Origin of the sequence: Roseivirga sp. (assembly GCF_049099775.1) — a bacterium.
Lineage (GTDB): Bacteria > Bacteroidota > Bacteroidia > Cytophagales > Cyclobacteriaceae > Roseivirga.
This window is the reverse complement of sequence record NZ_JAGDZM010000009.1, coordinates 230,687-288,357: the sequence shown is the minus strand read 5'-3', so window position 1 is coordinate 288,357 and position 57,671 is coordinate 230,687. Positions and strand designations below refer to the sequence as shown.

Genomic DNA, 57,671 nt, shown 5'->3' with positions numbered 1-57,671 from the left:
ACAAATACTTGATATGCACCAATTCCGTTATTTACAGGTGTAGCCATGCCAAAACTACCCATAACTAACACCGCTAGGCCAGCTATAGGTGACATATCGTCAGTAGGCCCGTAGCCAAATGAAATAACATATAACATTAAGAAATACAGAAGCCAAATACCTAAGGTTGATAAGATGAACGGGAAGGGCTTTTTTACTTGAGTAATCGCTTTGAGTCCAATCAGGAAATCCTTTATAAACGTCAAGAGTTTCGAAACGATACCGTTTCCGCTATTTTCTTCTTTCGACTTTCTTATCAGCCAGTATAAAAAAATTATTCCGGCTATACCTAAAAGAATTAAGTAAGGCCAATAGTCTAATATAAATGGTGCTTTTCTTTCAATGAAATCTATAAAGAATGACTGCAGTAAACTGTACTTCAAGGCTAGTAAGGACAACAACAGCAGACCGAGCATCAGTAAGTCTAATAAGCGATCGGTAATTACGGTACCAAAGGAAAAGGACACAGGGATGTTGTCAGATTTTTTAAGCACTGTACAGCGAGTGACTTCTCCTAGTCTAGGAATTGCCATGCTAGATAGGTACCCAACCATTAGCGCTAGATAAGAGGTTAACAGTTTCGGTTTATGACCTTGAGTCGACAGTAATAAATTCCAACGGTAGGCTCTTAGTAAGTGGCTTATCAATGATAGTCCAATGCTTAAAAATATCCACCCGAAATTAAAATTGATAATGGCATCTTTAGCTTTGCTCCATTCAAAATCACCGTTTGTATTGTAAATCACAAATCCCGTTAAGGCAATTGAAAATACTAGTTTGAAAAAGTCTTTTAGAGAGAGTCGCAAGAGTTTAAGCTATTTGATTATTGCTGTCGGGGAATATGATTTTAGGCTTATGGCTCTTTGCTTCTTCGAAATCCATCAAGCCATAGGAAACAATAATGATTATGTCACCTACTTGAACGCGTCGTGCAGCAGGTCCATTTAGGCATACTGTTCCGCTATTTCTCTCACCTTTAATTACATAAGTTTCAAATCGCTCACCATTATTCACGTTAACGATTTGCACTTTTTCATTTTCAATAATATTTGATGCCTCCATTAAGGCTTCGTCCAACGTAATACTGCCTACATAATGTAGTTCAGCTTGCGTAACTTTTGCTCTGTGAATCTTAGATTTAAAGACTTCTATTTGCATAATCTCTTCTCAAAATGAGCGCAAAGCTAAGAAATTAACATTAAGTTATCTATTAGTCTAACCCCGCCAATTTCTGCCGCAATGCACAATGCTATTTTCTCTCTTTTAGTAGTGTCAGTGGCTTGTTTAAAATCCTTTGTATCAACTACCTCAAAATATTCGAGTTGTAAACGCTCTTGATTCATGAATAGTTCTTCAGCGTAGCGGATAACATCATTAATTAGCGTTTTGGTAAGTAGTGAATGCCGAGCAGTTTTTAAACATCTATAAATCAAAGAAGCATCTTCTCTTTGTTGATTGTTCAACCTCATGTTTCGAGATGACATGGCTAACCCATTTGTTTCCCTAACTGTAGGTACCATGTTGAGCTTAATTGGGAAGTTAAGCTGTTCAATCAGCTCCTTAATAATGAAATACTGTTGAATATCTTTTTGCCCAAAAAATGCCTGATCGGGTTGAATGATGTTAAATAATTTTGACACTACAATTCCAACGCCATCAAAGTGGCCTGGTCTAAATTTACCTTCTAGTTCGTTGCTTATTGTACTCAGTTTTACTGTAAGACTGACAGGAGCAGGGTACATTTCTTCGTCGGCTGGTGTAAAAACTATATCACAATGCGCATCTTGAAGCTTTTTTAAATCTTCAGAATTGGTTCTAGGGTAGTTAATTAAATCTTCAGGTTTGTTAAACTGTGTTGGGTTTACGAAGATACTTGCCACCGTAATGTCGCAGGTATTTTTTGATGCCTTTATTAAAGCCAAGTGCCCATGATGGAGAGCCCCCATTGTTGGAATAAAGCCTATGGAGTGGTTATTTGATCTTAATACGTGAATTTCTTGACGTATTTCAGCAATGGTTTCAAAAATTTTCATCTTCTATTTAACCTATATTAACGAGTGGTGGCCATCAGGCTAGAGCCTTTTTCTGTAAAATTGAAGGATTTTTGACCCAAATACCGTAATTTTGTGGCTCTTTTTCAAGGAAGAGTTTTCATTAAATTCCCATTAAGTATGTCAAAATTAAGAATTCTGTACGTTGCAAACGAAATTCAACCATTTCTTCAAACATCTGAAGTTGCAGATTTTGTAAGAAAATTACCTCAAGCAATGCAAGAAAGAGGTATGGAGATAAGAATTTTAGTGCCGCGTTTTGGTCTCATCAATGAGAGAAAAAACAGATTGCATGAAGTAGTTAGACTTTCAGGAATAAATATTTCCGTTGGTGAAGAAGAAAAGCCTTTGGTTATCAAAGTTGCTTCGATTCCTAACGCAAAGCTTCAAGTATATTTTATTGATAATGAAGACTATTTCCATAGAAAGTCAGTTTTCTTTGATAAAGAAGATAATTTCTATGAAGACAATGATGAAAGAGCAATTTTCTTCTGTAAAGGCGTTTTAGAAACAGTGAAAAAGCTCGGATGGGCTCCAGATATTGTTCACTGTAATGATTGGATGACAAGTTTAATACCGTTGTACTTAAAAACAACTTATAAAAACGATCCGATCTTTCAGAATACAAGATCAGTTTTTACTATTTATAATAATGCATTCTCTCATCAGTTTGGCGATGATCTACTGGACAAAGTCAAAATGATGGATATAGAAGATAGCATGCTCGAAAATCTCAAAAGTGCTGACTTTGCCGGTTTTATTAAAACTGGTGCTGAATATGCCGATGCTGTGATTAGAGCTGAAGAAGAGGCCAGCGATGTGCTGAGCAATTTATTTAGTGAAATCGGGCAAGGTAAAACCGTAAGTACAATTGAGAAGGACGATGATTTTTTAGATTCCTACTTTAATTTATATAATGAACTTGTTGGCTAAGATTAGAATATTAATGGCGTTTATAATAGGCGCCATAATTTTTAATTCTTGTGAGGAGAAAGGTGAATTCGGATTGGGTTCAGATGATGTTGCTCCGATTGAATTCGATGTTGAGGAGATTTCTTTAGGGACATCTCTAGTTTGGTTAGATTCTATTCCTTCGTCCAATACAGGACGTTTAATGGTAGGGGAACATGCTGGTTCAGAGTTTGGCATTATGCAAGCCAAAGGCTTTATAGCGCTAGACCTCAATGAGACTACTCATCCAACTTTGGAAGAATCAGTTCTAGATTCTACTCGAATTAATTTCAGAGTTAACTATTTATATGATACCGCGACCAATCGTGAATTAAATTTGAGAGCTTACCAGATTGGCGAGGAATTTCCAGATACTTCTTATATCACAAGAAATGAACTTATCCAATCGAATATGTTATTGGCCTCTGGAGATGTCATGATTGACAAGTTTGATTCTACATATTCAATAAATGTTGATGAAACTTGGGCGGATCAGATTTTTGAAGGCATTAGAAGTGGCGATGCCACTTTTGATACGCAAGACGCATTCGACGTATTTTTTCCAGGTTTTGTTTTAAGACATGAAGGTGTTGCTGAGAATATTTTTGGACTTAATATAGGTGCCACTTTTGAAATGGTTTTTTACTATTCAGATCCTGTAGGTGATGGCAGTGGAGATGTTGTAAACAAACTCCTCACTATGAACGCTACCGGAATGCCGAATTTCCACAATTTCACAGTTGATCGTTCTGCAACAGACTTTTCTGTTGTTCAAGAGACAAATGTTATTTACTCTGGAACTTCTCGACTAATTGCACAATCGGGAGCAGGAATGGTAACCCGTTTAGACCTCTCTGACTTTCTAAGATTTAATACGGACAATGAAGGTGTAATTGTAAACCTTTCGGAATTAAAAATCGGCCCAATAGGAGATCTGCCAGAAGGTATTTTCCCTCCTCCAGTATTATTTATGGCCTTGACTGATGAACGAAATACAATTATTCCTGACGGGTCAGGCTTCAGGTCGATTCAAAGAGATGGAGCTAATGTTTTAGCCGATGATGCACCTGTTCAACTGATTTATGACTCAGATACTAGAACGTATACTGCATCATTAACTACTTACACTCAAGCTTATTTGACTGATATTTTTAGAAGAGATGAAGTTTTCCTTTATCCTACAAATATGAGCCTTTCAGTTAATGGAATGGTTGTCGATGTTGAAGATGTACAACTGAAGATTTTCTTCTCTCAACTGAGGTAGACATCCTTATTATTATTACATTTCCCTAAACTTACTTTTATGTGTGGTATTGTTGGTTACATAGGCAAAAAAGAAGCATACCCTATTATTGTCAAGGGTCTTCAGAGGCTCGAATATAGAGGCTATGATAGTGCAGGAGTAGCTCTTCTTCAAGATGGAGAGTTGAACGTTTATAAGAAAAAAGGGAAGGTTGCCGATATGCATGATTATGCTAAAGCACACGACCTAAAATCAAGAATTGGTATTGGTCATACAAGGTGGGCGACTCACGGAGAACCTAACGACGTAAATGCTCATCCCCATGTCTCTAATGGCGGGAAGTTAGCCATGATTCATAATGGAATCATTGAGAACTATGCCTCTATCAAGACTGACTTAATTTCAAAAGGCTACACGTTTCAGAGTGAAACTGATTCTGAAGTCTTTATAAATTTCGTTGAAGATATCTATTTAAATACTAAAGTGCCTCTTGCTGAAGCCGTTCGGTTGGCATTAAATCAAGTGGTTGGCGCTTATGCCATAGCCATTATTTCTCTAGAAGACCCTAACCTTCTTATTGCGGCTAGAAAAGGTAGCCCTTTAGTAGTTGGCTTGGGAAAAGACGAATTCTTTCTTGCTTCAGACGCAACTCCAATAATAGAATACACTAATGAAGTTGTCTATTTAGATGATCAAGAGATTGCAATCATTAAGGACGGTAACTTAACAATAAAGAACATTGAGGACGTTGAGATGAAACCATACGTCCAAACAGTAGATATTGAGCTTGAAGCCATTGAAAAAGGTGGCTATGATCATTTTATGATCAAGGAAATCTTTGAACAACCTAAATCAGTAGCAGATTGTCTTCGAGGGAGGTTAAATGCCAAAGCAGGTCATTTACACTTAGGTGGTATTCATGATTACTCAAATAAAATCGTTAATGCAGATAGAATTGTCATTCTAGCCTGCGGTACTTCATGGCACGCTGGCTTGGTAGCCGAATATATCTTCGAAGAATTCTGTCGTATTTCAGTTGAAGTAGAATATGCATCCGAATTCCGTTATAGAAACCCAATAATCGGAGAGAAAGACGTTGTTATTGCGATTTCTCAATCAGGTGAAACAGCAGATACACTGGCAGCAATTGGCTTAGCGAAATCTAAAGGAGCTACCATTTTTGGAGTTTGTAATGTTGTGGGTTCTTCTATACCTAGAATGACCCATGCGGGGTCTTATACGCATGCAGGTCCTGAAATTGGAGTAGCAAGTACAAAAGCATTTACTGCACAGATTTCGGTGCTTACTATGATGGCACTAATGATTGCCCAGAAAAAAGGAACATTATCTGAGAGTAGTTATAGAAGTTTATTAGTAGAACTCGAAACTATCCCAGATAAGATTGCCAAGTGTCTTGATTTGAATCCTCAGATTGAAATTATTTCGGCAAAGTTCAAAGATGCTGCTAACTTCCTTTATTTAGGTAGAGGGTACAATTTCCCTGTTGCGCTTGAAGGAGCTTTAAAACTTAAAGAGATTTCTTACATACACGCTGAAGGTTATCCGGCTGCAGAAATGAAGCACGGTCCAATTGCATTGATCGACGAGAGTATGCCTGTTGTTTTTATAGGCACAAAAGATTCCTCTTACGAAAAAATAGTCTCGAATATTCAAGAAGTTAAGGCACGAAAAGGAGAAGTAATTGCCATTGTTTCGGAAGGAGATACTGAGATTGCTGAGATTGCCGATCATATAATTGAAGTTCCTCATACCCATGAGGCCCTTATGCCATTAGTATCAGTAATACCATTACAATTATTGTCGTATCACATAGCGGTGATGAGAGGTTGCAACGTAGATCAACCTAGGAATTTGGCGAAATCGGTTACTGTAGAATAATTAAAAAGGGAGTTTTAAACTCCCTTTTTAATTATATTTTGAGGTAAGCCTGTTTAAGTGATGGACAAATTTTATATCGCTCATCTTTCGTGTCGTCATATATTGCTTCCAATAATTCATAGACGTTTTTAATTCCAATTTTCAAGCTCCACTCAAAAGGCCCATAAGGATAATTAGTGCCTAACTTCATACCTTGATCAATATCTTCAGGTGTTGCGGTACCCTCTTGAACGGTAAAAAAAGCTTCATTAATGATCATACAAATGATTCGAGGAGTAACCATGCCCACTCGGTCTTTAACAATCTGAAAGTCTGTTTTCAGAGATTCACAAATTGCTGATAACTCATTTTTGTCACCATCATCTAAAAGTGAAACCTCTAGAAGTGATCTGTTGATAAAAGTTGGGAGCCCGTTAAACCCGAATATTTTAGTATCAAGCACATGGTTTTGAAAATAAGAAAGCTCCAGCAAAGATATTTTAGGTGTGTTTACGAATAGCTTAACTCCTTCCAAACCAACATAATTGTTGAATAACTCCGGGTCATCTCCAATAAAGAAATCAAAAACTAGGTCGAATGAAGCAAACGTAGAATGGAATTGATATCTAGTATCTAGTGTTAGATCATGTTCAATCCCAAACTTATTTTCAAATTCTTCAAAATCTCTTTCCGTACCGACTACCAGAATCTTCATAAATCACTAATTTGAGACAAAAGTATGGATTCTATTAAACAATTAAACTATGACTAAGACCATTGTTACAAGCGGGCAAGCTCCAGCACCAATTGGCCCTTACAGCCAAGCCGTAAAAGCAGGAAACACACTTTATGTATCCGGTCAAATCCCTTTCGATCAGCTTACGGGAGAAATGATCAACGAAAACATAACAGAAGAAACCCACCAAGTAATGAAGAATTTGGAAGCCGTGCTGAGTGAAGCTGGAATGGGATTCGAAAATGTAGTGAAATGCTCTATTTTTATTAAGGATATGAATCAATTCTCTACTATTAATGAGGCTTATGGTATGTATTTCAAACAGAATCCACCGGCAAGAGAAACTGTAGAAGTCGCTCGTTTGCCTAAAGATGTAAATGTTGAGATTTCCTGCATAGCTGTTGATCTTTAAATAGCCGTCATTCTTTAACTATTCATATATTTGCGCCCTAATTTATTCATATGAGCGTTCGCGTACGATTTGCCCCGAGCCCTACTGGTGCTCTACACATTGGAGGTGTTAGAACAGCACTTTATAACTACCTTTTTGCTAAAAAGCATAAAGGGGCTTTCATTTTAAGAATAGAAGATACTGATCAGAATAGGTTTGTAGCTGGAGCTGAAAATTATATCGAACAGGCCTTAGAATGGGCTGGAGTTTCACCGGATGAAGGCGTCAATGCTGGAGGTGATTTTGGGCCCTATAAGCAATCCGAACGTAAGGATTTATACAAACAGTTCGCTGATCAGTTGCTAGCTGAGGGGAAAGCTTATTATGCGTTTGATTCTTCTGAAGAGTTGGATGAAATGAGAGAGCGGTTAAAGGAAGCAAGAGTTGCTAACCCTCAATATAATGCCATTACGAGAATGCAGATGGTCAATTCGTTGACACTTTCTGATGAAGAAGTAAAAGAAAGAATCGAGCGTGGTGATGATTACGTAATCCGAATTAAACTTCCGCGAAACGAAGATGTACGATTTAAGGATTTAGTTCGAGATTGGGTTGTTGTTAATACCGCCACTATGGACGACAAAGTCTTATTGAAATCTGATGGCATGCCTACCTACCACTTGGCTAACATCGTTGACGATCATATGATGGAGATTTCTCACGTTATTCGAGGAGAAGAATGGTTGCCATCGGCACCGCTTCATGTGCTCTTGTACGAATATTTAGGATGGGAAAAACCAGAATTTGCTCACCTTCCATTGTTATTAAAACCTGATGGAAATGGTAAACTCAGTAAACGAGCCGCCGATAAACTCGGCTTTCCAATATTCCCTCTCAATTGGAACGATCCCGTTTCTGGCGAATTATCAAAAGGATTTAAAGAAGAAGGATATTTATCTGATGCATTTATCAATTTCTTGGCCTTTTTAGGGTGGAATCCTGGTGGAGAAGAAGAAATTTTCTCAATGGATGAATTGATTGATGCTTTTACAATCGAAAGAATTAACAAGGCAGGTGCTCGGTTTGATATCGAGAAGGCTAAATGGTTCAACGAACAATACCTTAGAACCAAACCTGATGAAGAATTGGCTGAAGCATATTCAAGTTTATATGATCAACCCATCGAAAAGAGTAAATCTTTAGCGATAGTGGCAGCGTTGAAGGAAAGGGTGACTTTTGTTCAAGACATAAAGGTGGCTGGAAGTTTCTTTTTCGAGTCTCCTAAGGAATTTGATGAGAAAACTACTAGAAAGAAGTGGAACGAATTTGCAGTTGAAAAACTCAAAGGATTTTCGGCAGAATTAGCTCCTTTAAACGAAGTTTCGAAGGAAGAGGTGAAAGAGATTTTTATGGCTTATTTAGCTACAGATGAAACACCTTTAGGAAAAGTTATGCCGGCATTGAGGCTAGCACTTACTGGCCAAGGAGGAGGTCCAGATTTGATGGCAATTATGTCTATTTTAGGGCCAAAGGAAGTTGTAGATAGGATAAACAAGGCGATACAAGCTTTAGCATAAAGAAAATATTATGGCAAAGAAGAAAAAGAATCAAGAAGAGAAAGCTAAAGTTGCTGAAGAACTAGATGGCTTAAGTGTTAACATTGATCGCTTCGGTGAAATTCAAAACTCGCTTTCAATTGATAAGATCAATGATTTTTTGAATAAGAACGTTGATGATAAAAAATTGAGAGACCGAGATGATCTAGAAGATTCTACAAGAGAAGAAGAGGAATAAGCCTTTTTGTTTAGTTGACTTCCCTGACATACAGGCTTTCTCCCGTAGCGGTATGTACGACTACTTTTTTAGCGCCTACGTTAATAATAACGGCGTCTTTAATATTACCTGATGCCCGGTAGCTTGATTGCTTCTCAACAACGAATTTTTTATCAGAGATGCTATAGTGCAGCTCAAATCCATGACTCGCATCATATTGCCCTACTATCACCTCAGTAGAATAATCATTTCCACTTAAATAGAATCTATCACCATTCTTTTGAATTGCCTTTAAAGGAGCGATTTGGACAGCTTTCGGGAGTGCCTCAGCACTAAAAGTATCTCCATTGTTGATAAAAAGAGTGTGCTTAAAAGTATTGGCTTTTAGGGTGTAAGCACCCTCTCTAAGCTCTTCTGAAATAATATCCTCAAAAGTGGCTTGTGCAAACGGTTCGTGTTTTATGAATCGTTTCTTAAAGCCAATAACCTGTGTTTCCAAGGTGCTTTTAGAATGTAGTATATGTTCTTTACCACCTATAAAACAACTCATGATAGGGTCAATCATACCATTCTTATCAAAGTCTTTTGCAAAAACAGATAAAGGCTCGTCAATAGAAATTTGGTACTTGGTATTTTCACCCAAGTTGCCAGCCAGAATGTCCAGTTTTCCATCCTTATTCACATCATCGATTAAAATCGTATTCCACCATCCGGTATGATTCGATAATCCGAGTGCGTCGGTTTGATCTTTGAAAACACCATCAATATTTTTGAATACCATAATCGGCATGAATTCTCCAGCAATTACAAGCTCTTCTTGACCATCACCATCAATATCAGCCCATGCCGATGTTGTAACCATTCCAGCATCGCTCAATCCTGAACTCATATCTGTTGTTACATCAGTAAATTTTCCACCATCATTTCTTAGTAGATAAGAGGTGCCAGGCATTGGATAACTCTTTGGAGAAAGCCTACCGCCTACAAAAATGTCTAGATCGCCGTCATTGTCGAAGTCATTGGCGGCTACAGTACCAGTACTGGTAAGCATGGTTGGCAATGAGCCTTCGTCCCTTATAAAGGTGCCTTTTCCGTCGTTTATATAGATTCTATCTTGATATTTAGGATCGTTAGCATCAAATTCGTTGCTGCCAGATGCAACATATAAATCAAGGTCACCATCCAGATCTATATCCAAGAAAATGGCATCAGTATCCTCAAATTGATCAGAGTCAGTAAATACTTTTTTATCGAATTGTCCAGTGCTGTTTTGAATAAGAAGGTGGCTTAAATTGCTAGAAGATCCACCAACAAAAAGGTCATCTAACCCATCTCCGTTAACGTCCCCTTTTGTAATTGTAGGGCCAGCTTGTGAAAGCCGATGAGGAAGAAGTGGCTCGTAATAGAAGTCTACGTAATCATTTTCTGGTGTTTCATGATCAAGCCCAAATGCCGAAGCTTGATTTCCAGAAGTACGAGTGATTAGGGTTGCTTCCTTAGAAGGGGCTGCGCTGTTTTTAATATCAAATGAGACAGAAGAATTAGTATTAGAAGTTTTCTCCTCGGTTTCACCATTAGGCCAAATCACTTCAACGTTTACTTCGCTATTGTTTTGTCCAAAACCGAAATAGATTTTTGAAGAGACATTTGACAAGTAACCTCGAGTTTTAGTTTGATAATGAGACTGTTTCCTTCCGTTTTGAGAAACAATAATCTTAGCACCCAAGCCATCCGGGTTGTTCGAGTTTCCTTTTAGTTCAATAGAGATGTAGTTGTTCTTAACTTCCTTTTTATCCAATGTATTCTCATAAACATGAGCAACATCGTCAATATTCGAAATCACAATATCAAGGTCACCATCATTGTCTAAGTCCGCGTAAATCATACCATTCGACCAACTTGGTTCTGATAGTCCCCAATCTGTCGTTACATCTTGAAAAGTAAGGTCCCCATTGTAAGCATAGGCGTAATTCGGAAGCTTTAAATCATTTGTTTTCTTAACAATTTCAAGAGCAACCTCGTCTGGGTCTTCTCCGTTTTCTTTTGCTACCTCCAATTGCTCTCTAATGTAGTTTCTGAAATCCCAATCAGTAACATTTCTCCTAAAGCCATTGGTAATAATTAAGTCTTTTTCTCCATTGGCGTCATAATCTGCAAAAAGAGGGGCCCAACTCCAGTCCGTTTCATTTATACCTGCTAATTGGCCAATCTCAGAAAACCCTTTCTCACCTTGATTCAGTTGAAGACTATTTCTCATATACTGAGGTGTATAACCTTCTTTTATGGATAGGTTGTAGAAATCGAATTGCATGGGGCCAAGAATTTTCTTTTGCCGATAATTATCCTCAGGCATCATATCTACTTGAACTACATCTGGTAATAGATCATTATTGAAATCTTGAAAATCAATGCCCATTCCAAAATGGCTGGTGTGTCTTAGGTACGCTTTAGATTGATCAGAGAAGGTGCCATCTTGATTGTTTATGTAGATAATATCATCAAACAAGAAGTCATTACTAACATAAATATCCGGATACTGGTCATTATTTAGGTCATTGACTGCTATTCCTAAACCATAACCTTCAGTAAGAATTCCAGCTTCTTCATTGACATTTGTAAACGTATTATCACCATTATTCCGATAAAGACGATCGTTGGAAATAGCTGTGCCGTCGGTAACCTTCTTATTTACTAGGGTCAAGTCTGTGCCCTCGTTGTTGCCATATGTTAACACATAAACATCAAGGTCACCATCCAGATCATAGTCTAAAAAAGCTGAATGTGTAGAATGACCACTATCATTTAAACCGTAAGATTTGGCTTGTTCGGTGAAAGTTAAATCACCATTGTTTATATAGAGTAAGTTTTCTCTTTGAGTACTATCGGCACCAGAAACTGAAATATAGATGTCGTTATGTCCATCAGCGTTAATATCTACAATAGATACTCCATTACACCAGACGCTAGTTTCTAGCCCGGCACTTTCAGTAATATCCTCAAACTCTAAATTGCCCTTGTTGATGTAAAGCTTACTTGATACGAAATTGCCCGTAAAGAATAAATCCTCTAAACCGTCATTATTAAAATCACCAACCGCTACTCCGGCTCCGTTATAAATCGGCGCAAAATTTAGTAGGTTCACATCCCGGCTTTCCTTCATTTCATTATTGAATGAAATGCCCGATTTAGAAGGAGAGACAAGTTCGAAGATGGAATCTTTGCCATCGCCACAAGAGGAGAGCGTAAGGGCAAACACAAAAAATAGAAGTAATGCTGATGTTGTCTTATTCATGTTCATGTTGACTTACCATACTCGCATCCATAGAAAAACTGGCTTTAGGTACAGTACGTTTCTCTATACTTGATGCCCCTTCGTTGATCTTAATATGCGCGTTAATTTCAACTTCACTAAAATTCTGTTTTTCACCTGTTGCAGGCCAAGTAACTTCCAAAAGCTCTATCATTTCAGCGCTACCAAGTCCTATCTCTAGGTCATAACTATTACCGCCAAAACTGGCGCCACTGGACACCGTTCTATAAATGTGTTGCTTGTTTGAAGTAACGATATGAACCTTTGTGCCTATCGCTTTCTTATTGGATGTATTCCCTACGAGTTGAATGTTAATCCAATTATTATCACTCATCGGATTAACTAACAGTTGATTCTGATAAATGTCTCCTTCATGAGCTCCTCCCATGGTGATGTAAATATCCTGATCGCCGTCATTATCCATATCGCCCCAACTGATGCCATGTCCTTTTTGAATGTTCGAAAAACCACCTTGAAAAGTAACCTCTTCAAAATACTTCCCTTCTATGTTCTTAAACATCCTATTTGGGATAATACTCTCAAAACTAGGATCTCCAGTACCAAAGTAAATATCTAAGTAACCGTCATTATCTAAGTCACCATAATTGAACCCCATGCCGTAGATAGAATGGTTCATTTTGGCTTCTGCGGTAACATCCGTGAACGATCCATCGCCATTGTTTTTATAAAGCTTTGGTAAAGCAGCAGTAGGTTGGTTCCCAAGTAATTCATAAGCGGTTTCAAAAGACAAGGTATTGTTACTGGTGCTATACCCGCAGATAAACAAATCTTCGAAGCCATCATTATTATAATCGAATGAACCTACAGGGAAGCTTACAAATGGCTCAGGAGCATTGTAAGTAATCGTTTCGTCTTTAAACTTTAAATTTCCTTGGTTAATCAGAAGCTTGTTCTGCCCCCCCATGATAGAAATATAAAGGTCCATTTGATTATCATTATTCGCATCAATTGCCGTAGCGCCCTTAATTAAATTGGTAAATTTTAGTCCAATCGATGAAGCTACATTGGCAAAAGTTCCATCCTTTTTATTTAGATAAAACTCTGCCTCATGAATTTTGAATTTGCTGTCTCTACCCAAATTTCTTCTATCAACATTCGTTTCATTACCAATAAAAACGTCTACCCATCCATCATTATTAAAATCTGCCCAAACCGATGTTTGTGTCGGGTTAAAAGAGAGAATTCCAGCTTCTTTCGTTACATCAGTAAAAGTATCGTCACCATTATTTCTTAGCAGTGAGTTAGGGTGTTTTCCCCATTCACCAAACCAGCCACCACGCATTACGAAAATGTCAACAAAACCGTCATTGTTATAGTCAGTTTGAACGCAGTTCAATCCACCAACTAAGCCATCTAAACCTGCTTTACTCGTTTTATCATCAAATCCACCTTTTCCATTATTCACGTAGTATCTCATTTGATCACTTTCCGTAAATCCACTAGAAGTAACCAGAACATCTAAAAGGCCATCGTTATTGAAGTCCTCCGTGATAGAACCTCCTGCTAAACCACGCGTTGCCACGCCTAGATTCGAAGCCATATCCGTAAACCGCGGAATTTCGATATCATTTTGAGCACTAAATGATTCTATAGGGATCAGGAATTTTGAGGGGACATCATCAGGGTAGCGACCCAGTGTTTGATAAGAGATATTTAAAAGCCAACGTAGCTCCAGATCGTCGGGTGATTTTTCAAGCATCGTTTCCAAAACAGCAATAGCTTTTTCAGAACCTTGAGTTTTCTGATGAATTCCGTCCGCACTGATAGGTAAAATACACGATGCAGAGCTATGGTTGATAATGCAGTTTTCTTGTTCGCCAAGCCTTATATATGACACCGCTAACAGTCGGTCGAAGAAGGACTGATCTTGTGCACTGAGAGTTTTGTTTTTAGCAGCTAATTCCTTTTTAAACGATTCTATACCAAGAATCGCTTTTTCTGTATTTCCACTATTGAGTGTTTCCCTGAAATACCAATAAGTTAGGAGCATGTAATCCGAGGCTGAAGACCCTTTGGCCTTTCTTAAGGAGTCGTAAGCATTTGCACGTCTTGTATTGTAGTAATATTGAAGGTCTAGAGGGTTTGCTTTACTATGTTGTTCGTCTAGCAAATCAATCATGTATTGATTCTCACCGACTTCTTTTTTAACCGCTTCTGTTCCACAAGAATACGCCAACATTAATGTGGCTAAAAGCAAAATAAAAAACCTTCCCCTCATGCTTACAAATATAAATAATTTTTGAACGAGAGGTGTCTTCCAAAATGCAAGCAATCAGTTAACTATTGTCACTTTGCTTATCTTCATTCATCTCTAAAACTACGCGCCATAAAGTGCCTAAAAGCATAAGAGTAAAGCCCGCAATCATAAACATACTTCTAACACTCATATCAATAATTGAAAACATCCTCAAAACGAAAGATATAATGACTAATATAAGCCCTGCAACCGCAATCCAACCGGTGATTTTATGTCCCATTAAGATTGACTTTTAGAAAATGTAATTTTAGGAAAAAGGGATGGAACGTTGCGTTTATAACTTAAATATTGCTCTCCGAATTTTTTAATTAGTTTCTGTTCTTCAAGCCGGATGCCAATGGGTAAGTAGATAAACAGAGAGATCAGCGTAACGGCACTAGAGAGTAATGGGTTATAAACAAAATAGCCTATAAAAATCATGAGAGTACCCGTATAAAGCGGATGCCTAATTCTACTTTGCAAGCCTTCCATTTTTAATTCAGGATTGTCTCCTTCTTTTTTAATTCCCAAGAATACACCTGTACTGTAGTTTCTAAAGGCACGTTTGATTACAAAAATACCAACCGTACTTAACATAAGGCCAGCATAAAAGGCAACAGGGCTCGGTTTAAAAATTAAAGGGCTTGGAATAATGGCACCTACAAAAAGCACTGCAACAATGAGCAAGAAAGAGATAGAGTTATAGAGTACACGATATGTCCTTGGTTTTAAACCTATCTTGTTTTTTACTTTTTCAAGAAGCAAGATGCTATGAAGGGAGTAAAACAATGCCCAACCCAAAAATAAGATCAGATGATCTAGCCACATATTCGCAATGATAAGGATATTTTTTATGTTTAATTAATCATAAAGAAATGAATCGGATAGACCGCCTTACTGCTATTTTAGTTCACCTTCAATCGAAGAAAGTTGTCACTGCACAAGAGATTGCCGATCGATTTGAAATAAGCCTAAGAACGGTTTATCGCGATGTTAGATCCTTGGAAGAGGCGGGAGTGCCCTTAGGTGCCGAAGCCGGGAAGGGATACTTTATAATGGAAGGTTATCACTTGCCTCCCGTTATGTTTACCTCTGAAGAAGCCAATGCTTTGGTAATAGGCTCAAAACTGATCGAAGGACAGACCGATAGATCCATTAAGAAGCACTTTAAAGAGGCCATGTTTAAAATTAAGAGCGTTTTGAAATCAGAAGAAAAAGAAGGTCTAGAGAAACTCGAATCTCAAATTCGAGTATCGAGTATTCCGCAAATGGAAAGCGATGATTTTCCTAATAATTTCCTAGCCACTATCCAACGCGCATTAGTAGGTCAATGTGTTTTAGCGTTTAAATATTTTTCAAATTATACCGGCGATTTCAATGTGAGGAGCGTTGAGCCCATAGGCCTTACTTTTTATGGTGGGCATTGGCACTTATTGGCCTATTGTCGATTAAGAGAAGCCCCTCGCGACTTTAGAGTCGATCGGTTAGTAAAACTTCAAATGTTGGAGGAAACATTCGAAACGAATTCTAAAAGGGTCGACAGTTTTATGGAAGAGATTTTGAGAGGGAACGAATTGTCGGAAGTTGAGGTGAGTATCGATAAACAAGTTGCAAAATTCATCTCTACTCAGAAGTACTATCAAGGCTTTGTGAGTGAACATAATGATGGTAATAGAATTCGTATGAAGTTTCTAGTTCCTGGTTTAGAATATTTTGCCCGATGGCTCATTTCTTTCGGCAATGCCGTTCAAGTCATATCACCAGAAAGCTTAAAACCAATTCTTTTGGACTTGGTTGATGAGCTAAATCAACATTACAAGTAAATATTTATCAAGCCTAAAAACCTACTGACATAGGGTTGTCACCTGGCTAGCTGAAATTGCTTTTGTAAATAAACAATAGCAAAATGAGCAATAGTAAATCAACAGTAAAAGAGCTTGTGCTGTACAAAGTCAAAGCCGAGCATCTTCAAGACTACACTACGGAAGTATTACCCGAGTTAAAAGCATTTTTAACCAGTCAGAAAGGCTTTATAGCACATGAGTGTTTAAAAGCGATGGCAAATGATGGCCATTTGGTAGACCTAGTAGTTTGGGAGAATATGGAAGCCGCTAAAACCTCTGCGGCGGAGTGGGAACGCCGAACCAAACTAGGTGATTTTTCTAACATGATCTCCGCGATAGAGAAAGTGGAATTTTTCGATCACTTAACAGCCCTATCATGATGACGCTAGAAAAACTAAACTTACAAAAAGCATACCCGGAGTACTATAATGCAGTAACGAAGGCGAAAATAGTCAACCTAGAGCCTAGTAATTATATCACACTGTCAGGAATTTGCGCGCCTGAGGATCCAAAGTTTTTAAAGGCCATCGAGGATTTATATGGGCTTGCCTATCACATTAAGTTTATAAGCAAAGGCAATGATTTAGATTTTGTCGTTCCAAAAATGGAGGGGTTCTGGTGGGTAACTGGTGACTTGCCTTTCGAGGAAACAGCACGCAATGATTGGCACTGGAAAATCATTTTTAGAATGCCCGATTTTGTAGGTAAATCTGAATACAATGAAGCAATCAATCAGATGATCGAAAAAGGCAAAGCAACGAACGAACACGACTATGTATTCGAAGAAATTCACGAGGGCTTATCAGCACAAATACTACACATTGGTTCTTATGATAACGAGAGAGAGACCTTAAATCAACTATATCAATTTATAGAAAGAGAAGGTTTTAAAATTAGCGGTTATCACCATGAAATATACCTGAGTGATCCGCGAAAAACGTCAGAAGAAAAACTCAAAACTATATTAAGATACGCCATACAATAAACAACTAATTCTAAACTTCATGATAAATACCAAAGCATACGGCTTTGGTGTTTTTATTTCCTCTGTGGATCACTATTTTCACCTGCCGCAAGCATTTAGAGCAAGCATTATGTCCATAAAAAACCAAAAAAGACTTTTCAAAGAGGCTAGTCAGATCTTAAAGGGAAATACGTGGGAGGATAGGTATACAGTCCCAAGTGCCAACCTTTATCCCTATCAATGGAATTGGGATTCTGGGTTTGTGGCAATGGGCTTCGCACATTTCGATGTCAGTAGGGCAATTCGAGAAATGGAAAGTCTTTTTGAAGGACAATGGGAAAACGGCATGTTACCCCACATTGTTTTTCACAGTAAAGAACAAGAAGGTTATTTCCCTGGACCGTCGTATTGGGAATCTAAGAAAGTTGAAGCAGCGCCTCGACATGTCGAAACATCCGGAATTACACAGCCTCCTGTTCATGGTTTTATACTAGAGCGCATACTCGACTTACACCCCGATAATGAAGAAGTAAAAGCATTTGCAAAAGCTTTTTACCCAAAAATTCTCAAGCTTCATAGATACTTTTACGATTACCGCGACCCAAAACGAGAGGGTTTAGCATTTATATTTCATCCGTGGGCTTCAGGTCGAGATAACTCGCCATTATGGGATGATTTGGTAAGGACTATACCCATCAAACCAGGTGATATTCCGTCATATAAGCGTTATGATAACCTTAAAGCGGACCCTTCAGAAAGACCTTCGGACAAAGATTATGATATTTATGTCTACCTGATGGAACTAGGGAAGAGACATCAGTACAACGGAAAATTAATTGCAAAAGAATCACCGTTTTTAGTGCAAGACACGCTTTTCAATGCCATGCTTATTCGGTCAAATGATGCTCTGATTAATATAGGGTCAACTTTAGGTATCGACACAAAAGAAGTGCAGGAATGGAACAAGCAAAGTAAGAAGGCTTTTGATACAAAGCTTTGGGTAGACTCGCTCGAAACCTACGCTCCTTACGATTTGCAAAATAATCGTCATATAGACCTCAAAGAAATTGGTGCCTTTACAGCGTTATACGCTGGTATTCCTTCAAAGGAAAGAGCTTTGAAGCTAAAAGAATATATCGCATCCCTCGCCGATCGCCCTGAAGGCTTTCGTGTAATGCCAAGTTTCGACCCAGACCATAAGATTTTCAACCCCAGAAAGTATTGGAAAGGCCCAATTTGGCCTCAAATGAATTGGTTGGTTTACCAAGGTTTAAATCGTTATGGCTTTAATGGTACCGCGAATCAAGTAAAATCGGATTTTATAGATTTAGTTGATAAATTGGGTTTTTACGAATATTTCGACCCCAGAAAGTCTGTCGCAGATCAATTGGATCATGGTTATGGAGGAGACCATTTTTCATGGACTGCAGCGGTCGTATTAGACTTTATTGCTAATTCATGAACGTCCTTGATTACGCTATCATTATCCTCTACATTGGTGGATTCCTCTATTTAGGCTACCGATTTAAAAATCAATCAGATAAGAACGACTATTATCTAGGTGGGCGAAGTTTCGGCTGGTTTCCGCTAGCTATGAGTACAGCCGCTACCCAACTGTCAGCTGTAAGTTTTATTTCCGCTCCGGCCTTTGTAGGCCTAAAAGAGGGTGGAGGTATGATCTGGCTCACTTACGAATTTGCCGTTCCGCTAGCCATGATATTTTTAATGGTCGTGCTGGTACCAACCTTCTATAAGTCAGGTATTGTTAGCGTATATGAGTTTTTAGAAAGAAGGTTTGATTCTAGTACGAGAGTACTTTTGAGTGTCGTTTTTCAAGTCAGTAGAGCTTTCGGTACAGGTGTAATGATTTATACCGTAGCCATTATCTTAGAAAGCGTAATGGAGATCCCCATGTGGCAGAGTATCGTTCTGATTGGTATTGTCACTATTATTTATTCACTACAAGGAGGTATGAAAGCCGTGGTTTATGGCGATATGCTGCAAATGATAATTCTGTTCATTGGCATAATTGTTTGCTTTGGATTCGGACTGCATTATCTAGGCGGATGGGGAAGTTTTCTTGAAAAAGTAGATACAGAGCGCCTAACTGCCGTAGATTTTTCTTCCTTCGGATTTAGTGGAGATGAATTTGGGTTTTGGCCAATGCTTGTAGGTGGGTTCTTTCTATATGCATCATATTATGGTACAGATCAAAGTCAAGTTCAACGACTGCTTTCAGCCAGTAGTGAGAAGACAATGAAGCAAACACTTTTAGCCAATGGTGTCATGCGTTTCCCAATTACATTGGCCTATTGTATCATGGGCTTAGTTATCGGAACATTAGCATTGTCAAAAACAGAGTTTATTTCGCTTATACCAAGTGGCACTCCTGATAGGATGATCCCAATTTTTATAAGAGATTACTTACCAAATGGAGTAATAGGAATTCTGATTGTGGCCATTTTTTCCGCTGCCATGTCGTCACTAAGTTCAGCTATTAATTCCCTAAGTGCTGCCTCAGTAGAAGACCTATTTGCTAGAGGCAAAAATTTAGATGAGCGCCAATACATGAAGCTATCCAAGATTACGGCGCTTTTCTGGGGTGCAGTTTGTGTGATAGTAGCGTTTTTTGTGGGCGATATTGCAGACACCGTTATTGAAGCTATTAACAAAGTTGGCTCAGTATCATTCGGACCTATACTAGCAATATTTGTTGCAGCCATTCTGGTTAAAAAGATCAATGGTATTGGAGCAAACGTTGGATTACTCACTGGCGTGGCACTCAACGTTTACATGTGGTTGGCCGTGCCCGAAATCTTTTGGTTTTGGTGGAATGCAATTGGTGCAGTCGTAGCTTTCGTGGTAGCATATATTGTCAGCGTATTAAGGCCAAGTTCATCAGGTGAGCAAATTGTTATAGAACCCATTAATTTCAAACAAAAGAGCGTTTATGTGCTGTTAGCCTTCTTTGTTTTCATAGTCATAGTTTCAGTACTATTCCCTTACTTTTTCTAATTGATGCAAGTACTTGTATGCCCAGATAAGTTCAAAGGTTCACTTTCGGCCGATGAAGTTTGCAAGGCCATTGAAAACGGAATCAAGCGGTATTCAGAAAATATCGATGTTGTAAAAGTGCCTTTAGCTGATGGTGGTGAAGGCACACTAGATTTGTTAGAGAATTATATGTCGCTGGAGCGGGTCTATATTGATGTAAAAGACCCCTTATTCAGGCCAATAAGCACTTATTACCTAAAGAATGAGACGAAGGCCTTCATAGAAATGTCGAAAGCTTCAGGCTTACAACTGCTGGGTGAAAATGAAAAAAATCCGCTGAACACATCCACTTTTGGAACCGGCGAATTGATAAAACATGCCCTTGATCAAAATGTAGAAGAAGTGTTTCTTTTGATAGGAGGTAGTGCTACGAATGATGGTGGTATAGGCATGGCTGAAGCCTTAGGTTTCAAATTCATATCAGAAAATGGCTTGTGTACAGATTTAGTTGGTAGTTCACTGATTGACTTGAGGAAAATAGATGCTCATGAAATTCATCAAAGGATAAAGGAGACAAAATTCACAGTATTATCAGATGTTCGCAATGTATTGAATGGAAGCCATGGGGCATCCTATGTATATGGTGAACAGAAAGGCGCTGATGGCAAAGCCATTGAAATGTTGGACAAAGGCCTTGATAACTTAGCTTCAATTTTGGCCAGCGGTTTTGAATTAAATGCTGGCGCTGGCGCTGCCGGAGGACTAGGTTATGGCGCTATGAGCTTTTTAGAGGCACGAATGGTTTCAGGTATTGAAGCCATCATGGATGTTGTCGATTTTGATGATAAAGCTAAATCCGTAGACCTTATTATTACTGGAGAAGGCAAAATGGATGGCCAAACCAGTGCAGGAAAAGTCGTTTCTGGCGTTCTCAATTATGGTAAAATGCGTAATATACCGATTGGTATATTATGTGGAATTATAGATCAAGGAAAACAAGATTTCGACCCTAAAATGGTCAAGCAGATCAGCGACTTGGCTTTGAATTTTGATGATGCTATGACAAATGCCGCTCATTATCTTGAAGCACTTGCTTTCGAGATGATTAGTGACGTTTATTAGCTTTTCCAATCAGCCGAATTAATTACTTTTGCACTATGGCAGCAATTAGTATCGGCATAATCAAAGAAGGTAAAGTACCTGTTGATCATCGTGTACCACTAACACCCGATCAAGTAAGAGAAATTCTAGCGACTCATCCAAGTATCCAAGTCAAATGTCAACGAAGTGAAATTCGCTGTTTTAAAGACGAGGAATACGCTGCAGCTGGTGCTGAACTGGTTGACGACGTAAGCGATTGCGAGATTATTTTAGGCGTGAAAGAAGTGCCCCTCTCAATGCTGTCAGAGGGTAAAACTCACTTTTTCTTTTCGCATACAATCAAAAAGCAAGACTACAATAGAGGTTTACTTCAGGAAATACTCAAGAAGAATATCCGCTTGATAGACTGGGAGTGCCTTACGAATAAAAATGGTCAGCGATTAATTGCATTTGGTAGATATGCCGGAATTGTTGGTGCCTACAATGGCATTTTAACTTTCGGCAAGCGTTACAATCTTTTTCATTTAAGACAGGCTCATGAATGCTTCGATCTGGACGACATGAAGACCGAATATGCGAAGGTTGAATTGCCCCCTGTTAAGATAGTAGTAACTGGTGGTGGCAGGGTTTCGAAAGGGGCCATGGAAGTGCTTAATGGAATGGGTATAAGAAAGGTTAGTCCAGCAGAATTCTTAAATGAATATTTCAACGGCCCTGTCTATACACAACTTAATACAAGAGATTATAATCGAAGAATTGGTAATGGAAGTTTTGATAGAGATGAGTTTTACTCTGATCCTAGTCAGTATGAATCCGCTTTCTTACAATACGCTCAAAAAGCTGATATAGTAGTAGCTGGAGCTTTCTGGGATCCGAAAGCCCCGGTCCTTTTTACTAAAGAAGATGTAGTGCAATCAGATTTTAAAGTCCGCGTTATAGCAGATATTACATGCGACATTGAAGGCTCAATTCCATCTACCAAGCAACCTGCGACTATTGACAATCCAGTGTATGACTACAATCCGAGTAATGATAGGGTTGAAGCGCCATATTCAGATGAAGGCAATATTACTGTAATGGCTGTCGATAATTTGCCATGTGAATTACCAAGAAATGCATCTGAAGATTTTGGTAAGGAGTTTTTGAATCATATTCTACCAAATCTTATTGGTGAAGATGTTGATGATATCATCAAACGAGCCTCTATTACTACTAATGGGAAACTCACAGATCGTTATAGCTACTTGCAAGACTATGTAAATGGAAATTAACCGATATATAGAGCATACAAACTTAAAGCCTACACTTACTGATCGGGATATTGATAACCTGATACAAGAAGCTAAATCAAACAATTTTATAGGTGTCTGCTTACCTCCATTCTGGGTAAAAAGAGCCGCTAGAGAATTGGCATCAACCGACATTCAGTTAGTCACTGTTATTGGGTTTCCATTGGGTTATCAGATGACGGAAAGTAAATTGATAGAAATCGAAAAAGCGGTTGACAATGGGGCGAATGAACTGGATATTGTCATGAATATTTCTGCATTTAAAGCAGGAATGCCCTGGGCCAAGATAGAGTTGGCGAAATGCGCTCAGTTAATTCACAATGCTGGATGTATGATGAAGGTAATCATGGAAACATCTTATTTATCTGATGAAGAAGTGGTTAATGCCACGAAGATGTGCGCTCAAGCAGGTACAGATTTCGTAAAAACATCAACGGGTTTTTCTGATCAGGGAGCTACCAAACATCATGTTGCTCTAATGCGCAAACATGCACCTTCAAATGTCGGTGTTAAAGCATCAGGGGGGATAAGGGATTTAATTACGGCTAGGGAAATGATTGCTGCAGGGGCTGATAGACTAGGGACTTCGTCTGGAGTTACAATTATGAAAGCGCTTAATCAATAATGTTAAGCAGTCTTATCTTTTAAGGCTTGAATCCCTTTGTGTTTATAGATTTTCAATCCAAAATGATCAAAAATGCTCACTTTCATGCGGTTTTGAGCTAATTCTATTCTGTTATCTGGCTTTAGGAAAACAGTAAGTTCTAGTCCAGCTAAAACAAAGTTCTTTTTTGTGCATAGCTCGTTCATATAATTTGTAAAAGCTTCTTCCCAGTCAACCACATACTTATCATAATGGCTACTGCCATCAAACAAAAACTCTAATTGGTTATCTCCAATTTGAAAACGGTAAATACCCGCGACAACGTCATAAAGCTCGTCGAAATGATTCTGATGATCACCGTTATAACTATTAATTAACTCGGTGGTCTTGTCCGATAATCTTAATGGGTTGAAAACGGTATAATAGCCTTCTTTAATTAAGTCAATAAGTCTGTTCTGAAGACGCAGTCTTAAATCCGACTGAACTTGCTTCAGGATATAATTTTTATCTAAAAGGAAAAGGCGATCCGACAATTGAAAAAATTTTTACAAAGATAGATAAATCGGTGGATACAAAGCATTCACCCAGTTATCATATTTGAATTTTAATAGATTAACTACTGAGCGGAAACCCGATTTACTAATCTGCCAAAAAATATTGCATTCATCATAAGCTTATTAGTACCATACCAAAAGGCTCTGAAATTTGGATTGTCAACCAATGATACAATTCGTCCATTACCTAGCGCGCTTACTCTTACTGTTGAAGTACCTTTAAGTGTTTCTAGGTTAGCATCACTAATCCATCCACTAATAAGGGGTGTTTCAGTGTATTTTCCCGGGTTTGCAAACTTACTTTCAGAAGGTTCTATAATAGTATTGCCTCTTCTAAAGGTTGGTAGCAATTCTTTATGATAACCGAAATTCAAGGGGTGTGAAAGGTCTAGCTCAGACATGTAAACTCCACCCGGTATATTCTGACCTCTCACATAGTTGGTGATTTGGTCGTAACTAATGGCCTCGCTACTTGGTGCATCAGGCCTTACAGTTTTCAAGTTAGTCAGTTTGTTACGAGACATCCAGCTAACTGCCGAACCTATTCCTATTAAAGTGCCTCCATTCCGGATCCATCTTTTTAGGTTGTTCATTTCGCCTTCGTTCAAGTTTAGACCTCCGGTAATTACTATAGTCGTGTATCTGTCAATCACGTTAGAGCCAATCCTGTCGGCACGCAGTTTTGTGGCATACATATCCATTCTGGTATCTAAAAGATGCCATACTTCACCAATATCACTTGAGTTGCCAGTTTCAACTATCAGCGCGACTTCTGGCTTTTCTAAAGTTGAAAAAGAGTTGCTTCCAAGGGAAACCCCACCTGTTAAACCAGTATTTAGGGCGTGAACATCTAAGGCATCTGACTGAGTAAGGTCTTTCATCATTTCAAATAGGTCGAAATTCGAAACGGATTGGCCGGCAACAGGAATGAGTATTGTACCTCTATCGAATTCCTTTTCGTCCGGACCGATGAATTTATTTGTCGAAACTTTCAGTCTTACACCTTTCGAAAGAAGCTTGTAAGCTGCACGAGGAGCATAGTATCCGTGCCATTCAAAAGCATAAGCATAATTACTCTGGCCGCCTACTATTTCGCCTTTAGGAAACTCGAGCTCTTCAATTTTGTCTCCTAGTTGGTTTCTTCCATAGTCTCGACTCGACATTTCATGATATTCCATGTTAAATGCCATTGGGTAGGTCCAACCAGAAATATCATAAAACAGACTGTCTTCGAATGTAGTCCGTTGCTCGAACATGGCCTTTATAATCTTGTAGTTTCTCTGCTTAAGGGGTATGATGTAGCTATTGTCTGGTAGATATTCTTCTCCTTCAAGACGAATTCGTCTCGATGGACGATAAAAGTCTATTTCTTGTCGATCTAATATCTCCGCTAAATGAAAGGCACGCGCAGGATCTTTTTCGGCTTTAAAAATATATGCCTTGTGGCTGTCACCATCTGCTTCCCTCAATGCTCTTTTATAGAAGTCTTTCTGATATTCTAGTAGTTCTACGCGCATGGCGATAGATGCAGCCCAGGTAGATAGAGAAGTAGTAAATTGGTTGCGAACCGTAAACGGAAATTTCAGAATTCCATTAACACTTTCTTGTGCATGACCGCGCGAACTGGCTTGTTCAAATAGAATACCCATTCCGCCGTTAATATCTGGGAAAGTAGATCCTTTGCCATAATAGAAGTCGTCATATCCTTCTTTGGTATAATATAATGAGCCGATACTATCAAGTGCTTTAGCATGGTATTCACCAATTTTACCAGTCATTTCTTGGTTTAGTTTTGGTGTTAAAGGATGAGTTCTGGATGGTACCCCGGGTTGGAAGAAAAATGTAGAGTTAGTGCCCATTTCATGATGGTCTGTTAGAATATTTGGCTTCCACTCATGGTATTTGGCAATTCTATTTTGAGATTCTGGTTGCTGAACTGGGAGCCAGTCTCTGTTTAAATCAAACCAATAATGGTTTGTTCTGCCGCCTGGCCAAACTTCCCTGTATTCTCTGTCATTCGGATCAGGATTCACCTTTTTACCCTTATGCATATTAGCCCAAGTTGAAAACCTTGTGAGTCCATCAGGATTAAAAGAAGGGTCAATTAAAACAACAGAATTTCGTAATGCATTGTCAATTTCCGGACCTTCTGCCGCTGCCATATAGTAAGCCATCAGTAAAGATGCATTCGACCCACTAGGTTCATTCCCGTGAATACTATAACCCATATAAACTACAGAAGGCATCTTCTCTACATCGAATTTTTCCGCTTCATTTGGATAGGTTAACCAAGAATGATCGCTTCTAATTTTATCAATACCAATGTGATTTATAGGATGTGTCACGGTTAATAGTACTTGCGGACGTCCTTCATGGCTCTTCCCGATTTCTTCAATTGTTATACGTTCTGAGGCCTCTGCAACAGCCCTCATGTACATAACAAGCTTATCGTGAGTAATATGCCATTCGCCTACCTCATGTCCAATTATCGATTTTGGGGTAGGAATGTCAGGGTTGTACTGAACATTGTCGGGTAGATAATAGTCTAAGCTTATTTGCTGAGCATTTATGAGTGAAAAAGATGTCAGTAATAAGAGTGTTGATGCGAATAGCCTTTTGTTGATCATAAAATGGGTATTGACAAAGAAAGCAATATACAGATTCCCCTGTCTTATTGAAAGTATAAAACGGTTGCATTGAATCGAGTGACGAAGCTTTTTTTATCTGTAAAGTAACGTTTACTTTTGTGTAATAGCTGGAAAGTGACCTTCCAATAAAACTAAGATGGAATAAATGAAGGGAAATGCTTGATATTAATGCAGTTATGACCTGAACTAACTACTAAATTGCAGAGATAATTCTGTCAAAAACCATTTTTGAAAAATGCTTAAATGGTATGTTAAGAATAGGTTAAACGAATTGACTAAATGTAGCGTAATCATAACATTTAGTCAATATGACCAACCTTAAGAAGAATTATTTTTGCGTTGTAAAACGCGTGATAAGCGCACAAATTAAAGTGAATCAAAATCTAATCTACTTTAAATCATCTTCTATGAAAAGACAATTACTTCAGTTACTCATGGCTGGATTGATGCTTGTATTGGTAAATGCAGCATTCGGTCAGGGTACAACTACCTCTTCTATAAACGGAAGGGTAACAGATGTAAACGGTGAGACTTTACCGGGAGCAACTGTTGTTGCAGTACACACACCAAGCGGATCTCGCTATGGTAACATCACAAGTAGTGATGGGTATTACAGAATTCCTAACATGAGAGTTGGTGGTCCTTATACAGTGACCGTAACTTTTATTGGTTATAAAGAATTCAAGCAAGAGAATGTTTTCCTTACGTTAGGTCAAGCTTTCAAAATCAATGCAAAACTTACTGAGTCTTCTGTGACTTTGGAAGGTGTTGAGGTTGTAGCTGAAAGAGGTGGCGTTTTTGATGGAAACAGAACGGGCGCTGAAACTGTAGTAGGTATTCAGCAAATTAATGCTACTCCTACAGTAGCCAGAGCTATTGGTGACTTCGCAAGGTTTACACCACAAGCAACATTAGATGAAGGAAATGATGGTTTCTCAATTTCTATTGGTGGCCAAAACAACCGTTTAAACTCTATCTACATTGATGGTGCTATAAACAATGACATCTTCGGACTTGCTGGTTCTGGTACTAACGGTGGTCAAACTGGTGTTTCTCCAATCTCTATTGATGCGATTGAGCAATTCCAAATTCAGGTAGCTCCTTTCGACGTAAGGGTTTCAGGTTTTGCTGGTGGTGCGATTAACGCCGTAACTAGATCTGGTTCTAATGAGGTGGAAGGTTCTGCTTACTATTTCTTTAGAAACGAAGGATTAGCAGGAAAGACGCCTAGAGATGGTGAAGGATCAAGAGAGAGACTTGATGATTTTAGTGCTGAGACTTACGGTGTAAGAGTTGGTGGTCCAATCATTAAAGACAAATTATTCTACTTTGTAAACGTTGAGCAACAAAGAGATGAGACTCCTCAGCCATTTGATTTCGCTGATTATGATGGAGATGCTACTCAAGCTGACATCGATCAGTTGATCAATAAATTAAATGGTTTTGGTTATCAGCCAGGTTCTCTTAGTGGAAATCCAGTTGTTTTAGACTCTGATAAATTCACGGCTAAGATTGATTATAACATCAATCAAAACCACAAATTATCTGCACGATATTCTTACGTAAAGGCAGACAACATTGAAGGAGTAAGATCAAGCAACAGAACGTTAAACTTCTACAACAGGTCTGAGTCTTTCTTGTCTAAAACAAACTCACTTTCATTAGAGCTTTCTAGTTCATTTGGGTCTAACATGGCCAACAAATTAACAATTGGTTATATCGGAGTATCAGATGATAGAGATGCAACAGGTCAAGATTTCCCTACAGTAAATATTTCTGATGGACAGGGTTCAATCAGATTTGGTGCTGAGCCATTTTCTTCTGCAAACTTGTTAGAGACCAGTGGTTTCACTGTAAACAACAACTTAGAAATCTACAAAGGACGCCATACATTCGTTGTAGGTGTTAATGCTGAATTTTATTCTGTTGAGAACTTGTTTATTGCACAGAACTTTGGACAGTATTCTTACAATACTTTAAGTGACTTCTTAACTGATCAGCCAGCGACAGATTACGCTAGAAACTTCTCTAATGTTGATAACATCACGGGTGACGGTTCTGCGGCAGCAGCTGTATTTAACTCAGGTTTAATTGGTGCTTATGTTCAAGACGAATTCCAAGTAAATGATAACTTGAAATTGACTTTGGGTATTAGAATGGATGTACCTTACTTCGATGAAACTCCTACAAACAGTACTTTCAACAATCAGGCAATTCCTGAAATCGAAGCTGAAGGTTATGATTTAGCTGGTGCAGCAGTTGGTAATTTCATCAACTCAAGAGCTACTTTCGCTCCAAGATTTGGATTCAACTGGGATGTAAACGGTGACAGGACTCTTCAAGTAAGAGGTGGTGTTGGTGTATTCACTTCAAGAGTTCCTTTAGTATGGCCAGGTGGTGCATACAATAACAACGGACAGAACTTAGGTTTTGTAGACGAGAATGATTTCGATGCTATCTTCAGACCTGACGTTAACAATCAGCCAGGTGTTATTGATCCAACGGTTCAGTCTGGTAACATTGATTTATTTGTTGAAGATTTCAGAGTACCACAAGTTGCTAAATTCAACTTAGCTGTTGATAAGAGACTTTCTAATGGATGGATTTGGTCAGTAGATGCACTTTGGACAAAAACAATCCACGGGATTAGTGTTCAAAACGTAAACGTTGGTCAGTCAGTTGGTAACCTAACAGGTACAGGTGATAACAGACCTATCTATAACAGAAGAGATGAAGTAGTTCAGTCTAATAACTATGGTAGAATTTCTGTGACTAGTAACACAGGTAGAGGTTATGCTTACAACTTCTCAAGTACGTTGACTATGCCATTAACAAACGGTTTCCAAGGAAGCGTTTCTTACTCTTATGGTGATGCTTTTGCAGTATTTGATGGTACGTCTTCTCAAAACTCATCTCAATGGAGAGGTTTACACGCAATCGGTGGTAGAAACTTTGATCAAGCATTGACTAGATCTAATTTCTCTCAAGGACATAGAGTAATTGCACAAGCTTCTTACAGATTTGAGTATTCTAAAGGATTGGCTACTCAAATTGGTCTTGTATATGAAGGACGTTCTGGTTCTCCATTCTCTTACATCTACAATGACAATGGTAACCTTACGAGCGAAGATTCTCGTGAGAGATCTTTAATCTATGTTCCATTAAATGCTAGCGATATCAACTTAGTTGACGATGCTAATGCTGGAACTGCTGGAGAACAATGGGCTGCTTTAAATTCATTCATCGTTAATGATCCTTATTTGAGTACAAGAAGAGGTCAGTATGTTGAGAGAAACAGAAACAGAGAGCCATTCACAAACATCTTCGATTTAAGATTATTGCAAGAGTTTGAGATTAACGCAGGTGGTAAAAAGCACACGCTTCAGTTAACTGCAGATATCTACAACTTTGGAAACTTATTGAACAGAGATTGGGGTAGAAGATACTTCGTGCCTCAAGATTTCCAATTATTAAACTTTGAAGGTTTCCAAGCTGACGGTACAACTCCAAATTTCACTTTTGATGGTGTTGATGGAAATGATCCTTCTGATGGAAACATTGATGATTCAGGTTTGATTAGCTCTAGATGGCAAGGTCAAATTGGTATTAGATATACTTTTGGTGGTAACTAAGAACTGCTAAAGTTTATAAGAAACCCCCTCATGGAATTTTCCATGAGGGGGTTTTCGTTTTTAGGCAAATAGTTTTTCAAACCTTATTTTAAGAAACTTGTTACATTTGCAGCTACCAGTTATGCTCTATTACAAAACATACGAACATAAGTCTTCCAATGAATGGGTAACCTTTATTCATGGGGCCGGAGGTAGTTCGTCTATTTGGTACAAACAAGTCAAAGATTTCAAAGATCATTTTAATGTGCTCTTGATAGACTTAAGGGGGCATGGTAAGTCACAAGAAGTGTTTGAAAGATATTTTTCTAATGAGTATAACTTTGAAAATATCTCTCAAGATGTTGTGGAGGTGCTCGATCATCTGAAGATTGAAAAATCGCACTTTGTCGGAATTTCGTTAGGAACCATCCTAATGAGGACAATTTGTGAGATAGCGCCAGATCGTGTTAAATCTCTGGTAATGGGTGGGGCAGTAACGAGGCTTAATGTAAGGTCTAAGATGCTAGTGGCCCTCGGAAATGCCACTAAGAAGTTTATCCCGTACATGTGGCTGTATAAATTCTTTGCTTGGATTATCATGCCAAGAAAGAGAAACCAGGAGTCAAGAATTCTCTTTGCAAACCAAGCCAAAAAACTCTGTCAGAATGAGTTTGTTCGATGGTTTGGATTGACATATAAAATCAATCCTTTACTTCGTTATTTCAACGAAAATGACACAGAACTCCCTACGCTTTATTTAATGGGAGATGAAGATTACATGTTCCTACCACAAGTAATGAAGTTGGTAGAATCACACCGTACGTCAAGCTTACAAGTTGTTCCTAATTGTGGTCATGTGTGCAACGTGGAGCAACCAGAATTCTTTAATGCTAAGGCGATCAATTTCATCGCCAGTAATGCTTGAATCTGAGTCTAGGAAGCGCATTTTTTGAATTGCTTGTCATGTTGACTATATTCTAACATGACTGCTACACTAATTCGACGATGCTGTCGATTAACTGTCATCTTAATTTTCATCTGTTTTATCTCTTTAAGTTGTTCAAAGGATAAGTCTACAAGGATGGTTCAGGCAGAGATTGGGCCTGATATTGCCGCCGTGGATTTTGATCTGGATAAAATTCGTGAACGCGGAAGCCTCATCGCGGTCGTTGATAATAGCACGACAGGTTATTTTATATATAGAGGTAAACCCATAGGCTATGAATATGAATTACTAAGTCGACTAGCAGACTATCTCAAAGTTGAATTAGATGTTCAAATTACTGCTGACATTCAAGGTGCCTTTAATATGCTCAATAGTGGAAAGGCGGATATAATGGCTTATCATTTGGCCGTGACAAAAGAAAGGAATGAACGCTTTGCCTTTACCGAGCCACATAATAATGTGCCGCAGGTTTTAGTACAAAGAAAGCCCGAAAATTGGCGTCAATTAAAACTCCATGAAATAGAAGAAACACTCATAAGAAACCCAATCGATCTTGGAGGAGAGACGGTCTATGTAAGGAAAGGTTCTTCTTTCACAGACAGATTGAACAACCTGTCAGACGAGATCGGAGAAGATATCAATGTAGTTGAAATACCTGGAGCGGTAGATACAGAAATGCTTATTAGAGATGTGCTAGACGGTAAAATAAAGTATACAATTGCCGATCAAGATGTAGCGTTGATAAATGAAACGTATTACCCAAGCATTGATGTAGAGACCCCAATAAGTTTTCCTCAAAAGATATCTTGGGCCGTAAGGAAGAATTCAGTCGACCTTAAAAATGTAGTCGATGATTGGCTGATTGATATGAAAAAGTCGCCAGACTTTTATGTGATATACAATCGCTATTTCAAGAGTAGAAAAACACAAAATATTAGGGTGAAGAGTGCATATTCATCTTGGTCCAAAGAGAAGATTTCTCCGTACGATGATTTGATAAAAAAAGCATCAGAAAAATTGGATATGGATTGGTTGTTGCTCACTTCTATCATTTTTCAAGAATCGAAATTTGACCCTAAATCAGAATCTTGGGTTGGTGCGCAAGGCTTAATGCAGCTTACTTCGAATGTGGCAGAAGAGTACGATGTAGATGATGTTTTTGACCCTGAAGAAAACGTTAAGGCTGGAGTAGAACACTTGGCTTGGTTAATGGATTATTGGAAAGAAGAAATTCTTGATAGGGATGAGATGATTCGATTCGTTTTAGGCTCTTATAATGTAGGACAAGGGCACGTGAGAGATGCCATGAAGTTAGCCGAAAAGTACGGAGATGATCCTTTGAATTGGGATGAGAGCGTTGCGAAATACTTAATCTTAAAATCCACACCTCAATATTATAAAGACCCAGTAGTTACCTATGGTTATTGCCGAGGAGAAGAACCTGTAAAGTACGTCAGGGAAATTTTGCACCGTTATGATCAGTACTTACAATTCTATAGATCACCTGAAACACCCAATGATTCAACGTTCGTAATCGATAGTAAATAGTCTACCTGAGATTATCCACAGCAATTTTTGCAGAAAGTAAGCTCAGTGGAATTCCACCACCAGGGTGAACACTTCCGCCGCAGAAGTACAAATGCCTTATCTTTTTAGAAAAGTTAGGGTGTCTCAAGAAAGCCGCATACTTGTTATTCGAGCTATTTCCATAAAGTGCCCCGCCAACAGAACTAGTACGTATTTCGATAGTTCTAGGGTCTAGAATGTCTTCAACTTCGATTAGTGATTCAATGTCAGCATTGAGCATCTTCGAGAGCTTTTTGATAATGTTGGCTCTGGCTTTTTGAACGAGAGCATCCCAGTCTTGCCCTTGATTATTAGGGACATTGATCATCGTAAACCAATTCTGAGCACCTTTTGGAGCATCTGAAGGGTTTTGAGTACTAGAAATGTTTATGTAAACCGTTGGGTCTTCATAGATATCACCAGTTTTAAAGATGTGTTCGAATTCCTTTTTGTAATTCTCAGAGAAGAATATGTTGTGTAAGTCAAGTTTTTTAAACTCCTTCTTAATACCCCAATAGAAAATTAAAGCAGAGCTAGATTTGGGCTGTGAAAGTAGTTTTTTAGGCTGAAACTGATCCTTTAATAGTTTTTTGTAAGTCGCCACCATATCCATATTCGACACTACAATGTCCGATTTATGGAATCCCATTTCCGTATTTACACCTTTGGCATGGCCTTCGAAAACAACTATGTTTTTTACAGGCCTGTTAAAGTGGAACTGAACACCAACTTTTTTAGCCAATTCATAGAGGCTATTGGTGATGTCGTGCATTCCCTTTTCTGGGAAATAAGCCCCTAAGCCAAATTCTAGATGTGGAATGATATTGAATGTGGCTGGAGTTTGATAAGGGTCCGAACCATTATAAGTGGCGTACCGATTAAAGAGTTGAACGGTTTTTTCGTTCTTAAAAAGGCCTCTATTGGCCTGATTCATTGTTTTGTTGAAGTTGAATTTTGAGAGTTTAGAAAATGCTTTTAGGGCTTTTCCACCAAGCCAAGTACTTGATTTATGCAATGACTTCTCCATAAATACCGGAGCAAGTTTGTTGTAAAGCAAGGCGCTTTGCTCAAGACTCGCCTCTATATTTTCTTTAGGTTCGCCTAGTTTCTCTTCAAATTCCTTAATTATTTTTTGTCGATCTGACCAAGCGGTGAATTCCGTTCCATCAGGATAAAAGTACTGGCAAGTAGTATCGAGCTTTTTGTACTGGAAATAATCAGCCGCTTCAATCTTATGTAGATCGAAAAGGTCTTCTATTTGCTCTGGTAATGTTAACAAAGAAGGGCCAGCATCAAATCTATATTTTCCTAGCCTGATTTCAGTCAGTTTTCCGCCAGGATAGTCATTAGCTTCAAATACAGATACAACAAATCCTCTTTTAGCAAGTCGGATTGCCGCAGCTAAGCCTCCCATTCCAGAGCCAATCACAATAGCTGATTTGCTCATTATGTCAGTACAGTTTATTCAGTCAGTCAGAAAGTCCTATGAACTTAGTGAACCGGAAAATGGCACAGGAAGTCCAGATTTACAAATCGTTTTAAGTATTTAGGTATAAAAAAGTGTTGTTCGGATACAAATATGTGTATTTGATCACAATTTAACCCATCTCCAGCAATTTTAGAGACAAACATTTGTTCAGAAATATAAAAAAAGGATTCTAGACTTATAGAATTTGTTAAAAGTATCGGTCAACGTTGAGTAAATTGGATTTAATGTCGGCTGATTGACCTAAAATATTCTGTGTCAACAGTTTACCAGTGATTGGGCCTAGTGTCCAGCCCAGCATGGCATGGCCAGTTCCGACAAAAAGATTTTTAAACGTTTTAGTTGATCCGATATAAGGGAGGCCATCTGGTGTACAAGGTCTGAGTCCGGCCCATGGTTTCACGTCATCAAAATTATAAGATTGGTATTCAGGGATAGCTGTTTTTACTGAGTCAATTATACCTTGAACCCTGCGTTCATTAATGTTATGGTTTAATCCTGTGATTTCCATAGTGCCGGCCACGCGAAAGCCATCTAGGGTAGGTGTAGTAGCTACTCTGGCTTCAACTAGAATTGAAGGAAGTTTGGGAGATACTGGAGGGTTTTTAATGGTAAAACTATATCCTTTTCCCGGTTGAAGTGGTAATTTAAGTTTTAACCATTGTAATAAAGTAGGCGACCAAGAACCAGCCGCAACCACGAAGTCATCAGCCTGATAGTTTCTTTTATCAGTAATGAATTCGGTGATCTTTTCTCCTTTAGTATTGATCGCCTGTAACTCAGTATTGAAATCAAGTTTTATGCCTCGTTTTATTAAAAGTGACTTAAATTTCTCCATAAATACATTGGGAGTCATCCATCCATCACAACCAAAATAAACCGCACCAGCCATATCATAATTCACGTTCGGGTCAAGCCGTTCTGTTTCAGCCTTACTCACCACATTCGCATCTAAGCCAAATTGATTAGCAATTTCAGCAAGTTCAATCTCGTGTTTTAAGGCTTCTTTGGTCTGGCAAATCATTAATAGACCAGGTTTGTGATAGCCAGCTTCTATACCCTCTTCGGCTATAATCTCTTCGTATAATGATTGACTTTTTGTCGTGAGTTCATTGAGTACTGGTATCGCCGCTTTGACTCTTTTATTGGTAGATGCCTTTTTAAAGAGCCATCCCCAAGTGAGTAAATCACGACTAAGCTTTGGTTGAATGTAGAAAGGGCTTTTCTTATTTAGCATCCATTTCAGGCCTTGGTTAATAATACCTGGTGATGCTAGGGGAATTATATGGCTTGGCGAAACATAACCGGCGTTGCCATATGAGCAATTATCAGTTCCGTCAGTTCCATCAATAACTGTTACGTCAAGTCCAGCTTTGTTCAAATAGTAGGCAGTACTTAAGCCAACTATTCCAGCACCAACAATTACTACCTTTTTACTCATCTTTTTAGATTACTGAAAACCCATGTGCGTATGGATCATCATCGTCGATAATGATATTATTATGTCCTGTGATTCGTGCCCAACCTTTAATGCTGGGTATAATGGCGTCGAATGATCCTACTTTTGAAATGTCTTCTACTTTTCCGATAAACTGACTGCCAATGATACTTTCATGAACAAATTCATCCCCATTGCGCAGTTTACCTTTCGCAGCCCATTGAGCCATTCTAGCCGAAGTGCCTGTGCCACATGGCGATCTGTCAATTGCCTTTTCGCCGTAAAAAACTGCGTTACGGGCGGTGGATTCTGTTTTTGTTGGTTTGCCAGTCCACATTAAATGACTCATTCCTTTTATAGTCTCATCATTGGGGTGAACAAATGAGAAGTTCTTATTCATATAATCTCTTATCGCTCTGCTCCACCCAATAAGTTGTAAAGCACTATAGTCTGCCATATCTCTATAACCTTCCTGTGGATCAATTATAGCATAGAAATTACCCCCATAGGCCACATCTACCTTCAGTGTACCGAAATCGGGGCACTCTACCTCTATATCAGTAGCGGCTAGATAGGATGGGATGTTCGTTAATTTGACTGAAGTTACTTTCTCGCCGTCTTGCTCATAGTCTATCTTAACCAAACCAGCAGGCGTTTCTAGCCTTAGCTTTCCTTTTTCTTTAGGAACAACAAGCCCCTCTTCAATCATAAAAGTTACTGTGCCGATTGTTCCATGGCCGCACATCGGTAAGCAGCCACTAGTTTCAATATAAAGCACCCCGATATCGTTTTTTGGATCGCTTGGTGGATATAAAATGGAACCAGACATCATATCATGTCCACGAGGTTCGAACATAAGGCCTTTTCGAATCCAATCGTATTCTTGGATAAAGTGCTGCCTTTTTTGGCTCATATTATCGCCAGTAAGCAATGGTCCGCCGCCGGCTACCAGTCTTACCGGGTTGCCACAGGTGTGGCCATCGATACAAAAAAACCTTTTGCTCATGATACTGCTGCTTTAGTCAGTGTGCCGTTAATCGTTCTCCAAATGTTAAGTGGATTGTTGTTCTTTAAGGCATCTGGAAGCAAATGATCTGGCCAATTTTGGTATGATATTGGTCTGGCAAACCTAGAAATGGCTGCAGTACCCACTGAAGTAGTTCTTTGATCGGTAGAAGCTGGATATGGACCACCATGTTGCATTGAATGGCATACTTCTACGCCGGTAGGAACACCATTAAATAAGATTCGCCCTACTTTAACACTCAAGGCATCCGCCACCTCAGAATGCTTCTCCATGTCGTTTTCGGTAGCCACCATTGTTCCCGTGAGTTGACCATGCATTGCGTTTGCCACCGCTAGCATTTCGGAAGTGTCTTCACAAGCGACTACCATTGTAAAAGGGCCAAAAATTTCTTCATGCAGCTTAGGGTTTTCCAAAAATGCAGCTGCACTTACTTTGGCGGTAAGAGGTTTTCCTTTATTCGATCCTGGATTAGCGTCTTCACCAATTATTTCTACGCCAGTCTGTTCGATTATTGTTCCTCTATGCGCATAATAACTAGTCGATATCTTTTCGTTTAGCATCGTTACTGCCTCTTTAGCAGCCAGGTTCTTACTCAGCGTTTCAATAAACTGATCTAAAGCAGTTGATTTGACGCCGATGAGCAAACCAGGGCTCGTACAGAACTGTCCAACACCGAGCGCTACAGAATTGGCAAAAGTGTTACCTAGTCCTTCTGGGTCGGACGATAATTTGTCCGGCATAAGAAAGCTAGGGTTGGTGCTGCCCATTTCTGCATATACAGGAATAGGTTCAGGCCTCTGGTTAGCCAGGTCAAAGATTGCTCTACCACCTCTTAAAGAACCCGTAAACCCGACTGCTTTTACTTTGGGGTGTTTAACTAGCTGCTGACCTGCAGAAATACCTCCGTTTACCATAGAAAATGTTCCATCCGGCATTCCACATTTTTCTACAGCACGCAACACTGCTTGTGATACTAAGTCATTCGTTCCCAAATGTGCTTCATGACCTTTGACTATAACTGGATTTCCTGCGGCAAGTGCCGACGCTGTATCTCCGCCTGCCGTAGAAAAAGCTAAAGGGAAATTACTTGCTCCAAATACTGCTACAGGACCTAATGGAATTTGTATTTTTCTTAAATCGACTTTTGGGATAGGCTGTCGATCAAGAATAGCGGTGTCAATATTTACATCAAGCCAAGATCCGTCTCGTAAAACACCAGCAAACATCTTCAATTGGTTACAAGTACGACCTCTTTCGCCCTGAAAACGACCTAAAGGAAGTCCGGATTCACCACTTGCTCTTTCCAAAAGCGTATCGCCTAAGGACATGATCTCCTCAGCAATGGTTTCTAAAAACTGAGCCCTTTTTTCGTATGAAATGGCTTTATATGTACCGAAAGCTTCTTGTGCTTTTTCAACAGCTGCGTTTATTTCTTCAGGAGTCGCAGCAAAAAAGTCTTCCGTAAAAGTTGACCCATCGGCAGGGTTGTAAGCTTTTAGTACTTCATTTCCATTTGAAGAAGCATCGTTTCCTATGTAATTTTTACCTGTAATCATTGTTATAGATTTAAGTAGTCTGGTAAAGTAGGTCTAGTGGCTAGCCCTTCTTCAATAATACGCAAAACGTGCGCTCTTTCATCGCCATAAAGCGGCAATCTTGGCGCTCTTACATGTTCGGTACCAATTCCAGTGGCAACTTCCGCAAGCTTAATGTTTTGAACAAGTTTGGCATTAATATCCAATTCCAGAAGCGGTAAAAACCACCTGTAAATTTCAAGCGCTTCATCATATCTGCCTGCTTTTCTTAGTCTATAAATGGCTACGGTTTCTCTTGGGAAAGCACATACCAAACCGGCTACCCAACCACCAGCACCCATAAAAAGGCTTTCAAGCGCCAGTGTATCTACACCAGAAAGAATTTTAATGCGATCTCCAAAGCGATTGATTAATCTAGTGATGTTCGAAATATCTCTGGTAGACTCTTTCACTGCTTGGATATTCTCACATTCGATCAACTCCTCAAACATATCTAAGGTCACTTCAATTTTATAATCTACTGGGTTATTGTAGACCATAATAGGTAAGTCTGTTGAATTAGCTACAGCCTTAAAATAAGTTACCGTTTCTAAATCATCTGCTTTATATCGCATGGGAGGGAGCATCATCAGTCCGCTAGCGCCATTTTTTTGTGCCTTTTCGGCCGCTAATATCGCTCCTTTGGTGGTTTGCTCTGCAATATTCATTACCACAGGAACTCGTCCGTTACAAATGTCGGTGGCTGTTTTTACTAACGTATCCTTTTCATCTTCCATGAGTGAACTAGCTTCACCTAACGTTCCTCCAAGAATAATTCCGTCTACTCCAGCTGCCAATTGCGCCTGAATGTTTGTTTCGAACATCTCAAGGTCGAGCTGATCGTCTGCGGTAAATTTTGTGGTGACTGCGGGGTAAACCCCTTCCCATTGTACTTTCATGATGATTCTCTGATTAATTACTCAAAAGTACGTGGGTTGATCTAGACTTATTAATCAGATATTTACGAATACTAATAAGATATTATCATTAATAATTAAATTAGTGATCAATATATGATTATATAATACTAGTGAAGGCCTTACCTTTTAAAATTCCAAAAACAGAACAGAATTCATTTCACACTCAACTAGATGAAGAACCTTACTTCTATGATACACTGCATCAACATCCTGAAATTCAGGTTACTTTAATTGAGAAGAGTTACGGGACACTTATTCATGGAGATTATTTAGGAAGTTTTATACCTGGGGATGTCTTTGTGATTGGTGCCAATGCTCCTCATGTTTTTAGGAATGATAAGTTGTTCTACAATCAAAGCATTTCCAACTCTGCTAAGGCGCTCACCTTTTTCTTTGATGAAAATACTTTAGGCAAGGCTTTTCTCGAGTTGCCTGAGGCAAGAGATTTGGCTGCATTTATCAGCAAACTAGATAGGGGAATAAAGTTTACAGGCTTGGAATTGATGCCAATTAGGGACAACATAAGAGCGTTGTTTCAAGCCGATGGAATGGATAGAATTATCGCATTGCTCAAGGTATTGAAGAAATTAATGTATGCTGAAAAGTATGAGTTTCTTTCGCAACATATTCCTGCCAAAAGAGTGAGCGACATTGAAGGGAAGCGACTCAATGATATATTCAACTTCACAATCAAGGAGTATGCTAGGCCAATACAATTGGAAGAAGTGGCTGCTCTATCCAATTTAACGAAGACTGCTTTTTGCCGATACTTTAAACAGCATACTAGAAAAACCTATCTCGATTTCCTGAATGAGTATAGGATAGGGCAGGCATGTAAAATGCTTTCAGATCGCTCAAAACCAATTGCTCAAATTGCTTTTGACTGCGGCTTTAACAATCTCAGTAATTTTAACAGAAGGTTCAAAAGTTTGAAAGGCGTATCACCACGAATTTATACTCAGCAAAAAGCCATGCTTTAGTTCGCACTTTTATCTTTTGCGAAAATATACCCAAGTTCTATACTAAAGTTTGTAGTGGCTTCCGAGGTTACAAAACTGGGAGAAACAATCAAATAATTTTTCCCGGGCAGCACCAAACTAATACCAAGAGAAGAGGCTGTATTTCCATTGGTAGCAGAAACGGCAAAGAATGGCAGTACGTTGAATTTATTAATATCTCCAATCCGTTTTGAAAGGCTTGCACCAAGAACAAAGTCGTTTACATCGACGGTGTTTAGAGCAAAATTGTAACCAACAGTAGCACCTATGTTTGTGCCATTCTCAGTCTTAACTAACAGATAATTGATAGTAGGAGTGAATGTATCAATACGAGAACCAAACCCGAAAATAGGTGGGTTGTCGAAAGTACTGTAAATGAGCCCATAATCGAACCGACCACCGCTTGTAAAAATTGCAGATGCAGAGTAGATTTTGTTGGCTACAAAGTCTGAACTAGCTTGGCCTATTCCTACTGAAAAACCATTTTGATCTGGCCTCATATAAACACTCTGGGCAAGTGAAATATTGAGGGTTAAGCAAATAAGTACAATTGAAAGTGCGATTATTCTAACCATGACCGAGAGTTGAATTATTGATGAACTTCATCAATGATAGCCTCAAAATCTAAATTTTTCCAATCCTTTTCTATGGCTGGTCTGGAAAGTACATCGTCCATAATGGCTTGTTGCTTATTGCCCCGTGCAATGGCTTCCGAGTAGCGGAGATCGCTAAAAGTGACCATTGAATATAGCGGTATCCATTTTTCTGGATAAAGCTGGTTTAGCTTCTTTTCAATTTTCTTTTGTAACACGAACTTCTCATCTGCTACTTTATCACGCATTTCTATGAAGTTGTATAAAGCCAGATCTGCTATTGCATTACCATCGGGAATCCTAAGTGCTTGATATTCTTTAAGGAGATCATCATTGATTTTACCGTGTTTTTCAAGGAGTTGATCAAAGACATGACAATCCTCAAACCCGGAGTTCATGCCTTGACCATAGAATGGAACTATGGCATGAGCTGAGTCTCCAATCAGAGCCGTTTTTCCTTTTACCCATGGGTCGCAACGCACTGTAATTAAGCTTGAGGTTGGGTTCTCTAAGAACTCCTTTTTCAGATTAGGTAAGTGCGGGACTGCATCTTTGAATTTCTCATGGAAAAAGACCTCCACATCGGCCTCAGTTCGAATAGATTCAAAGCTAGTTTTACCTTCAAACGGGAAGAATAGGGTACAAGTGAAGCTTTTGTCCAAGTTTGGTAAGGCAATCAACATGTATTCACCTCTTGGCCAAATATGGAGCGCGCTTGGATCAATTGCATAATCACCATTCGCCGTTGCAGGCATTGTCAATTCTTTATATCCGGCAGAAATGTATTCTTGTGAAAAATTAAAACGATCTGTTTTTTGCATTGCGTTTCTTAGCGCTGAAAATGCCCCATCTCCACCAAAAAGGAAGTCTGCCTCTGCAGTATTGCCATTGTCAAAAACAGAAGTGGCTGTGTTAAAATCAACGTCAATACATTTATGTTCAAACATTATTTGAACACCGTTGGCTTCGGCCTCATTCATAAGCAGCCAGTTTAGTCCACCTCTTGATACGGAGTTAATAAACTCGCCTTCTTTTCCATAAGGCTGGAAGTCTAAATTGCCTTCCACGTCGTGGATCATTCGACCTGGCATCGGAATACAACTTTCTTGTATTTTATCTTTAAGACCGACGTTCTCAAGCGCTTTCAGACCCCTATGGCTTAGGGCCAAATTGATCGATCGCCCGCCGATAGCACCTGCCTTGCGCATGTCAGGTCTTCTTTCAAAAATTGTTACGTTATACCCTCTTTTCGCAAGGGATATAGAGAGTAGCGATCCGACAAGGCCGGCACCTAGGATACTGATTTTTTGTTGCGCTTTATCCATGCTTAAATTTTTTCGATATGCTGTCTGAGGATTCTTGCAAAGTGGTATACGTCTTCGAATGAGTTATATAGCGGCACAGGCGCCACTCTTATCACGTTCGGTTCTCGCCAATCTGAAATTACACCTTCAGCGGATAGTGCGTCAAAAAGCATCTTGCCATTTTTGTGGCAGAATATAGACAATTGACAACCTCGACTTGCGGGATCTTTAGGCGTAATGACTTCGAAGATATTGTCGTTGCCACTTAGCTCATTCACTAAAAATTCCATGTATCCGGTAAGCATTAGACTCTTTTCACGGAGTGCTTTTATACCAACTTTATCGAAGATTTCTAAAGCGGCTAAGTGTGCCGCACTTGACAATACATTTACATTGCTTAGTTGCCAGCCGTCTGCGCCAGACATCGGTATAAAACCCTTTGTCATTTCGAAACGAGTAGATTCTTCTTGACCCCACCAGCCAGCAAAGCGAGGAAGGGTTGCATCATTTGCGTATCGCTCATGAACGAAAATTCCAGAAACATTTCCCGGGCCACTATTCAAATATTTATAGCTACACCACGTAGCAAAGTCTACTCCCCATTCGTGTAGAGAAAGCGGCACGTTACCCATGGCATGGGCTAAGTCCCAGCCCACTTTGGCACCTGCTTCTTGCCCTTTTTTGGTGATCTTTTCAATGTCGAAAAGTTGACCTGTATAGTATTGAACCCCACTTAATAGAACCAGTGCCAATTCATCTCCAGCGTCGTCAATTGCACTAAGTATGTCTTCTGTTCTTAGGTTATGTTCACCCGATCTCGGTTTTAATTCAACTAAGGTTTCGTCAGGGTTTAAGCCGTGATGTTTGATTTGGGTCTCAAACATATACTGGTCGGAGGGAAAGGCTCCGGCTTCGGCGATAACCTTAAATCTATCTTTTGAGGGTCTATAAAAGGAGACCATTAGTAGATGAAGATTCACCGTTAATTGATTCATGGAAACTACCTCGATAGGTTTGGCACCGACAATTTTGGCCAATGAATCTTTAAGGAATTTGTGATAATGCATCCAAGGCCTTTTGCTATCCTTGAAGTGTCCTTCAACCCCATACATTTCCCAATCCTTCATTTCTTGTTCCACAAAAGATCGTGCTGTTTTAGGTTGAAGCCCTAGCGAGTTGCCTGTGAAATAGAAAGCTTCTTTACCATTCACTTTCGGAATGTGAAATAAGTCTCTGCAGGACTTTAAAGGATCTTGTTCATCAAGAGTTTTTGCGAATGAAAGACTGTTTTCGAAATTCATTAAAACATACTAGTTTGGTTCTGGCCTGGCATGCTTTTTTCATGCCTCAAAAGCCATTCTTTTTTATCTAATCCTCCGGCATAGCCTGTTAAACTGCCATCCGTTCCTATAACTCTATGACACGGAATAATCACAGCGATAGGGTTCTTACCGTTTGCCGAGCCAACTGCTCTTATTTTCTTTATATCGCCTAGTTTTGTGGATTGTTTAGCGTAGGTAGAAGTTTTTCCGAAAGGAATTGTTAAAAGGCTCTGCCAAACTTCTTTCTGAAATTCGGTGCCTTCAGGATCAACTGGAATATTAAATTCCTTCCTTTTTCCAGCGAAATACTCTTTCAACTGCTTTTTACAATTTCTAACCGTTAAGGGCAGTACGCCTTCAGTTTCCCTTTCTTCTCGGTCTATAAAGCTGACCATTTTAATGGCATCAGCATCCCCAATAATTTTTATCCTCCCTAAGGGGGAGTCCATATAGGTAATCGCGGTGTTTCTCATTATTCAAATTTGCTCAAAGGAAGGTCGAGCCATTCCAAAGTGGCGTTACAAAAAATATCCTCAACTATTTCATTAGAAAGCCCCATTTCTTCAATGTAAGCGCCTATTTCTAGGTCACCTAAAGGGAAAGGGTAATCCGATCCTAAGGTAATTCTTTTAGAACCCTGCATTTCCAAAACGTATTTCAATAAATGCGGATCGTGGGTAATGCAATCAATCCAAAACTTACCAACGTATTCTCTGGGGTTGATGGGGTTGTCAATGGCGACTAAGTCTGGTCTGCAATTAAATCCATGTTCTACCCTACCAAGGGTAGGAAGAAATGAGCCTCCGGCATGAGAAAAGTTAACGCGCAAGTCTGGCAGCCTTTCTAGCACGCCCCCAAATATAAGTGAGCACGCTGCACGTGAGGTTTCGGCTGGCATACCTACAAGCCATGGAAGCCAGTATTTTTCCATGCTATGAAATCCCATCATATTCCACGGGTGAATCATAATGGCCATACCTAACCGCTCGCAAGCTTCAAAAATTGGAAAAAAGCGAGGGCTGCTCAGGTTTTTATCATTGATGTTTGAGCCAATTTGAATACCTGGAAGGTTCAGCTCGTTTTTACATCGCTCAAGTTCTTGGATGGCCAACTCTTCATCCTGCATTGGAATTGTTGCCAATCCTATGTAGTTCTTTGGATACTTATTGCAGAGGTCCGCAATATGGTCGTTCAAATACTGCGAAACCTCTAATGCATCTTTTGGCTTAGCATCATAGGAGAACATCACCGGAATGGTGCTCACCACTTGCACCTGCGTACCGTGAGTTGCATATTCTTCTATCCTTAATTCCGGATGCCAGCAGTTGGCTTGAATTTCTCTAAAGAATTTTGACCCCTTCATCATCATGGCAGCCCCTTCTTTGTGATGATGCAGATGAATGAACTCACCATATCCGAACTTATCTGTCCATTTTGGCAGATGCTCGGGTATAATATGAGTATGCATGTCGATTTTTAATTTAGTCATTTGCTAAGTTGTCAATTGTCACTTGCAGCTTTTCCAAGAGTTTTAATATATGCGTTTAACGATTTGTGTAAGTCATTCAGTTGTTCGTTCAGTTTTTCATATATGACCACATCAATGATCTGTCTTCGGTTACATTTACCTAACCAGTTCTGGGTTTCTGTTAAAGAACCTCGAGAATAAAAGCAAAATTGTCTATTTTCTTTATAGAAAAACCTACCATAACCTTCTGCTATATTTGCACTTATAGAATCGGCACTTCTTGCCAGCTGTTTGCCGATGGTATCTTTTTCGAAGTAGCTCATTTTTGTGACTAATTGCCATATCTCGTCAGAGATTTCATTGGCGCGCTGGTATATTCTCAGTTCTTCGAGTTTCATAAGCTGTGTGTATTAAGAGATAGTCAAAATTGACCAATATCTGGTGACCAATGTCCAATAACCAGACTTATTCCACAAATCGTGGGTCACTTTCCATCGTATAGCCACAGTTTTTGCATGTTCGTAATTCTTCTGAGGCGTAGAACGCTTTGAACCTTGGAAGAAAGTCTTTTTCAATATTTGTTAAAGGAAAATAGGTATCGTGAAGCTTGTCGTTGCACTTGTCGCAGAACCACATTAAGCCATCCGTATGGTTTGCATTTCTAACGCGTTCTATCACAAGTCCAATTGAGCCTTCTTTCCGCATGGGTGAGTGCGGTACTTTAGGTGGGTGGAGGTACATGTCTCCTGGGCCTAAATTAATATCGACAGCTTTTCCGTTTTCCTGAATTCTAACGGTTATTTCACCTTCAAGCTGATAAAAAAGCTCCTCGGTTTCGTTATAATGATAATCTTTACGTGCATTTGGACCGGCTACTATCATTACAATATAGTCGGTGCCCTCTGGATAAAGATTCTTGTTTCCGACAGGTGGTTTCAATAAATCGCGATTCTCCTCGATCCATTTATTTAAGTTGAAAGGTTTCCTAATGCCCATTTTCCTTCTATTTAACTAGCCTCTAATTTAGGGAAATTCGCCATAGGACTCTCTTCGATTTTCATAACTTTGATTGATACGCTTAAACCTATGGATTTAAATTTAAAAGGAAAGAATGCCTTCGTTTGTGGTAGTACACAAGGGATAGGTAGAGCAATTGCAGAAGAATTAGCGGCTTTGGGGGCCAATATTACTTTATGCGCTCGGAATGAGAAATCGCTTGAATCGGTAAAGACTGATTTGTCAACTACCGATGGCCAAATGCACCAGATTTTAGTAGCTGATTTTTCTAAACCAGATTCACTAAACCAACTTGTTTCCGATCACCTTGAGCAAGGAAATCAATATCAAATATTGATTAATAATACGGGAGGTCCTCCCGGTGGGCAGGCAATAGACGCAGGGATTGATGAATTTAGAATTGCTTTTAATCAACACCTTATTTGCAATCAAATATTAGCCCAAGCGCTTTCTCCAGGAATGAAGACGGCAGGTTTTGGCAGAATTGTGAACATCATTAGTACATCAGTGAAAATACCCCTTAATGGATTGGGTGTATCCAATACGATTAGAGGCGCCGTTGCCAATTGGTCTAAAACGCTGGCCAATGAATTAGGTCAGTTTGGTATTACTGTTAATAATGTTTTGCCTGGTGCTACAGCAACACAAAGACTCAGTTCAATCATAGAAAACAAAGCAAACAAGACAGGCAAAAGTATAGCTGAAGTAGAGCAAGCCATGAGATCCAGTGTCCCAGCCAATCGTTTTGCGGAGGCAAAGGAAGTTGCAGCCGCAGCGGCCTTTTTATGTGCCCCGGCCGCCTCTTACATCAATGGAGTCAATTTGCCAGTAGATGGTGGAAGGACAGGAAGCTTATAATTTATGCGAAATTTCCCAATTATTGATTTGCACTGCGACTTGTTGGTTTATTTATTAATGAACCCTGACGCACGAGCTGACGGAACAGCTTTTGGTGCTGGCCTTCCTTATTTACAAGAGGGCAATGTGGCTTTGCAAGTAATGGCTATTTATACGGCAGTAGAAGCAGAGAGCTCTCAAAAAGGCATAATACAGTCAGTTATTTATAAGAATTTATTAGACGATTATGCCGATAGTTTTTATCAGGCTGATGCAGAATTTAAACCTACTGAAAAAGGTGTAGGAATGGTCGCTTCTTTAGAAAGTGCTTCGGGCCTATGCAATGAGGAAGAACCACTAGACAATGCCTTTAAAAATCTAGAAACGATTCTTGAAAATGTGGGCAGACTGTTTTACATCAGTTTTACTCATCATGCTGAAAATAGATTTGGTGGAGGAAACTATGCTACTGCTGGTTTAAAGAAAGATGGCGAGGCATTATTAGACTATATGTCCGGTAAACAAATTGCTATTGATTTATCGCATACTTCGGATGCCTTAGCCCACGATATTCTTGACTATACTTATAAAAGTGGTTTAGAGGTGCCAGTTATCGCAAGCCATTCGAATTTTAGAGATATATGGGATCACCCGCGTAATTTAACAAGAGAAAATGCGCAAGAAATAGTGGATAGAAAAGGTCTAATCGGAGTGAATTTTTTAAGAGCTTTCTTAAATAATGATAGCCCAGAAGCGCTTTTAGATCATATTAATTATGGTTTTGGTCTTTCGGGTGGAAAAGAAGCCATGGCTTTTGGTGCCGATTTCTTCTATACGGGAGATTTTCCAGACCCTGCAAGACTCCCATACTATTTTCCGCAACACGAAAATGCTACGAAGTATCAAGGGATTTTAGAAGAACTGTCTGATAATTTAACAGAATCACAATTGTCTGCATTGGCCCATCAAAATGCAGAAAGATTTATCGCCTCAAATTGGAAATAAACATGGAAATCATTCGCAATTATATCAATGGGGAATTAGTTGACGCACATGGAGGTGGGTCATTCGATAATTATAACCCAGCTATAGGTAAAGTTTATAGTACGATTCCTGATTCGAAGGAAGCTGATGTTCAGGCAGCAGTAGACGCAGCTTCGGACGCGTTTCCGTCTTGGTCGGCTACAAGCCGAGCATATCGCTCTGACATTCTGCTTAAAATTGCTGACTTAATTGACAAAAATCATGATCGACTAGCGGCTGCAGAATCTAAAGACAATGGCAAGCCAATAAAACTGGCTAGCAGAGTAGATATACCCAGGGCTTCGGCCAATTTTAGGTTTTTCGCCACATCTATTTTACATGAATCTTCAGATTCACATCAGTCCGATGGGCAAGCTATAAATATTACTTTACGCACGCCGATCGGTGTCGTTGGTTGTATTTCGCCTTGGAACCTACCTTTATATCTGTTTACCTGGAAGATCGCTCCGGCACTTGCCGCAGGGAATACGGTAATTGCAAAGCCTTCTGAGGTTACACCAATGACGGCCTTCTTGCTTTCAGAATTGTGCATAGAGGCAGGCTTACCAGCAGGCGTTCTAAATATTGTTCATGGCAATGGACCAATTGCAGGTCAGGCGATAACAGAACACCCCGATATTAAAGCCATATCATTTACAGGAGGTACAGAAACAGGAAAGAGAATTGCTGCTACGGCTGCCCCAATGTTTAAAAAGCTATCCTTAGAACTGGGTGGAAAAAACCCCAATATCATTTTTGCAGATTGTGATTTTGAAGAAGCACTGAAGACTTCTGTACATTCGAGTTTTGCAAATCAAGGCCAGATTTGCCTTTGTGGCTCGCGAATTTTTATCGAACGATCGATTTATGAAAAATTTAAAAACGCTTTTGTCAATAGAGTGGAAGGTCTTAATGTAGGCGACCCTTCAAATGAAAAGACTAATCTTGGCGCTGTTGTTTCTAAAGGGCATATGGAAAAGGTATTGGGCTATATTAAATTAGCTAAGGCGGAAGGGGGACAGGTATTAACTGGAGGTTACCAAGTGCAGCTCGACGGAGAATTATCCAATGGATATTACATTGCGCCAACAGTGTTTGAGCAGCTTCCATTTGACTGTCGGACAAACCAAGAAGAAATCTTCGGGCCTGTAGTTACATTGACTCCTTTTGATACAGAAGAAGAAGTCTTAATGATGGCAAATAGTACCGTTTATGGCCTTTCAGCTACGATTTGGACTAATAATTTAAAAACCGCAAACCGAGTAAGTAACAGCTTAGATTCAGGCATAGTCTGGGTAAATTGTTGGTTGTTTAGAGACCTAAGAACACCCTTCGGAGGAGTGAAGAAAAGCGGCCTTGGAAGGGAAGGAGGCTGGGAAGTATTGGACTTTTTCAGTGAAAAGAAGAATGTATGTATGAAGCTATAAATTTGCTTTGTATAGCAAAAAAGGCGATTTGAGAATTGTAGCCCATAATTCGGCAGAAGTACATCAAAGATTTAGAAATTATTGATTTGTTAAATTTTATTTAATTAAAAATCCTACTAAATTTGAAGTACTTCACAAGAATAGTAGACTTGTGTAATGAAAAAGAATACAATTTACCGCCCGGTAAATTTAAGATAAGTCTGGGTGTAGGAGCCGAAAGGTTCACTATGAGTAGTTAGTTACCCAGGTGTTTAGGTGAAAGGGAGTCGCTCCAACGGGAGTGACTCTTTTATTTTATGGATACTAAACATTGGCATCGTTTTTTCACTGTCATTTATAAACCAATAGAATTATGAAATCAATAATATTAAAACTTGGCGTTCTGGCACTTTTGTTCAGCGCCAATCAGGCGTTTAGTCAACGCGTTTATGAATCGGAAGTAGTTGATACTGCTGCAGTTCAAAGAGAAGTATATGCTCAAGTAAGAGTTAGGCCTAGATTTCTTTCAAATAAAGTGTCTATAAGGCTTGATTATGGCCAGGAAAGGAATTTCTGGGGTGGTGATACACGAATACGTGATGAAAATAGTGGCAAGGTTAAGAAGTTTAATTCTGCAGTAGATGCGCTTAATTATATGAGCTCACAAGGGTGGGAATTTGTCTTTGCATACACACTCCCCATCGGTGATGGCAGGGATAATGTTGCCGCACAAACTGCAGTGAGTCAAGAAGTGAATTTTTTAATGAAGAAGCGATTGCGGTAGAAAAAGGCGCCCAGAATAAGATTTTAAACCAGCTTTTAGCTGGTTTTTTATTTTTAATGCATCCTTATGGTTGATAATCAGTCATTAACAGTCTCCCAACAATAATCGAGTGATTTTTGCATTAAATTGTAACCAAGAGGTCAAAACTAAGTATCACAACAAAACCAGGTCATGTTCAAGAACAATCTTAAAGTCGCGTTTAGGTCGCTCCTAAAAAACAGAGTATTCTCATTAATTAATATCACAGGTCTTGCTTTGGGCATTTCAGCCAGTCTCCTGATTCTTCAATATGTCAATTATGAATTGAGTTATGAAGATTTCAACGAAAAGGCAGATCAAGTCTATAGACTTAAAACTAATCGCTACAATCAAGGTCAACTGAGTACGGAGTGGGCTAGTGGAGTCGTGTCGATCGGACACATTCTTAATGAGGCATTTCCAGAAGTTGAGCGCTATGCGCGTTTAACACGTACAGGTGGGGTATTATCTCAGGGTGATATCGAGTTCAAAGAGGAACGAATCTATTTCGCTAATCAAGATGTCTTTCAAATTTTTGGCAAGAAAATTCTTTATGGCAATCCAGAGACTGCCTTATCTGAGTTGAATACCATTGCTATATCAGAATCATTGGCTAATAAATACTTCGGCAGGTCTGATGTAGTGGGAGAATCGCTAATGTTTAATCGCGAGCAGTCAGTAAATATCGCGGCCGTCTTTGACAACGCACCTGACAACACACACTTTAAATTCGATATTTTGGTTTCATGGGCAAATCAAGAGGCCAATGATGAAGATGGGAATTTAAATACAGTGTGGTATTGGGATGGGTACTTCAATTATATAGAATTGACGAAAGGGATAGACCCTGAAGAATTTACGGCTAAAATCGACGAGTTCATTGATGAGAGATGGGGCGAGGAAATGAGGAATAACGATACTTGGATGGATTTCGAACTTCAGCCAATGCGTGACATTCACTTGTACTCAAATTTTATTGGTGAAGCGGAAGTAAACGGCGATGGTGATTCTGTTTATGCCCTTCTTGGTATTTCATTCTTTATTATACTGATCGCTTGGGTGAATTATATCAATCTTGCCACGGCAAAGTCAATGGAACGTGCACGTGAAGTGGGCTTGAGAAAAGTCTTAGGTTCGCAAAAGGGGCAATTGATTAGACAGTTTTTAACAGAATCGTTAATGATTAATCTTTGTGCCGTGGCTTTGGCTTTTGGTATTGTTGTAATGGTTTTGCCGGGATTTTCTCAGCTCGCCGACCAGCCCATGACTTTAGAATTATTTACTCAGCAAGGTTTCTGGCTGGGCTTGATTGTTCTCTTTTTTGTTGGAACATTTCTTTCAGGTATGTATCCAGCATTTGTGCTATCCTCCTACAAACCAATAGACACCTTAAAAGGGGGTAGCATGAGTAATTCCGGCGGTGCATGGCTACGCAAAGGGTTAGTTGTGTTTCAGTTTATGGCGTCGGTAGGACTAATTATTGGAACCTATACCGTTTATGAGCAGATTTCTTACATGAGGAACCAGGACTTAGGTGTAAATATTGAACAGACACTCGTGATTAATGGGCCACTTGTTCTGGATTCGACTTACTCAGAAAAATTGACGGCTTTTAATGATGTTTTAGAAGCCAATGCCAACATAGAAAATGTAGTTGTTAGTACTGTGGTGCCTGGTCGAGAAGTGGGTTGGAATGCAGGAGGTATTCGAAGGGAAGGGGCACCAGATAGCGAAGGAAAACAGTATAGAGTACTTGGCTTTGGTTACGAATATGTAGAAACATTTGACCTTGAACTAGTAGCTGGAAGAACCTTCTCTGAAGATTTTGGTGATGAGGAATCGAAAATACTTTTTTCAAGAGCAGCTGTGAAGGATTTTGGTTTTGAAAGCCCTGAGGCGGCACTTAATCAACGAATATTCTTCTGGGGCAATGTATACACCATTATCGGTGTGTTGGAAGATTACCATCATAATTCATTAAAAGAGGATTACGATAAATTAATCTTCAGACTTATTCCAAATGCGAATAATTATTACTCCATCAAATATAATGCGGCAAACACGCAGCAAGTCATACAATTAGCGGAAGAAAAGTGGATGGAGTTTTTCCCCGGCAATCCGTTCGAATACTTCTTTTTAGACGATAGTTTTGAAGAACAATACGCTGCCGATCGTCAATTTGGAAGCGTGTTTACAATTTTTTCAGGACTAGCTATTTTAGTTGCCTGCTTAGGGCTATTCGGTTTGGCCGCCTTTATGACTTCCAAAAGAATCAAAGAGATTGGGGTTAGAAAAGTGCTAGGTGCATCAGTTCCGAGTATTTTGAGGTTGTTGTCTATCGATTTCTTGAAGCTTATCCTCGTAGCAGTGGTACTGGCTATTCCTTTGTCCTATCTCGGCATGAACGAATGGTTAAGTGGTTTTGCCTTCAGAATCGACTTGAACTGGTATCTATTCGCTATTCCAGCTGTATTAGTGCTATTGATAGCATTGGCTACCGTTAGCTTTCAAACGGCTAGAGCGGCCAGAGCCAATCCTGTGGATTCATTACGCTACGAGTAACTTAAGTTAGGAGGCTAAAACTGAAGACCGAAGAGTACAAATGCACTCTTCGGTCTTTTGTTTTTACTTACCTACATCTCCTTTATAGACTTGCTTACCTTTTTGATCAGTTTTTATGATCATATTGAGGGTAAGACAATCGGGTGTAGGATCGTCTGAGTCGGCACTACAGTCTTGACGGGTGCCATAGATATAATACCCGTATTCAGTCTCCCGCACAGATTTGCCGTACTCATTGTATCTGTCGCCAAAGGTGTTTTGCCATTGCTTCACACCTAGTTCGGTTATTTTTACGATATAGATATCATTGTTGCCATTACCATAGGAGCTAGTCTCGCCCAAGATTAAATAACCTCCATCGCGGGTAGCGATTAAGTCACTGGCGTAATCGTATCCCTTACCACCATAGTATTTCACCCATTCTTCGTTGCCTTCAGGGTTGGTTTTAGAAAGCACGATGTCTGTTTGCCTTTTATTCGTATGGACGGTGAATATGGTAAGCTTGCCTCCATCAGGAGTATCCAGTTGATGATTATTTGTAGCACGCTTTTGATCGTACTTGGTGGTTAGCAAGCTAACCGCTCCACCATCATCAGTTTTGAGTTTTACTTCATGAGAGGGACTTGAGTAGCTGAGTCCGATACTTACTACTGCAATAGATACTAATTTTAAGAATTTCATAATTGTTTCTTTTGAGATTTAAGACCTGTTTTTAATCCAAGTACGACCTAAGACTGGCCTTTGGATTTATACAAATTAAATATATTCTCTTTTTAGAAACAAATACTATTTTTTACAAAGAATTACAATCGTTTTTTAGCGGAGTTCCTTATTGCTTTTCATTTCGTAGACAAGAAATTCATACGCGTTTTCTTTGGATTGATCGGTTTTCATCAAGTAAATCTTACCATTTGTGACAAGAGGTGGTTCCATAATTCTTACGTCTAATTCAAATTCTTCAATCATGTTCAAATTATTATCAAAGATCATAAGATATTTAGAATTAAACATACTTCCGTCAGGCTGTAACTGGAATTCAGCGCCAACTCGGACAAAATTATTAGTCTTCTCATCTCTGGTCATTGATGAATACTTGGGGCCAGTGTAAAGATACTTGACCCAATCAGAGGTAGGAATGATCTCAGGCTTAGCTGTTTTTCGCATATTCGTTACCAGTGCTGAATTATTCTGTTTTGTAGAGTGTTTATTGTTGGCATTGTCATAAATAAACGTTTTTGAGGTGAATGGATAATTATAGATAATAGAGTCATTTTGTATTATGAAACTATGAAATGAGAAGTCTTGGAAATAACCTCTACTGTCGTCAGAAAGTAGGGTTTCAGGCGGTGATACAACGTTGATCTTGCTATGTGAGCCGCTATTAATATTAAAAGAAAAATAAATTGTCGAATCAACTAGTGTTGAAGTTTTTCGTCCATAAACTGCTTGGTTTGGTACTCTGTTGAATAGGACACTATCATTTCGGACAAGACGAAAATTGAATGTCATATAATTAGATTTAGAGCTGTGAATTTCATTTGTACCAAAACGAACAAGGTTTTTGCCTGAGATATTGTAAGTGCTAAAGAAGGATTTACTGAGAACGTACAGTGTGTTTCCCTCTATTTCTACATCCATAAATGGAAAGTCAAAAAAATCTGGACCTTCCCTTGGTGTAGAAATTGTCAGTATCTGTTTTTTACTTTTAAGGTCATACAGTACAAATTGAAGACTGTTACCATCAAATAATAACATACTATCAAGTCCGACTATTTTTTTAAAGAAAGATCTATTGTTTAGTAAAAGATTCCCATGATCTAAGGCCACTTCACTTTTAGAAAGTGAAAATGACCTTTGTGCTTGCTCGCCAACTGGATGACTACAACTATATAGTAGTAATTGTGATATAAGACTAAGGCTGATTAATATTGAAGCTTTCATTTTAGTTTGTTACTGGGTATGCTTCTCAAAGTCTGTTGGATACTTTTCGCTTTCGGTGTTCATCCATTTGTCCCAGAAAGTAAAATACAGGCCAAAGTTAAACCGATACTGCGTATGATGCAGGCTATGATGCGTGGCTCCGATCATCCATTTACCCAGCCAGTGCTTATGAAATCCTTTGGGGTAAATTTCCACATTAGAATGATTGATTGCACTGGTTAGCGTCATAAAGGTGAGCAGGGTAACGATAGTCCAGTAGTGCATGGGTAAGAAGAGAATTACTAATGGGATAATCACCGATTGAAGTATGCCTTCACCTGGGTGAAAAGAAAAGGACGTCCATGGGGAGGTGATATGGCTATCGTGATGAACCTTGTGGATTAACTTATAGACTTTAGGCTTGTGCATCCATCGGTGAAGCCAGTAATAATATGTTTCGTGGATCAATGCGGCAATAAGAAAACTAATGGGTAGCCACCACCAATCATAGGCATTAATATCTTCATAAATAGCTGTATACCCTTTTTGCCAAAGAACTACCATTCCGGCACCAGCCAAGGCAAAAAATAAAGAAGTTAAAGTGGACCAAAGTACCTCTCGCCGATACTGCTTCTTGTCTTGCGTGGGTTTATGAACTTTTCTGCTTTGAAAGCTCTTTGGGTTGATTAGGTAAAAAACCACATAAAAAATGCCTGCTACGAGCGTATACCTAAATACGACCATTAAGAACATTAGGCCGGTTAGTGCCATAAATGTAATGGGGTCGGTAAAGTCGTATTCGTTCATGATTTGCCTTTGATAAAGCTTGTTGAAAATAGGGAACAATTAAAACAATTCTTAGGTTTTAAGAATGCATAATTTTTAAGGTATGAAAGGAAAGTTTGAGCAACTCATAAATCAAGATACACCGGTATTAGTAGATTTTTACGCCGATTGGTGTGGGCCCTGCCAAATGATGGCTCCAGTGCTAAAAGAAGTCGCCCAAGAAATGGGGGATAAAGTCAAGGTGATTAAAATCGATGTGGATAAAAATCAACCGATCGCTCAGCGTTTTGGGGTTAGAAGTATTCCAACGCTTATTTTATTTAAGAATGGTAAAATTCTGGAGAATAGAGCGGGTGTGCTTACTAAAAGAGATTTGACTAAAATGATAGAACAAGCTTCTTAATGGATTCATTACTAACGGACAACTTCTCAACACTATACCAAGTGTTAATAATTGCTCATTTTATACTGCTTGTTTATGCACTTTATGTTTTCCTAAAAAGTGACGAGAATACTTCGAAAAGAGCGTTTAGTTTCTTGTTGTTACTCCTTATTCCACTATTTGGATCACTGATTTACCTTCGGTTTCAGAGAGGAGAAAGAAGGAGATTTTCTCTTAAAAAGAAGTCTTAATTAGCAGAAGTATTGCTCGGTGTTTTTGCACCGACCATTTCACGCACTTTCAAGGTAATGTGTTCAGCATCAAAACCGCATTCGGCGTGCAACTGCTCTTGTGTTCCATGCTCGATGAAGTCATCAGGAATTCCAAGTCTTACCACTTGAGCACTATAGCCGTTTTCGGCCATAAACTCTAATACGGCAGAGCCAAATCCACCCATAATACAGCCGTCTTCTACCGTAATTACTTTCTTGAAGTTTCTGAAAATATCATGTAAAAGCTCTTCATCAAGCGGTTTTACAAACCTCATGTCGTAATGAGCAGGAACTAAGCCTTCATCGGATAGTGCTGCTTTGGCATCAATCGCATAGTTTCCAATATGGCCTAAAGTTAAAATTGCCACATCTTCACCATCAGATATCTTTCTACCCGTACCGATCGCTACTTTTTGCATGTCGGTTCTCCATTCAGGCATTACACCTTGTCCTCTTGGGTACCGAATTGTAAATGCTTGACCTTCGCGAGGTAATTGGGCGGTGTACATTAAATTTCTTAGTTCTGCTTCGTTCATAGGAGCAGCAACAATCATATTCGGAATGCATCGCATATAAGCAATGTCATAAGCACCATGGTGTGTTGGGCCGTCAGCTCCAGCAAATCCAGCTCTATCCAAGCAGAAATTCACTGTTAGATTCTGAGTACATACATCGTGCACAACTTGGTCGAAGGCACGCTGCATAAAAGTACTGTAGATGTTACAGAAAGGTATTAAACCTTGTGTAGCCAGTCCGGCTGAGAACGTAACTGCATGTTGTTCTGCTATTCCGACATCGAACGCACGATCAGGCATGGCCTTCATCATAATGTTCATGGAAGAACCAGAAGGCATAGCAGGGGTAATACCCATTATTTTGTCGTTTTCTTCTGCCAGCTCAACTAAAGTATGGCCGAAAACATCTTGGTATTTGGGTGGCTGAGGTGCATCAGGTATTTTTTTAAATACCTCACCTGTCACTTTATCAAACTTGCCGGGAGCATGCCATTTAGTAGCATTTCCTTCTTCAGCAGGTTTATAACCCTTTCCTTTTACTGTAACACAGTGAAGGATTTTTGGGCCAGGAATATTTTTTAGATCATTCAGCACATTGGTTAAGTGATGTACATCATGTCCATCCACTGGGCCAAAATATCTCAAGTTTAATGACTCAAACAGGTTGCTCTGTTTTAGCAACAACGATTTTATAGAATTTTCAACTTTAGAAACTACCTCTTGAGCACTCTTCCCAAACTTTGAGAATTTGCTCAACAGTTTCCAAACATCATCTTTTACACGATTGTAAGTACCAGAAGTGGTTACATCTGTCAAGTAGTCTTTTAAAGCGCCTACGTTCGGATCTATAGACATGCAATTATCATTCAGGATGATAATCAAGTTGGAGTTTGAAACGCCAGCATGATTCATTCCTTCAAAAGCAAGTCCGCCCGTCATGGCACCATCGCCAATAATGGCAATGTGTTGTCTATCATCTTTTTTGTACTGGTTGGCCATGGCCATACCGAGTGCAGCTGAAATAGACGTAGAAGAGTGTCCTACACCAAAAGTGTCATAATCACTTTCTTTTCTTTTCGGAAAACCAGAAAGTCCTTTATAGATACGATTCGTGTGAAAGTTATCTCGTCTACCGGTTAAGATTTTATGGCCATAGGCTTGGTGCCCTACATCCCATACTAGCTGATCTTTCGGTGTGTCAAAGATATAATGAAGCGCAACTGTTAATTCTACAACGCCTAGCGAAGCACCAAAATGACCTCCATAAAC

51 protein-coding genes (2 of these 51 running past the window's edge) are annotated in these 57,671 nt (G+C 39.2%); 25 read left to right on the top strand and 26 right to left on the bottom strand.

Going from position 1 to position 57,671, the window contains the following annotated elements:
• The 3 genes in view from JXQ92_RS16075 to panC are tightly spaced (at most 26 nt apart) and all read right to left on the bottom strand, a layout consistent with a single transcriptional unit that may run on beyond the window.
• Nucleotides 1–845, bottom strand: partial view of a lysylphosphatidylglycerol synthase transmembrane domain-containing protein gene (locus tag JXQ92_RS16075; RefSeq protein WP_421987660.1) — the 5' portion only. The gene continues 172 nt to the left of window position 1, outside the view; only the first 845 of its 1,017 coding nucleotides appear in the window; it begins with the start codon at nt 843–845; its stop codon lies off the left edge, out of view.
• Nucleotides 846–849: 4 nt separating this feature from the next.
• Nucleotides 850–1,197: an aspartate 1-decarboxylase gene (gene panD, locus JXQ92_RS16070; protein WP_421987659.1), complete on the bottom strand. Its 348-nt coding sequence runs from the start codon at nt 1,195–1,197 to the stop codon at nt 850–852.
• A gap of 26 nt (nt 1,198–1,223) precedes the next feature.
• Nucleotides 1,224–2,072, bottom strand: a complete 849-nt coding sequence (gene panC, locus JXQ92_RS16065) for a pantoate--beta-alanine ligase (protein WP_421987658.1) — start codon at nt 2,070–2,072, stop codon at nt 1,224–1,226.
• 138 nt (nt 2,073–2,210) lie between these two features.
• Between panC and JXQ92_RS16060 the strand changes: the two genes are divergently transcribed.
• Genes JXQ92_RS16060 through glmS form a run of 3 tightly spaced genes read left to right on the top strand, consistent with a single transcriptional unit; the run spans nt 2,211 to nt 6,183 of the window.
• Nucleotides 2,211–3,023, top strand: a complete 813-nt coding sequence (locus JXQ92_RS16060) for a glycogen/starch synthase (RefSeq protein ID WP_421987657.1) — start codon at nt 2,211–2,213, stop codon at nt 3,021–3,023.
• Nucleotides 3,024–3,036: 13 nt separating this feature from the next.
• Complete coding sequence (locus JXQ92_RS16055; protein WP_421987656.1) at nt 3,037–4,305, top strand: DUF4270 family protein; 1,269 nt, start codon at nt 3,037–3,039, stop codon at nt 4,303–4,305.
• 39 nt (nt 4,306–4,344) lie between these two features.
• Nucleotides 4,345–6,183: a glutamine--fructose-6-phosphate transaminase (isomerizing) gene (glmS, locus tag JXQ92_RS16050; protein ID WP_421987655.1), complete on the top strand. Its 1,839-nt coding sequence runs from the start codon at nt 4,345–4,347 to the stop codon at nt 6,181–6,183.
• A 31-nt stretch (nt 6,184–6,214) separates the two neighbouring features.
• Here the strand turns inward: glmS and JXQ92_RS16045 are convergent, their stop codons facing one another.
• Complete coding sequence (locus tag JXQ92_RS16045; RefSeq protein ID WP_421987654.1) at nt 6,215–6,877, bottom strand: 3-hydroxyacyl-CoA dehydrogenase family protein; 663 nt, start codon at nt 6,875–6,877, stop codon at nt 6,215–6,217.
• Nucleotides 6,878–6,926: 49 nt separating this feature from the next.
• On the opposite strand from JXQ92_RS16045, the gene JXQ92_RS16040 reads away from it, so the two are divergent.
• Genes JXQ92_RS16040 through JXQ92_RS16030 form a run of 3 tightly spaced genes read left to right on the top strand, consistent with a single transcriptional unit; the run spans nt 6,927 to nt 9,083 of the window.
• Nucleotides 6,927–7,310 (top strand): RidA family protein, encoded by a 384-nt coding sequence (locus tag JXQ92_RS16040; RefSeq protein ID WP_421987653.1) that lies wholly within the window; start codon nt 6,927–6,929, stop codon nt 7,308–7,310.
• 50 nt (nt 7,311–7,360) lie between these two features.
• Nucleotides 7,361–8,866: a glutamate--tRNA ligase gene (gene gltX / locus JXQ92_RS16035; protein WP_421987652.1), complete on the top strand. Its 1,506-nt coding sequence runs from the start codon at nt 7,361–7,363 to the stop codon at nt 8,864–8,866.
• Nucleotides 8,867–8,876: 10 nt separating this feature from the next.
• Nucleotides 8,877–9,083, top strand: a complete 207-nt coding sequence (locus JXQ92_RS16030) for a hypothetical protein (RefSeq protein ID WP_421987651.1) — start codon at nt 8,877–8,879, stop codon at nt 9,081–9,083.
• A gap of 10 nt (nt 9,084–9,093) precedes the next feature.
• On the opposite strand, the gene JXQ92_RS16025 is transcribed toward JXQ92_RS16030, so the two are convergent.
• The 4 genes from JXQ92_RS16025 to JXQ92_RS16010 are packed head-to-tail and all read right to left on the bottom strand — an operon-like array spanning nt 9,094 to nt 15,457.
• Nucleotides 9,094–12,354: a VCBS repeat-containing protein gene (locus JXQ92_RS16025; RefSeq protein ID WP_421987650.1), complete on the bottom strand. Its 3,261-nt coding sequence runs from the start codon at nt 12,352–12,354 to the stop codon at nt 9,094–9,096.
• Nucleotides 12,347–14,611 carry an FG-GAP-like repeat-containing protein gene (locus JXQ92_RS16020; RefSeq protein ID WP_421987649.1) on the bottom strand — a complete coding sequence of 755 codons (2,265 nt, stop codon included), beginning with the start codon at nt 14,609–14,611 and terminating at the stop codon, nt 12,347–12,349. Before JXQ92_RS16020 ends, JXQ92_RS16025 begins: the two co-directional genes overlap by 8 nt.
• Nucleotides 14,612–14,669: 58 nt before the next feature.
• Nucleotides 14,670–14,870: a hypothetical protein gene (locus tag JXQ92_RS16015; RefSeq protein WP_421987648.1), complete on the bottom strand. Its 201-nt coding sequence runs from the start codon at nt 14,868–14,870 to the stop codon at nt 14,670–14,672.
• On the bottom strand, nt 14,870–15,457 hold the full coding sequence (locus JXQ92_RS16010; protein WP_421987647.1) for a methyltransferase family protein: 588 nt from the start codon (nt 15,455–15,457) through the stop codon (nt 14,870–14,872). The genes JXQ92_RS16015 and JXQ92_RS16010 overlap by 1 nt, the downstream gene beginning before the upstream one ends.
• Nucleotides 15,458–15,504: 47 nt before the next feature.
• Here JXQ92_RS16010 and JXQ92_RS16005 point away from each other — a divergent pair, with 47 nt between their 5' ends.
• The 8 genes from JXQ92_RS16005 (at nt 15,505) to deoC (ending at nt 23,446) form a co-directional block, all read left to right on the top strand.
• Entirely contained in the window at nt 15,505–16,452 is a 948-nt protein-coding gene (locus JXQ92_RS16005) for a helix-turn-helix transcriptional regulator (protein WP_421987646.1), read from the top strand.
• An 83-nt stretch (nt 16,453–16,535) separates the two neighbouring features.
• Complete coding sequence (locus JXQ92_RS16000; RefSeq protein WP_421987645.1) at nt 16,536–16,853, top strand: antibiotic biosynthesis monooxygenase family protein; 318 nt, start codon at nt 16,536–16,538, stop codon at nt 16,851–16,853.
• Complete coding sequence (locus JXQ92_RS15995; protein WP_421987644.1) at nt 16,850–17,458, top strand: GyrI-like domain-containing protein; 609 nt, start codon at nt 16,850–16,852, stop codon at nt 17,456–17,458. The genes JXQ92_RS16000 and JXQ92_RS15995 overlap by 4 nt, the downstream gene beginning before the upstream one ends.
• Nucleotides 17,459–17,477: 19 nt before the next feature.
• Nucleotides 17,478–18,899, top strand: coding sequence for an MGH1-like glycoside hydrolase domain-containing protein (locus JXQ92_RS15990; RefSeq protein WP_421987643.1), 1,422 nt, complete (start codon nt 17,478–17,480; stop codon nt 18,897–18,899).
• Entirely contained in the window at nt 18,896–20,452 is a 1,557-nt protein-coding gene (locus tag JXQ92_RS15985; protein WP_421987642.1) for a sodium:solute symporter, read from the top strand. Before JXQ92_RS15990 ends, JXQ92_RS15985 begins: the two co-directional genes overlap by 4 nt.
• A 3-nt stretch (nt 20,453–20,455) precedes the next feature.
• On the top strand, nt 20,456–21,553 hold the full coding sequence (locus JXQ92_RS15980) for a glycerate kinase (RefSeq protein ID WP_421987641.1): 1,098 nt from the start codon (nt 20,456–20,458) through the stop codon (nt 21,551–21,553).
• A gap of 35 nt (nt 21,554–21,588) precedes the next feature.
• On the top strand, nt 21,589–22,803 hold the full coding sequence (locus tag JXQ92_RS15975) for an NAD(P)-dependent oxidoreductase (protein ID WP_421987640.1): 1,215 nt from the start codon (nt 21,589–21,591) through the stop codon (nt 22,801–22,803).
• Nucleotides 22,793–23,446 (top strand): deoxyribose-phosphate aldolase, encoded by a 654-nt coding sequence (deoC, locus tag JXQ92_RS15970; RefSeq protein ID WP_421987639.1) that lies wholly within the window; start codon nt 22,793–22,795, stop codon nt 23,444–23,446. Before JXQ92_RS15975 ends, deoC begins: the two co-directional genes overlap by 11 nt.
• A gap of 2 nt (nt 23,447–23,448) precedes the next feature.
• On the opposite strand, the gene JXQ92_RS15965 is transcribed toward deoC, so the two are convergent.
• On the bottom strand, nt 23,449–23,958 hold the full coding sequence (locus JXQ92_RS15965; RefSeq protein WP_421987638.1) for a hypothetical protein: 510 nt from the start codon (nt 23,956–23,958) through the stop codon (nt 23,449–23,451).
• A gap of 83 nt (nt 23,959–24,041) precedes the next feature.
• A complete protein-coding gene (locus tag JXQ92_RS15960; RefSeq protein ID WP_421987637.1) occupies nt 24,042–26,606 on the bottom strand; it encodes a M14 family metallopeptidase in 2,565 nt (854 codons plus the stop codon).
• Between the two features lie 428 nt (nt 26,607–27,034).
• Here JXQ92_RS15960 and JXQ92_RS15955 point away from each other — a divergent pair, with 428 nt between their 5' ends.
• The 3 genes from JXQ92_RS15955 (at nt 27,035) to JXQ92_RS15945 (ending at nt 32,732) form a co-directional block, all read left to right on the top strand.
• A complete protein-coding gene (locus tag JXQ92_RS15955; RefSeq protein WP_421987636.1) occupies nt 27,035–30,259 on the top strand; it encodes a TonB-dependent receptor in 3,225 nt (1,074 codons plus the stop codon).
• A 106-nt stretch (nt 30,260–30,365) separates the two neighbouring features.
• Complete coding sequence (locus JXQ92_RS15950; RefSeq protein WP_421987635.1) at nt 30,366–31,163, top strand: alpha/beta fold hydrolase; 798 nt, start codon at nt 30,366–30,368, stop codon at nt 31,161–31,163.
• Nucleotides 31,164–31,319: 156 nt separating this feature from the next.
• Nucleotides 31,320–32,732, top strand: a complete 1,413-nt coding sequence (locus JXQ92_RS15945) for a transglycosylase SLT domain-containing protein (protein ID WP_421987634.1) — start codon at nt 31,320–31,322, stop codon at nt 32,730–32,732.
• Between the two features lies 1 nt (nt 32,733).
• On the opposite strand, the gene crtD is transcribed toward JXQ92_RS15945, so the two are convergent.
• The 5 genes from crtD to JXQ92_RS15920 all read right to left on the bottom strand — a co-directional run bounded on the left by crtD (nt 32,734) and on the right by JXQ92_RS15920 (nt 39,174).
• A complete protein-coding gene (crtD, locus tag JXQ92_RS15940; protein WP_421987633.1) occupies nt 32,734–34,197 on the bottom strand; it encodes a 1-hydroxycarotenoid 3,4-desaturase CrtD in 1,464 nt (487 codons plus the stop codon).
• Between the two features lie 229 nt (nt 34,198–34,426).
• On the bottom strand, nt 34,427–35,677 hold the full coding sequence (locus JXQ92_RS15935; protein WP_421987632.1) for an NAD(P)/FAD-dependent oxidoreductase: 1,251 nt from the start codon (nt 35,675–35,677) through the stop codon (nt 34,427–34,429).
• Nucleotides 35,678–35,681: 4 nt separating this feature from the next.
• Nucleotides 35,682–36,680, bottom strand: coding sequence for a 4-hydroxyproline epimerase (locus JXQ92_RS15930; protein ID WP_421987631.1), 999 nt, complete (start codon nt 36,678–36,680; stop codon nt 35,682–35,684).
• The gene (locus JXQ92_RS15925; protein ID WP_421987630.1) at nt 36,677–38,257 is read right to left on the bottom strand and encodes an aldehyde dehydrogenase (NADP(+)); all 1,581 of its coding nucleotides are present in this window, start codon (nt 38,255–38,257) and stop codon (nt 36,677–36,679) included. The genes JXQ92_RS15930 and JXQ92_RS15925 overlap by 4 nt, the downstream gene beginning before the upstream one ends.
• Before the next feature lie 2 nt (nt 38,258–38,259).
• A complete protein-coding gene (locus tag JXQ92_RS15920; protein WP_421987629.1) occupies nt 38,260–39,174 on the bottom strand; it encodes a dihydrodipicolinate synthase family protein in 915 nt (304 codons plus the stop codon).
• A gap of 131 nt (nt 39,175–39,305) precedes the next feature.
• Between JXQ92_RS15920 and JXQ92_RS15915 the strand changes: the two genes are divergently transcribed.
• Nucleotides 39,306–40,175, top strand: coding sequence for an AraC family transcriptional regulator (locus JXQ92_RS15915; RefSeq protein WP_421987628.1), 870 nt, complete (start codon nt 39,306–39,308; stop codon nt 40,173–40,175).
• Here the strand turns inward: JXQ92_RS15915 and JXQ92_RS15910 are convergent.
• From JXQ92_RS15910 to JXQ92_RS15880, 7 genes are all read right to left on the bottom strand, one after another.
• The gene (locus JXQ92_RS15910; protein ID WP_421987627.1) at nt 40,172–40,768 is read right to left on the bottom strand and encodes a hypothetical protein; all 597 of its coding nucleotides are present in this window, start codon (nt 40,766–40,768) and stop codon (nt 40,172–40,174) included. The two genes, JXQ92_RS15915 and JXQ92_RS15910, sit on opposite strands and share 4 nt — an antisense overlap.
• 14 nt (nt 40,769–40,782) lie before the next feature.
• Nucleotides 40,783–42,111 carry an FAD-dependent oxidoreductase gene (locus JXQ92_RS15905; RefSeq protein WP_421987626.1) on the bottom strand — a complete coding sequence of 443 codons (1,329 nt, stop codon included), beginning with the start codon at nt 42,109–42,111 and terminating at the stop codon, nt 40,783–40,785.
• 2 nt (nt 42,112–42,113) lie between these two features.
• Nucleotides 42,114–43,391: a kynureninase gene (gene kynU / locus JXQ92_RS15900; RefSeq protein ID WP_421987625.1), complete on the bottom strand. Its 1,278-nt coding sequence runs from the start codon at nt 43,389–43,391 to the stop codon at nt 42,114–42,116.
• On the bottom strand, nt 43,391–43,885 hold the full coding sequence (locus JXQ92_RS15895; protein ID WP_421987624.1) for a methylated-DNA--[protein]-cysteine S-methyltransferase: 495 nt from the start codon (nt 43,883–43,885) through the stop codon (nt 43,391–43,393). The genes kynU and JXQ92_RS15895 overlap by 1 nt, the downstream gene beginning before the upstream one ends.
• Complete coding sequence (locus JXQ92_RS15890) at nt 43,885–44,901, bottom strand: amidohydrolase family protein (RefSeq protein ID WP_421987623.1); 1,017 nt, start codon at nt 44,899–44,901, stop codon at nt 43,885–43,887. The genes JXQ92_RS15895 and JXQ92_RS15890 overlap by 1 nt, the downstream gene beginning before the upstream one ends.
• A gap of 11 nt (nt 44,902–44,912) precedes the next feature.
• Entirely contained in the window at nt 44,913–45,278 is a 366-nt protein-coding gene (locus JXQ92_RS15885; protein ID WP_421987622.1) for a four helix bundle protein, read from the bottom strand.
• A gap of 67 nt (nt 45,279–45,345) precedes the next feature.
• The gene (locus tag JXQ92_RS15880) at nt 45,346–45,876 is read right to left on the bottom strand and encodes a 3-hydroxyanthranilate 3,4-dioxygenase (RefSeq protein WP_421987621.1); all 531 of its coding nucleotides are present in this window, start codon (nt 45,874–45,876) and stop codon (nt 45,346–45,348) included.
• Nucleotides 45,877–45,966: 90 nt separating this feature from the next.
• Between JXQ92_RS15880 and JXQ92_RS15875 the strand changes: the two genes are divergently transcribed.
• The 5 genes from JXQ92_RS15875 (at nt 45,967) to JXQ92_RS15855 (ending at nt 52,527) form a co-directional block, all read left to right on the top strand.
• On the top strand, nt 45,967–46,755 hold the full coding sequence (locus JXQ92_RS15875; protein WP_421987620.1) for an SDR family oxidoreductase: 789 nt from the start codon (nt 45,967–45,969) through the stop codon (nt 46,753–46,755).
• Nucleotides 46,756–46,758: 3 nt separating this feature from the next.
• Complete coding sequence (locus JXQ92_RS15870; RefSeq protein ID WP_421987619.1) at nt 46,759–47,739, top strand: dipeptidase; 981 nt, start codon at nt 46,759–46,761, stop codon at nt 47,737–47,739.
• Between the two features lie 2 nt (nt 47,740–47,741).
• Complete coding sequence (locus JXQ92_RS15865; protein WP_421987618.1) at nt 47,742–49,184, top strand: aldehyde dehydrogenase; 1,443 nt, start codon at nt 47,742–47,744, stop codon at nt 49,182–49,184.
• Between the two features lie 352 nt (nt 49,185–49,536).
• The gene (locus JXQ92_RS15860; protein WP_421987617.1) at nt 49,537–49,947 is read left to right on the top strand and encodes a hypothetical protein; all 411 of its coding nucleotides are present in this window, start codon (nt 49,537–49,539) and stop codon (nt 49,945–49,947) included.
• A gap of 171 nt (nt 49,948–50,118) precedes the next feature.
• Nucleotides 50,119–52,527, top strand: a complete 2,409-nt coding sequence (locus JXQ92_RS15855) for an ABC transporter permease (protein ID WP_421987616.1) — start codon at nt 50,119–50,121, stop codon at nt 52,525–52,527.
• Nucleotides 52,528–52,590: 63 nt separating this feature from the next.
• On the opposite strand, the gene JXQ92_RS15850 is transcribed toward JXQ92_RS15855, so the two are convergent.
• The 3 genes from JXQ92_RS15850 to JXQ92_RS15840 all read right to left on the bottom strand — a co-directional run bounded on the left by JXQ92_RS15850 (nt 52,591) and on the right by JXQ92_RS15840 (nt 55,254).
• The gene (locus JXQ92_RS15850) at nt 52,591–53,208 is read right to left on the bottom strand and encodes a hypothetical protein (RefSeq protein ID WP_421987615.1); all 618 of its coding nucleotides are present in this window, start codon (nt 53,206–53,208) and stop codon (nt 52,591–52,593) included.
• Nucleotides 53,209–53,343: 135 nt separating this feature from the next.
• Complete coding sequence (locus JXQ92_RS15845) at nt 53,344–54,468, bottom strand: hypothetical protein (RefSeq protein ID WP_421987614.1); 1,125 nt, start codon at nt 54,466–54,468, stop codon at nt 53,344–53,346.
• A gap of 9 nt (nt 54,469–54,477) precedes the next feature.
• Entirely contained in the window at nt 54,478–55,254 is a 777-nt protein-coding gene (locus tag JXQ92_RS15840) for a sterol desaturase family protein (protein ID WP_421987613.1), read from the bottom strand.
• 82 nt (nt 55,255–55,336) lie between these two features.
• On the opposite strand from JXQ92_RS15840, the gene trxA reads away from it, so the two are divergent.
• Both trxA and JXQ92_RS15830 read left to right on the top strand, forming a co-directional pair.
• Nucleotides 55,337–55,636 carry a thioredoxin gene (gene trxA / locus JXQ92_RS15835; protein WP_421987612.1) on the top strand — a complete coding sequence of 100 codons (300 nt, stop codon included), beginning with the start codon at nt 55,337–55,339 and terminating at the stop codon, nt 55,634–55,636.
• On the top strand, nt 55,636–55,866 hold the full coding sequence (locus JXQ92_RS15830) for a PLDc N-terminal domain-containing protein (protein ID WP_421987611.1): 231 nt from the start codon (nt 55,636–55,638) through the stop codon (nt 55,864–55,866). The genes trxA and JXQ92_RS15830 overlap by 1 nt, the downstream gene beginning before the upstream one ends.
• Here the strand turns inward: JXQ92_RS15830 and dxs are convergent.
• Nucleotides 55,863–57,671, bottom strand: the 3' portion of a protein-coding gene (gene dxs, locus JXQ92_RS15825) for a 1-deoxy-D-xylulose-5-phosphate synthase (protein ID WP_421987610.1). The gene runs 126 nt beyond the window's last position; the window shows 1,809 of its 1,935 coding nt (coding positions 127–1,935); the start codon falls outside the window, past its right edge — the gene reads right to left on this strand; it ends in the stop codon at nt 55,863–55,865. The genes JXQ92_RS15830 and dxs overlap by 4 nt on opposite strands.

Coding starts and splice junctions, on each gene's coding strand:
- panD (WP_421987659.1), bottom strand. CDS start 1,197: ATGCAAATAGAAGTCTTTAAATCTAAGATTCACAGAGCAAAAGTTACG.
- panC (WP_421987658.1), bottom strand. CDS start 2,072: ATGAAAATTTTTGAAACCATTGCTGAAATACGTCAAGAAATTCACGTA.
- JXQ92_RS16060 (WP_421987657.1), top strand. CDS start 2,211: ATGTCAAAATTAAGAATTCTGTACGTTGCAAACGAAATTCAACCATTT.
- JXQ92_RS16055 (WP_421987656.1), top strand. CDS start 3,037: ATGGCGTTTATAATAGGCGCCATAATTTTTAATTCTTGTGAGGAGAAA.
- glmS (WP_421987655.1), top strand. CDS start 4,345: ATGTGTGGTATTGTTGGTTACATAGGCAAAAAAGAAGCATACCCTATT.
- JXQ92_RS16045 (WP_421987654.1), bottom strand. CDS start 6,877: ATGAAGATTCTGGTAGTCGGTACGGAAAGAGATTTTGAAGAATTTGAA.
- JXQ92_RS16040 (WP_421987653.1), top strand. CDS start 6,927: ATGACTAAGACCATTGTTACAAGCGGGCAAGCTCCAGCACCAATTGGC.
- gltX (WP_421987652.1), top strand. CDS start 7,361: ATGAGCGTTCGCGTACGATTTGCCCCGAGCCCTACTGGTGCTCTACAC.
- JXQ92_RS16030 (WP_421987651.1), top strand. CDS start 8,877: ATGGCAAAGAAGAAAAAGAATCAAGAAGAGAAAGCTAAAGTTGCTGAA.
- JXQ92_RS16025 (WP_421987650.1), bottom strand. CDS start 12,354: ATGAATAAGACAACATCAGCATTACTTCTATTTTTTGTGTTTGCCCTT.
- JXQ92_RS16020 (WP_421987649.1), bottom strand. CDS start 14,611: ATGAGGGGAAGGTTTTTTATTTTGCTTTTAGCCACATTAATGTTGGCG.
- JXQ92_RS16015 (WP_421987648.1), bottom strand. CDS start 14,870: ATGGGACATAAAATCACCGGTTGGATTGCGGTTGCAGGGCTTATATTA.
- JXQ92_RS16010 (WP_421987647.1), bottom strand. CDS start 15,457: ATGTGGCTAGATCATCTGATCTTATTTTTGGGTTGGGCATTGTTTTAC.
- JXQ92_RS16005 (WP_421987646.1), top strand. CDS start 15,505: ATGAATCGGATAGACCGCCTTACTGCTATTTTAGTTCACCTTCAATCG.
- JXQ92_RS16000 (WP_421987645.1), top strand. CDS start 16,536: ATGAGCAATAGTAAATCAACAGTAAAAGAGCTTGTGCTGTACAAAGTC.
- JXQ92_RS15995 (WP_421987644.1), top strand. CDS start 16,850: ATGATGACGCTAGAAAAACTAAACTTACAAAAAGCATACCCGGAGTAC.
- JXQ92_RS15990 (WP_421987643.1), top strand. CDS start 17,478: ATGATAAATACCAAAGCATACGGCTTTGGTGTTTTTATTTCCTCTGTG.
- JXQ92_RS15985 (WP_421987642.1), top strand. CDS start 18,896: ATGAACGTCCTTGATTACGCTATCATTATCCTCTACATTGGTGGATTC.
- JXQ92_RS15980 (WP_421987641.1), top strand. CDS start 20,456: ATGCAAGTACTTGTATGCCCAGATAAGTTCAAAGGTTCACTTTCGGCC.
- JXQ92_RS15975 (WP_421987640.1), top strand. CDS start 21,589: ATGGCAGCAATTAGTATCGGCATAATCAAAGAAGGTAAAGTACCTGTT.
- deoC (WP_421987639.1), top strand. CDS start 22,793: ATGGAAATTAACCGATATATAGAGCATACAAACTTAAAGCCTACACTT.
- JXQ92_RS15960 (WP_421987637.1), bottom strand. CDS start 26,606: ATGATCAACAAAAGGCTATTCGCATCAACACTCTTATTACTGACATCT.
- JXQ92_RS15955 (WP_421987636.1), top strand. CDS start 27,035: ATGAAAAGACAATTACTTCAGTTACTCATGGCTGGATTGATGCTTGTA.
- JXQ92_RS15945 (WP_421987634.1), top strand. CDS start 31,320: ATGGTTCAGGCAGAGATTGGGCCTGATATTGCCGCCGTGGATTTTGAT.
- crtD (WP_421987633.1), bottom strand. CDS start 34,197: ATGAGCAAATCAGCTATTGTGATTGGCTCTGGAATGGGAGGCTTAGCT.
- JXQ92_RS15935 (WP_421987632.1), bottom strand. CDS start 35,677: ATGAGTAAAAAGGTAGTAATTGTTGGTGCTGGAATAGTTGGCTTAAGT.
- JXQ92_RS15930 (WP_421987631.1), bottom strand. CDS start 36,680: ATGAGCAAAAGGTTTTTTTGTATCGATGGCCACACCTGTGGCAACCCG.
- JXQ92_RS15925 (WP_421987630.1), bottom strand. CDS start 38,257: ATGATTACAGGTAAAAATTACATAGGAAACGATGCTTCTTCAAATGGA.
- JXQ92_RS15920 (WP_421987629.1), bottom strand. CDS start 39,174: ATGAAAGTACAATGGGAAGGGGTTTACCCCGCAGTCACCACAAAATTT.
- JXQ92_RS15910 (WP_421987627.1), bottom strand. CDS start 40,768: ATGGTTAGAATAATCGCACTTTCAATTGTACTTATTTGCTTAACCCTC.
- JXQ92_RS15905 (WP_421987626.1), bottom strand. CDS start 42,111: ATGGATAAAGCGCAACAAAAAATCAGTATCCTAGGTGCCGGCCTTGTC.
- kynU (WP_421987625.1), bottom strand. CDS start 43,391: ATGAATTTCGAAAACAGTCTTTCATTCGCAAAAACTCTTGATGAACAA.
- JXQ92_RS15895 (WP_421987624.1), bottom strand. CDS start 43,885: ATGAGAAACACCGCGATTACCTATATGGACTCCCCCTTAGGGAGGATA.
- JXQ92_RS15890 (WP_421987623.1), bottom strand. CDS start 44,901: ATGACTAAATTAAAAATCGACATGCATACTCATATTATACCCGAGCAT.
- JXQ92_RS15885 (WP_421987622.1), bottom strand. CDS start 45,278: ATGAAACTCGAAGAACTGAGAATATACCAGCGCGCCAATGAAATCTCT.
- JXQ92_RS15880 (WP_421987621.1), bottom strand. CDS start 45,876: ATGGGCATTAGGAAACCTTTCAACTTAAATAAATGGATCGAGGAGAAT.
- JXQ92_RS15875 (WP_421987620.1), top strand. CDS start 45,967: ATGGATTTAAATTTAAAAGGAAAGAATGCCTTCGTTTGTGGTAGTACA.
- JXQ92_RS15870 (WP_421987619.1), top strand. CDS start 46,759: ATGCGAAATTTCCCAATTATTGATTTGCACTGCGACTTGTTGGTTTAT.
- JXQ92_RS15865 (WP_421987618.1), top strand. CDS start 47,742: ATGGAAATCATTCGCAATTATATCAATGGGGAATTAGTTGACGCACAT.
- JXQ92_RS15860 (WP_421987617.1), top strand. CDS start 49,537: ATGAAATCAATAATATTAAAACTTGGCGTTCTGGCACTTTTGTTCAGC.
- JXQ92_RS15855 (WP_421987616.1), top strand. CDS start 50,119: ATGTTCAAGAACAATCTTAAAGTCGCGTTTAGGTCGCTCCTAAAAAAC.
- JXQ92_RS15850 (WP_421987615.1), bottom strand. CDS start 53,208: ATGAAATTCTTAAAATTAGTATCTATTGCAGTAGTAAGTATCGGACTC.
- JXQ92_RS15845 (WP_421987614.1), bottom strand. CDS start 54,468: ATGAAAGCTTCAATATTAATCAGCCTTAGTCTTATATCACAATTACTA.
- JXQ92_RS15840 (WP_421987613.1), bottom strand. CDS start 55,254: ATGAACGAATACGACTTTACCGACCCCATTACATTTATGGCACTAACC.
- trxA (WP_421987612.1), top strand. CDS start 55,337: ATGAAAGGAAAGTTTGAGCAACTCATAAATCAAGATACACCGGTATTA.
- JXQ92_RS15830 (WP_421987611.1), top strand. CDS start 55,636: ATGGATTCATTACTAACGGACAACTTCTCAACACTATACCAAGTGTTA.